Source organism: Mycobacterium farcinogenes (assembly GCF_019739075.1).
GTDB lineage: Bacteria > Actinomycetota > Actinomycetes > Mycobacteriales > Mycobacteriaceae > Mycobacterium > Mycobacterium senegalense.
This window is the reverse complement of sequence record NZ_CP081673.1, coordinates 4,062,915-4,117,016: the sequence shown is the minus strand read 5'-3', so window position 1 is coordinate 4,117,016 and position 54,102 is coordinate 4,062,915. Positions and strand designations below refer to the sequence as shown.

57 protein-coding genes (2 of these 57 running past the window's edge) are annotated in these 54,102 nt (G+C 67.4%); 30 read left to right on the top strand and 27 right to left on the bottom strand.

The window, feature by feature from the left end:
• The 3 genes in view from K6L26_RS19565 to K6L26_RS19555 are tightly spaced (each overlapping or abutting the next) and all read right to left on the bottom strand, a layout consistent with a single transcriptional unit that may run on beyond the window.
• Positions 1–239: the beginning of an SAM-dependent methyltransferase gene (locus tag K6L26_RS19565; protein WP_221851232.1), read on the bottom strand. It extends 631 nt beyond the left edge of the window; 239 of the gene's 870 nt are visible here — the first part of the coding sequence; it begins with the start codon at positions 237–239; its stop codon lies off the left edge, out of view.
• The gene (locus tag K6L26_RS19560) at positions 236–1,063 is read right to left on the bottom strand and encodes a mycofactocin-coupled SDR family oxidoreductase (RefSeq protein ID WP_221851230.1); all 828 of its coding nucleotides are present in this window, start codon (positions 1,061–1,063) and stop codon (positions 236–238) included. Before K6L26_RS19560 ends, K6L26_RS19565 begins: the two co-directional genes overlap by 4 nt.
• Positions 1,063–1,377: a putative quinol monooxygenase gene (locus K6L26_RS19555; protein WP_019344709.1), complete on the bottom strand. Its 315-nt coding sequence runs from the start codon at positions 1,375–1,377 to the stop codon at positions 1,063–1,065. Before K6L26_RS19555 ends, K6L26_RS19560 begins: the two co-directional genes overlap by 1 nt.
• Before the next feature lie 159 nt (positions 1,378–1,536).
• Between K6L26_RS19555 and K6L26_RS19550 the strand changes: the two genes are divergently transcribed.
• Positions 1,537–4,107, top strand: coding sequence for an FtsK/SpoIIIE family DNA translocase (locus K6L26_RS19550; protein WP_221851228.1), 2,571 nt, complete (start codon positions 1,537–1,539; stop codon positions 4,105–4,107).
• 152 nt (positions 4,108–4,259) lie between these two features.
• Here the strand turns inward: K6L26_RS19550 and K6L26_RS19545 are convergent, their stop codons facing one another.
• A complete protein-coding gene (locus K6L26_RS19545; protein WP_260508727.1) occupies positions 4,260–4,781 on the bottom strand; it encodes an amino-acid N-acetyltransferase in 522 nt (173 codons plus the stop codon).
• A 42-nt stretch (positions 4,782–4,823) separates the two neighbouring features.
• On the opposite strand from K6L26_RS19545, the gene pgsA reads away from it, so the two are divergent.
• From pgsA to pspM, 5 genes are all read left to right on the top strand, one after another.
• The gene (gene pgsA, locus K6L26_RS19540) at positions 4,824–5,429 is read left to right on the top strand and encodes a CDP-diacylglycerol--glycerol-3-phosphate 3-phosphatidyltransferase (protein WP_043370531.1); all 606 of its coding nucleotides are present in this window, start codon (positions 4,824–4,826) and stop codon (positions 5,427–5,429) included.
• Complete coding sequence (locus tag K6L26_RS19535) at positions 5,407–5,895, top strand: CinA family protein (protein ID WP_064894432.1); 489 nt, start codon at positions 5,407–5,409, stop codon at positions 5,893–5,895. Before pgsA ends, K6L26_RS19535 begins: the two co-directional genes overlap by 23 nt.
• A gap of 96 nt (positions 5,896–5,991) precedes the next feature.
• Positions 5,992–6,333: a transcriptional regulator ClgR gene (gene clgR, locus K6L26_RS19530; protein ID WP_036389882.1), complete on the top strand. Its 342-nt coding sequence runs from the start codon at positions 5,992–5,994 to the stop codon at positions 6,331–6,333.
• A gap of 202 nt (positions 6,334–6,535) precedes the next feature.
• Positions 6,536–7,351, top strand: coding sequence for a phage shock protein PspA (gene pspA / locus K6L26_RS19525; protein ID WP_019348229.1), 816 nt, complete (start codon positions 6,536–6,538; stop codon positions 7,349–7,351).
• 20 nt (positions 7,352–7,371) lie between these two features.
• Positions 7,372–8,190, top strand: coding sequence for a phage shock envelope stress response protein PspM (gene pspM, locus K6L26_RS19520; RefSeq protein ID WP_036388001.1), 819 nt, complete (start codon positions 7,372–7,374; stop codon positions 8,188–8,190).
• A 7-nt stretch (positions 8,191–8,197) separates the two neighbouring features.
• Here the strand turns inward: pspM and K6L26_RS19515 are convergent, their stop codons facing one another.
• The gene (locus K6L26_RS19515; protein WP_019348231.1) at positions 8,198–8,632 is read right to left on the bottom strand and encodes a limonene-1,2-epoxide hydrolase family protein; all 435 of its coding nucleotides are present in this window, start codon (positions 8,630–8,632) and stop codon (positions 8,198–8,200) included.
• A gap of 41 nt (positions 8,633–8,673) precedes the next feature.
• Here K6L26_RS19515 and K6L26_RS19510 point away from each other — a divergent pair, with 41 nt between their 5' ends.
• The 6 genes from K6L26_RS19510 (at position 8,674) to K6L26_RS19485 (ending at position 12,607) form a co-directional block, all read left to right on the top strand.
• A complete protein-coding gene (locus K6L26_RS19510; RefSeq protein WP_047038138.1) occupies positions 8,674–9,846 on the top strand; it encodes a glycosyltransferase in 1,173 nt (390 codons plus the stop codon).
• Positions 9,847–9,855: 9 nt separating this feature from the next.
• Complete coding sequence (locus K6L26_RS19505) at positions 9,856–10,050, top strand: DUF3046 domain-containing protein (protein ID WP_019347038.1); 195 nt, start codon at positions 9,856–9,858, stop codon at positions 10,048–10,050.
• A gap of 70 nt (positions 10,051–10,120) precedes the next feature.
• Positions 10,121–10,324, top strand: a complete 204-nt coding sequence (locus K6L26_RS19500; RefSeq protein WP_019347037.1) for a hypothetical protein — start codon at positions 10,121–10,123, stop codon at positions 10,322–10,324.
• A gap of 152 nt (positions 10,325–10,476) precedes the next feature.
• Positions 10,477–11,532 (top strand): recombinase RecA, encoded by a 1,056-nt coding sequence (recA, locus tag K6L26_RS19495; RefSeq protein WP_003880548.1) that lies wholly within the window; start codon positions 10,477–10,479, stop codon positions 11,530–11,532.
• Positions 11,501–12,064: a recombination regulator RecX gene (gene recX, locus K6L26_RS19490; protein ID WP_221851227.1), complete on the top strand. Its 564-nt coding sequence runs from the start codon at positions 11,501–11,503 to the stop codon at positions 12,062–12,064. Before recA ends, recX begins: the two co-directional genes overlap by 32 nt.
• Positions 12,065–12,067: 3 nt before the next feature.
• On the top strand, positions 12,068–12,607 hold the full coding sequence (locus tag K6L26_RS19485; protein ID WP_076215545.1) for an AAA family ATPase: 540 nt from the start codon (positions 12,068–12,070) through the stop codon (positions 12,605–12,607).
• A gap of 6 nt (positions 12,608–12,613) precedes the next feature.
• Here the strand turns inward: K6L26_RS19485 and K6L26_RS19480 are convergent, their stop codons facing one another.
• Genes K6L26_RS19480 through K6L26_RS19465 form a run of 4 tightly spaced genes read right to left on the bottom strand, consistent with a single transcriptional unit; the run spans position 12,614 to position 15,789 of the window.
• Positions 12,614–13,510, bottom strand: a complete 897-nt coding sequence (locus K6L26_RS19480; RefSeq protein ID WP_036387991.1) for an amino acid ABC transporter permease — start codon at positions 13,508–13,510, stop codon at positions 12,614–12,616.
• The gene (locus K6L26_RS19475) at positions 13,510–14,190 is read right to left on the bottom strand and encodes an amino acid ABC transporter permease (RefSeq protein WP_221851225.1); all 681 of its coding nucleotides are present in this window, start codon (positions 14,188–14,190) and stop codon (positions 13,510–13,512) included. Before K6L26_RS19475 ends, K6L26_RS19480 begins: the two co-directional genes overlap by 1 nt.
• A gap of 20 nt (positions 14,191–14,210) precedes the next feature.
• Positions 14,211–15,023: a glutamate ABC transporter substrate-binding protein gene (locus K6L26_RS19470; RefSeq protein ID WP_047038143.1), complete on the bottom strand. Its 813-nt coding sequence runs from the start codon at positions 15,021–15,023 to the stop codon at positions 14,211–14,213.
• A 37-nt stretch (positions 15,024–15,060) separates the two neighbouring features.
• Positions 15,061–15,789: an amino acid ABC transporter ATP-binding protein gene (locus tag K6L26_RS19465; RefSeq protein ID WP_043368533.1), complete on the bottom strand. Its 729-nt coding sequence runs from the start codon at positions 15,787–15,789 to the stop codon at positions 15,061–15,063.
• Positions 15,790–15,947: 158 nt separating this feature from the next.
• On the opposite strand from K6L26_RS19465, the gene miaB reads away from it, so the two are divergent.
• Positions 15,948–17,573: a tRNA (N6-isopentenyl adenosine(37)-C2)-methylthiotransferase MiaB gene (gene miaB / locus K6L26_RS19460; RefSeq protein ID WP_245008764.1), complete on the top strand. Its 1,626-nt coding sequence runs from the start codon at positions 15,948–15,950 to the stop codon at positions 17,571–17,573.
• Entirely contained in the window at positions 17,561–18,187 is a 627-nt protein-coding gene (locus tag K6L26_RS19455; RefSeq protein ID WP_221851223.1) for an Rv2732c family membrane protein, read from the top strand. Before miaB ends, K6L26_RS19455 begins: the two co-directional genes overlap by 13 nt.
• A gap of 3 nt (positions 18,188–18,190) precedes the next feature.
• Here the strand turns inward: K6L26_RS19455 and K6L26_RS19450 are convergent, their stop codons facing one another.
• Positions 18,191–19,546, bottom strand: coding sequence for a DUF349 domain-containing protein (locus K6L26_RS19450; RefSeq protein ID WP_036387985.1), 1,356 nt, complete (start codon positions 19,544–19,546; stop codon positions 18,191–18,193).
• A 148-nt stretch (positions 19,547–19,694) separates the two neighbouring features.
• On the opposite strand from K6L26_RS19450, the gene K6L26_RS19445 reads away from it, so the two are divergent.
• The 4 genes from K6L26_RS19445 to hflX are packed head-to-tail and all read left to right on the top strand — an operon-like array spanning position 19,695 to position 23,627.
• Positions 19,695–20,381, top strand: a complete 687-nt coding sequence (locus K6L26_RS19445) for a class III extradiol ring-cleavage dioxygenase family protein (RefSeq protein WP_221851222.1) — start codon at positions 19,695–19,697, stop codon at positions 20,379–20,381.
• Positions 20,378–21,286, top strand: coding sequence for a tRNA (adenosine(37)-N6)-dimethylallyltransferase MiaA (gene miaA / locus K6L26_RS19440; protein ID WP_221853433.1), 909 nt, complete (start codon positions 20,378–20,380; stop codon positions 21,284–21,286). The genes K6L26_RS19445 and miaA overlap by 4 nt, the downstream gene beginning before the upstream one ends.
• Before the next feature lie 19 nt (positions 21,287–21,305).
• Entirely contained in the window at positions 21,306–22,172 is an 867-nt protein-coding gene (gene dapF, locus K6L26_RS19435) for a diaminopimelate epimerase (protein WP_221853432.1), read from the top strand.
• Positions 22,173–22,217: 45 nt separating this feature from the next.
• On the top strand, positions 22,218–23,627 hold the full coding sequence (hflX, locus tag K6L26_RS19430; RefSeq protein WP_019347718.1) for a GTPase HflX: 1,410 nt from the start codon (positions 22,218–22,220) through the stop codon (positions 23,625–23,627).
• Positions 23,628–23,639: 12 nt separating this feature from the next.
• On the opposite strand, the gene K6L26_RS19425 is transcribed toward hflX, so the two are convergent.
• Both K6L26_RS19425 and K6L26_RS19420 read right to left on the bottom strand, forming a co-directional pair.
• Positions 23,640–25,142, bottom strand: a complete 1,503-nt coding sequence (locus tag K6L26_RS19425) for a PE-PPE domain-containing protein (protein ID WP_221851220.1) — start codon at positions 25,140–25,142, stop codon at positions 23,640–23,642.
• A 107-nt stretch (positions 25,143–25,249) separates the two neighbouring features.
• Complete coding sequence (locus K6L26_RS19420) at positions 25,250–27,538, bottom strand: molybdopterin guanine dinucleotide-containing S/N-oxide reductase (protein WP_221851218.1); 2,289 nt, start codon at positions 27,536–27,538, stop codon at positions 25,250–25,252.
• A 101-nt stretch (positions 27,539–27,639) separates the two neighbouring features.
• On the opposite strand from K6L26_RS19420, the gene K6L26_RS19415 reads away from it, so the two are divergent.
• Positions 27,640–28,800: an acyl-CoA dehydrogenase family protein gene (locus K6L26_RS19415; protein ID WP_047038150.1), complete on the top strand. Its 1,161-nt coding sequence runs from the start codon at positions 27,640–27,642 to the stop codon at positions 28,798–28,800.
• 179 nt (positions 28,801–28,979) lie between these two features.
• Positions 28,980–31,319, top strand: a complete 2,340-nt coding sequence (locus K6L26_RS19410; protein WP_221851216.1) for an LGFP repeat-containing protein — start codon at positions 28,980–28,982, stop codon at positions 31,317–31,319.
• 59 nt (positions 31,320–31,378) lie between these two features.
• On the opposite strand, the gene lexA is transcribed toward K6L26_RS19410, so the two are convergent.
• Positions 31,379–32,095 carry a transcriptional repressor LexA gene (gene lexA, locus K6L26_RS19405; RefSeq protein ID WP_019348290.1) on the bottom strand — a complete coding sequence of 239 codons (717 nt, stop codon included), beginning with the start codon at positions 32,093–32,095 and terminating at the stop codon, positions 31,379–31,381.
• A 252-nt stretch (positions 32,096–32,347) separates the two neighbouring features.
• On the opposite strand from lexA, the gene K6L26_RS19400 reads away from it, so the two are divergent.
• Positions 32,348–32,842 carry a LysM peptidoglycan-binding domain-containing protein gene (locus K6L26_RS19400; RefSeq protein ID WP_221851215.1) on the top strand — a complete coding sequence of 165 codons (495 nt, stop codon included), beginning with the start codon at positions 32,348–32,350 and terminating at the stop codon, positions 32,840–32,842.
• Positions 32,843–33,006: 164 nt separating this feature from the next.
• Positions 33,007–33,462, top strand: coding sequence for a transcriptional regulator NrdR (gene nrdR, locus K6L26_RS19395; protein ID WP_019348288.1), 456 nt, complete (start codon positions 33,007–33,009; stop codon positions 33,460–33,462).
• Between the two features lie 17 nt (positions 33,463–33,479).
• On the opposite strand, the gene K6L26_RS19390 is transcribed toward nrdR, so the two are convergent.
• The 3 genes from K6L26_RS19390 to K6L26_RS19380 are packed head-to-tail and all read right to left on the bottom strand — an operon-like array spanning position 33,480 to position 36,294.
• Entirely contained in the window at positions 33,480–34,157 is a 678-nt protein-coding gene (locus tag K6L26_RS19390; protein ID WP_064894424.1) for a PhzF family phenazine biosynthesis protein, read from the bottom strand.
• A gap of 52 nt (positions 34,158–34,209) precedes the next feature.
• Complete coding sequence (locus K6L26_RS19385) at positions 34,210–35,232, bottom strand: alpha/beta fold hydrolase (RefSeq protein WP_076215524.1); 1,023 nt, start codon at positions 35,230–35,232, stop codon at positions 34,210–34,212.
• Positions 35,233–35,268: 36 nt separating this feature from the next.
• Positions 35,269–36,294: a proteasome assembly chaperone family protein gene (locus K6L26_RS19380; RefSeq protein ID WP_019348284.1), complete on the bottom strand. Its 1,026-nt coding sequence runs from the start codon at positions 36,292–36,294 to the stop codon at positions 35,269–35,271.
• Positions 36,295–36,478: 184 nt separating this feature from the next.
• Here K6L26_RS19380 and K6L26_RS19375 point away from each other — a divergent pair, with 184 nt between their 5' ends.
• Positions 36,479–37,285: a trypsin-like serine peptidase gene (locus K6L26_RS19375; RefSeq protein WP_234788437.1), complete on the top strand. Its 807-nt coding sequence runs from the start codon at positions 36,479–36,481 to the stop codon at positions 37,283–37,285.
• Here the strand turns inward: K6L26_RS19375 and sthA are convergent.
• A complete protein-coding gene (gene sthA / locus K6L26_RS19370) occupies positions 37,282–38,697 on the bottom strand; it encodes a Si-specific NAD(P)(+) transhydrogenase (RefSeq protein ID WP_019348282.1) in 1,416 nt (471 codons plus the stop codon). The two genes, K6L26_RS19375 and sthA, sit on opposite strands and share 4 nt — an antisense overlap.
• A gap of 167 nt (positions 38,698–38,864) precedes the next feature.
• On the opposite strand from sthA, the gene K6L26_RS19365 reads away from it, so the two are divergent.
• Positions 38,865–39,935 (top strand): DUF4192 domain-containing protein, encoded by a 1,071-nt coding sequence (locus K6L26_RS19365; RefSeq protein ID WP_221851213.1) that lies wholly within the window; start codon positions 38,865–38,867, stop codon positions 39,933–39,935.
• Between the two features lie 5 nt (positions 39,936–39,940).
• Here K6L26_RS19365 and K6L26_RS19360 read toward each other — a convergent pair whose 3' ends face one another.
• From K6L26_RS19360 to K6L26_RS19350, 3 genes are all read right to left on the bottom strand, one after another.
• The gene (locus K6L26_RS19360; RefSeq protein WP_019348280.1) at positions 39,941–40,630 is read right to left on the bottom strand and encodes an iron-dependent transcriptional repressor DtxR; all 690 of its coding nucleotides are present in this window, start codon (positions 40,628–40,630) and stop codon (positions 39,941–39,943) included.
• A gap of 180 nt (positions 40,631–40,810) precedes the next feature.
• Positions 40,811–41,800 (bottom strand): sigma-70 family RNA polymerase sigma factor, encoded by a 990-nt coding sequence (locus K6L26_RS19355; protein WP_255376491.1) that lies wholly within the window; start codon positions 41,798–41,800, stop codon positions 40,811–40,813.
• 117 nt (positions 41,801–41,917) lie between these two features.
• Positions 41,918–42,346: a DUF3099 domain-containing protein gene (locus K6L26_RS19350; RefSeq protein WP_036387961.1), complete on the bottom strand. Its 429-nt coding sequence runs from the start codon at positions 42,344–42,346 to the stop codon at positions 41,918–41,920.
• A 104-nt stretch (positions 42,347–42,450) separates the two neighbouring features.
• Between K6L26_RS19350 and K6L26_RS19345 the strand changes: the two genes are divergently transcribed.
• Complete coding sequence (locus tag K6L26_RS19345) at positions 42,451–42,687, top strand: DUF3039 domain-containing protein (RefSeq protein WP_003880577.1); 237 nt, start codon at positions 42,451–42,453, stop codon at positions 42,685–42,687.
• Here K6L26_RS19345 and K6L26_RS19340 read toward each other — a convergent pair.
• A complete protein-coding gene (locus K6L26_RS19340) occupies positions 42,677–43,675 on the bottom strand; it encodes a YihY/virulence factor BrkB family protein (RefSeq protein WP_036387958.1) in 999 nt (332 codons plus the stop codon). The two genes, K6L26_RS19345 and K6L26_RS19340, sit on opposite strands and share 11 nt — an antisense overlap.
• 82 nt (positions 43,676–43,757) lie before the next feature.
• Positions 43,758–43,949 (bottom strand): DUF7455 domain-containing protein, encoded by a 192-nt coding sequence (locus K6L26_RS19335; RefSeq protein ID WP_036387957.1) that lies wholly within the window; start codon positions 43,947–43,949, stop codon positions 43,758–43,760.
• 159 nt (positions 43,950–44,108) lie between these two features.
• On the opposite strand from K6L26_RS19335, the gene K6L26_RS19330 reads away from it, so the two are divergent.
• The 4 genes from K6L26_RS19330 (at position 44,109) to K6L26_RS19315 (ending at position 47,501) form a co-directional block, all read left to right on the top strand.
• Positions 44,109–44,483: a DUF952 domain-containing protein gene (locus K6L26_RS19330; protein WP_221853431.1), complete on the top strand. Its 375-nt coding sequence runs from the start codon at positions 44,109–44,111 to the stop codon at positions 44,481–44,483.
• Positions 44,484–44,526: 43 nt separating this feature from the next.
• On the top strand, positions 44,527–45,165 hold the full coding sequence (locus tag K6L26_RS19325) for a TetR/AcrR family transcriptional regulator (RefSeq protein WP_019346923.1): 639 nt from the start codon (positions 44,527–44,529) through the stop codon (positions 45,163–45,165).
• 87 nt (positions 45,166–45,252) lie between these two features.
• Positions 45,253–46,449, top strand: coding sequence for an LLM class flavin-dependent oxidoreductase (locus tag K6L26_RS19320; protein WP_221851211.1), 1,197 nt, complete (start codon positions 45,253–45,255; stop codon positions 46,447–46,449).
• A complete protein-coding gene (locus tag K6L26_RS19315) occupies positions 46,449–47,501 on the top strand; it encodes an alcohol dehydrogenase catalytic domain-containing protein (protein WP_019346921.1) in 1,053 nt (350 codons plus the stop codon). The genes K6L26_RS19320 and K6L26_RS19315 overlap by 1 nt, the downstream gene beginning before the upstream one ends.
• 51 nt (positions 47,502–47,552) lie before the next feature.
• Here the strand turns inward: K6L26_RS19315 and K6L26_RS19310 are convergent, their stop codons facing one another.
• Genes K6L26_RS19310 through K6L26_RS19295 form a run of 4 tightly spaced genes read right to left on the bottom strand, consistent with a single transcriptional unit; the run spans position 47,553 to position 51,751 of the window.
• Complete coding sequence (locus tag K6L26_RS19310; protein WP_221851209.1) at positions 47,553–48,326, bottom strand: glucose 1-dehydrogenase; 774 nt, start codon at positions 48,324–48,326, stop codon at positions 47,553–47,555.
• Entirely contained in the window at positions 48,326–49,123 is a 798-nt protein-coding gene (locus tag K6L26_RS19305) for an SDR family NAD(P)-dependent oxidoreductase (protein WP_019346919.1), read from the bottom strand. The genes K6L26_RS19310 and K6L26_RS19305 overlap by 1 nt, the downstream gene beginning before the upstream one ends.
• A gap of 10 nt (positions 49,124–49,133) precedes the next feature.
• The gene (locus tag K6L26_RS19300) at positions 49,134–50,108 is read right to left on the bottom strand and encodes an alpha/beta hydrolase (RefSeq protein ID WP_245008617.1); all 975 of its coding nucleotides are present in this window, start codon (positions 50,106–50,108) and stop codon (positions 49,134–49,136) included.
• Positions 50,105–51,751 (bottom strand): AMP-binding protein, encoded by a 1,647-nt coding sequence (locus K6L26_RS19295; protein ID WP_221851207.1) that lies wholly within the window; start codon positions 51,749–51,751, stop codon positions 50,105–50,107. The genes K6L26_RS19300 and K6L26_RS19295 overlap by 4 nt, the downstream gene beginning before the upstream one ends.
• A 147-nt stretch (positions 51,752–51,898) precedes the next feature.
• Here K6L26_RS19295 and K6L26_RS19290 point away from each other — a divergent pair, with 147 nt between their 5' ends.
• Entirely contained in the window at positions 51,899–53,338 is a 1,440-nt protein-coding gene (locus tag K6L26_RS19290) for a wax ester/triacylglycerol synthase family O-acyltransferase (protein WP_221851205.1), read from the top strand.
• Here the strand turns inward: K6L26_RS19290 and K6L26_RS19285 are convergent.
• On the bottom strand, positions 53,285–54,102 hold the 3' portion of the coding sequence (locus tag K6L26_RS19285) for an acyl-CoA dehydrogenase family protein (protein ID WP_221851204.1). It continues 196 nt past the right edge of the window; the window shows 818 of its 1,014 coding nt (coding positions 197–1,014); its start codon lies off the right edge, out of view; the stop codon is at positions 53,285–53,287. The genes K6L26_RS19290 and K6L26_RS19285 overlap by 54 nt on opposite strands.

Below are 54,102 nucleotides of genomic sequence, written 5' to 3'. Positions count from 1 at the left end.
ATATAGCGTTTGCGGCAGGTCAGATTCGCCCAGAGGCCCGGGCCTGACCGTTCGGTCGTCTCGATCAGCAGTTTGCGGGCAAGGGGCCACCGCGCGGCCCGGATGAGAGCGCGCAGCCCCGCAGGAAGAAACGCGCTCGCCAGATCGTCGTCGACGAGCCGTCGCCGTACCGGCTCGTACTGTTCGACGGCGGCCAGCACCATCGGGCCGACCGCGGTCGCGGCTACGGGTTCGTTCATCGCTTGTTGACGATGCCGGCATCCACGGGCAGTGTCACGCCCGTGACGTAGCGAGCTTGATCCGACACCAGCCAGGCCACCGCGTTGGCGATGTCTTCGGCCTGCACCACCTGCACCGGCAGCGCGTTCCCGAAATCGGTCGGCGCGTTGAGCTCTTCGGAGACGTGCCGCAGCCAGTCCCGGGTGAACTCGTTGTTGATCATCGGCGTGTCCACTCCGGTCGGGTGGATTGAGTTGACTCGGATGCTGTGTGGGGCAAGGAAATTGGCGTAGGCCCTCATCAGCCCGACAACCCCGTGCTTGGCCGCGGTGTAGCCGATGGACCCGCGGTCGCCGCCGCCGACGCCGATCAGGCCGGCTGCCGAACTGATCAGCACGATGGACCCGCCCTCGCCCTGCTCGACCATGATCGGGGCTGCCGCCTCGACCGTGTGGTGCACGCCGGTGAGGTTGACGTCGATCACGTCGCGCCAGCCGTCGGGACCGGACTGCATCGGGGCGATCCCGGCGTTGGCGACGACGATGTCGAGCCGGCCGAGTTGATCCACCCCCGCCTGCAGGGCCGCCCTGAGCGCCTCTTCGTCGCGCACGTCTGCCTGCAGCGCGACGATGTGTTTGCCGGTTTCCTCGACGAGCTTTACCGTCGCGGCCAGATCATCGGGAGTGGCCAGGGGATAGGGCACCGATCCGATCTGGTCGCACAGATCGATCGCGATGATGTCGGCCCCGTCGGCGGCCAGCCGAAGGGCCTCGGCACGCCCCTGGCCGCGGGCGGCGCCGGTGATGAACGCGACCTTCCCGGCCAGGGGAGCCTCGGCGCTCATCAGCTGCGCAGCTGACCCTTGGCCGGGTCGCCCGCCACGACGGGCTGCAACATTTTGATATCGGGGGCGCCGTCGAGCAGCTCACCGATCGAGCCGAACAACGTGCCGATAGCCGGGGCGGTGCTGTGGGTCTTGAGGGCGTCGGCGTCGGCCCATTGCTCGACGAAGACGAAGGTGCCGTCGGCCTCATGCAGTGAATACAGCTCGCAGCCCGGTTCGTCGTGGACAGCCGCGACGGCGTTGGTGCAGGCCTCGCGCACGGCATCGACGGATTCGGGCTTGGCCTTCATGGTGGCGACGACGACAACAGGCATAGGTACAGAACTCCTCGATGAGTGCCGAAACTGGACGAGTGTCCACCCTAGGCGATAACCCGGGGAACTCGGTTCGTATGGCTAAGTGTCATTTGAGACCGTCTTGTGACCCGTGTGGCAGATGGTGATTGTGGGGCATATGCGACTAGGCTTGCGGTCATGGCTAACAAGACCGCCGGCCGATCCGGAGCGCGTTCGAGCAGGTCAAACGCCAGCTCGCGGGGCGGGTCGCGGCGTCAGGCGCCGCCCCGACAGGGGCGCCAGAGCCGCCCCGCTGCGCCACGGCGCAAGCCGGCGCGCAAGCCACAGGCCTCGCCCGTAACGCTCGCCGGCCAGAAACTCGGCCAGGGAGCCCGTGCCGGCTGGCTGATGCTCGCCAAGGGGGCCGGTTCGACCGCCCGTTCAGTGGGGCGGGCCCGCGACATCGAGCCCGGTCACCGTCGCGATGGCCTGGCGCTTGCCCTGCTGGGCATCGCCGTGGTGGTCGCCGCCAGTTCATGGCTTCACGCGGCCGGGCCGGTGGGGCAGTGGATCGACACCGCGCTGCGCACGCTGATCGGCGGTCCCGTGGTGCTCGCACCCGTCGTCCTCGGTGTCGTCGCCGTCGTGCTCATGCGCACTGAGCCCGACCCCGAATCGCGCCCGCGGCTGATCCTGGGCTCGGCCATGATCGCGCTGCCCATGTTGGGTCTGTGGCACCTGTGGTCGGGCTCGCCGCAGGATCCGTTGGCACGGCAACACGCGGCCGGATTCATCGGCTTCGCGATCGGCGGACCACTGTCGGACGGGTTGACCGAGTGGATCGCCGCACCACTGCTGTTCATGGCGGTGCTGTTCGGTCTGCTGTTGGTGACCGGCACGACCATCCGCGAGGTTCCCTCGACCCTGCGCGCCATGTTCAGCACCCGGGCCTTCCATGACGATTACGACGACGAGTACGACGGTGACTACGCCGACGAGTTCGATGGGGACGACGGCTACGACGACCTGTCCGACGGCTACTACGACGACGACACTGCGCGTGGCGACGCGGCCAAGACCTGGCCGACGGCGGCGATCGAGGCGCCCAAGCCGGCGGGCACCCCGATGGACAATTACCCGCTCCCCGAGGATGCGGACGCCCCGACCGTCCCTGAGCCCGCGGTCAAACCGCGCCGCAAGAAAGCCGAGAGCAAGCCCAAGGCCGAGGACACCCTGGTGATGGACCGGGTGGTCGAAGGGCCTTACACACTGCCGTCGCTGGATCTGTTGATCGCCGGCGATCCGCCGAAGCTCCGCACCGCAGCCAACGACCAGATGACAGACGCCATCACCTCGGTGCTGGAACAGTTCAAGGTCGACGCGGCCGTCACCGGCTGCACCCGCGGCCCGACCGTCACCCGCTACGAGGTCGAGCTCGGACCGGGCGTCAAGGTCGAGAAAATCACTGCGCTGCACCGCAATATCGCGTACGCGGTGGCCACCGAGAGTGTCCGCATGCTCGCTCCGATCCCCGGCAAGTCGGCCGTCGGTATCGAGGTGCCCAACACCGACCGCGAGATGGTGCGGCTGTCCGATGTGCTCACCGCGCCAAGCACGCGCCGTGACCACCACCCGCTGGTGATCGGCCTCGGCAAGGACATCGAGGGCGACTTCGTCTCGGCCAACCTGGCCAAGATGCCGCACCTGCTGGTGGCCGGCTCCACCGGCTCCGGTAAGTCCAGCTTCGTCAACTCGATGTTGGTGTCACTGCTGGCGCGAGCCACCCCGGAAGAGGTCAGGATGATCCTGATCGACCCGAAGATGGTGGAACTCACGCCGTACGAAGGCATTCCGCACCTGATCACGCCGATCATCACCGAACCCAAGAAGGCCGCGGCCGCGCTGGCCTGGCTGGTCGAGGAGATGGAGCAGCGGTACCAGGACATGAAGGCGTCCCGGGTCCGGCACATCGACGTGTTCAACGAGAAGGTGCGCTCCGGTGAGATCACCACCCCGCTGGGCAGCGAGCGCGTCTACAAGCCCTACCCCTACATCCTGGCCATCGTCGACGAGCTCGCCGACCTGATGATGACCGCCCCGCGTGACGTCGAGGATGCCATCGTCCGCATCACCCAGAAGGCGCGCGCGGCCGGTATCCATCTGGTGCTGGCCACCCAGCGGCCGTCGGTCGACGTCGTCACCGGTCTGATCAAGACCAACGTGCCCTCCCGGCTCGCGTTCGCCACCTCGTCGCTGACCGACTCCCGCGTGATCTTGGACCAGCCCGGCGCCGAGAAGCTGATCGGCATGGGTGACGGCCTGTTCCTGCCGATGGGCGCCAACAAGCCGTTGCGTATGCAGGGCGCGTTCATCACCGACGAGGAGATCCACGCCGTCGTCGAGGCCACCAAGTCCCAGGCCGAGCCCGAGTTCGTCGAGGGTGTCACCGCGGTCAAGGCCGGCGAGCGCAAAGATGTCGACCCCGACATCGGCGACGACATGGACGTCTTCCTGCAGGCCGTCGAGCTCGTGGTGTCCTCACAGTTCGGGTCTACCTCGATGCTGCAGCGCAAGCTGCGCGTCGGTTTCGCCAAGGCCGGCCGGCTCATGGACCTCATGGAGACCCGCGGCATCGTCGGGCCCTCCGAGGGCTCCAAAGCCCGTGAGGTGCTCGTCAAACCCGACGAGCTGGCCGGAACGCTGATGCTGATCCGCGGCGGGTCCGATGCGACCGGTGCCGACGCCGACGACGACACCGAGGAGTTCTGACCCGCTAACGCCGCCGTCGTGCGTCGCCGTCGTAGGCCGCCGTCGTGCGTCGCGTCGTGCCGACGATTGTCACGCTGGAGTGGCTCTCAGCCGCGAGAGCCACTCCAGCGTGACAAAGCGGGAGTGGCTGTCGCCGCCGAGCAGCGCCATCGCTAGAGCGTCAACAACATCCGGGTGTTGCCCAAGGTGTTGGGCTTGACGTAGGACAGGTCGAGGAACTCCGCCACACCGGTGTCGTATGAGCGGCACATCTCCTCGTAGACCTCGGCGGTCACCGGGGTGCCGTCGATCTCCTCGAAGCCGTGTTTGCCGAAGAAGTCGACTTCGAAGGTGAGCACGAAGATGCGGCTCAGATGCAGCTCGCGAGCGACGTCGAGCAACTGCTCGACGAGTACGTGGCCGACGCCGGTGCCGCGGACCTTCGGATGCACCGCCACGGTGCGCACCTCGCCGAGATCGGCCCACAACACGTGGAGCGCGCCGCAGCCGACCAGTTCGCCGTCGAGCTCGGCCACCCAGAACTCCTGGACCGCCTCATAGAGCGTGACCAGGTTCTTCTCCAGCAGGATCTTGCCCGCGTACATATCGACCAGGCTTTTGATTGCCGGGACGTCGGACGTGCGGGCACGCCGCACCACAGGGTGTTTGCGCGACTCGGCACTGCCTGCGTTCACAGGCGCAAGAGTATCCGTTACGGCAACCGATATTCTGTTGCGGTGCCGGGCCAACCTTCTACCGATCCGGTGGTTCCGCGTGCGCGCGTAGCCAACCTCGCCAACGTGCTCACCGGTGTGCGGATGGTGCTCGTTCCGGTGTTCCTCGTATTTCTGTTCGCCGGTGACGGCCATGAAACCGGTTGGCGGATCGCCGCTTTCACCGTGTTCGCGGTCGCGGTGATCACCGACCATCTGGACGGTGCGCTGGCGCGCAGCTACGGCATGATCACCGAGTTCGGCACATTGGCCGACCCGATCGCCGACAAGGCGCTGATCGGCGCGGCGCTGATCGGCCTGTCGATCCTTCACGACCTGCCGTGGTGGATCACCGCGGTGGTGCTGGTCCGTGAGATCGGAATCACGGTCCTGCGGTTCGCGGTGCTGCGCCACGGCGTGATTCCGGCCAGTCGCGGCGGCAAGCTCAAGACACTGGTGCAGGCCGTGGCCATCGGGTTGTTCATCCTGCCGCTGTACGCCTGGCCCGACCTCTGGCTCAACATCGCCTGGGTGATCATGTGGGCCGCGGTGGTGCTGACCGTGCTCACGGGTGCCGACTACGTCATCTCCGCGATCAGGGATTCGCGTGGACGATCCGCTGCTCACTGACGACGCCCGGGCCCTGGTCGCCGATCTGACGGTGCGCTCACAGAGCGTGGCCACCGCCGAATCGCTCACCGGCGGGTTGCTCGCGGCCACGCTGGCCGGTGTGTCCGGGGCCAGTGCCGTGTTACAGGGCGGCCTGGTGACCTACAACGAGGACACCAAGATCTGGCTGGCCGGCGTGGCTCCCCAGGTGCTCGACGCGGTCGGTCCGGTCGCCGCGCCCACCGCCCGGGCACTCGCTGTCGGGGCCCGGCAGCGTTGCGCGGCTACCTGGGGCGTGGGTCTGACCGGCGTGGCCGGCCCGGAACCGCACGGCGGGCACCCGGTGGGGACGGTGTTCATCGGTCTGGCCGGCCCCATCGACACCGAAGTGGTCGAGTTGTCGTTGTCCGGCTCACGCTGGGATATCCGTCGCGCCGCCGTCGACGAGGCGATCGCCCGGTTGCGCTTCTTGGTCGAGAACCAATAACCAAATTTCGTCAATCGTTGCGCCCGGGAACCTTGTGGGGACCGGCGGCGTTGGTCTGATAGCGAACCTGTGACAGGCGAGGCGAAGGAGAGCGCGATGACGACATTGCTGCGCGAGGTGATCGGCGACGTACTGCGTAACGCCCGCACCGAGCAGGGGCGCACGTTGCGTGAAGTCTCCGACGCCGCCCGCGTGAGTCTCGGATACCTCTCCGAGGTGGAGCGGGGCCGCAAGGAGGCCTCAAGCGAACTGCTGAGCGCGATCTGCGACGCCCTGGACGTGCCGCTGTCACGGGTACTCACCGATGCGGGCGAGAACATGGCCGAACGTGAGCACGCCGACGCAGCGGTCGAGGTGTCGGCTCACGCCAATGTGGCCCACATCGATGCCGCCACCAAGGTGGTCATTCCGCAGGCCGTCTCGATGGCCGTCGCGTGAGATGAACGCGGTTCCGGCACCGGCCTGATCGCGCTGTTCGTGCCCGCGGTGCGAATTTTCGCAAAACACCCACGCGAACAGCGCGCAGGGCTGTGGCTGCATGTCCGGAACCGATAAGTTGGCAGCAGAGGAATTGCGGCAACCTGAATGACGAGGCCCTTCAAGGGCCTGACAAGCCCGACAGATAAGGCGGAACGAACCAATGGCCAATCCGTTCGTCAAGGCGTGGAAGTACCTGATGGCGCTGTTCAGCTCCAAGGTGGACGAGTACGCCGATCCGAAGGTACAGATCCAGCAGGCCATCGAGGATGCGCAGCGTCAGCACCAAGCCCTCACTCAGCAGGCCGCCCAGGTGATCGGCAACCAGCGCCAGCTGGAGATGCGTCTCAGCCGCCAGCTGGCCGACATCGAGAAGCTGCAGGTCAACGTCCGTCAGGCGCTCACGCTGGCCGATCAGGCCACGGCTGCCGGTGACGCGGCCAAGGCCACCGAGTACAACAACGCAGCCGAGGCGTTCGCCGCCCAGCTCGTCACCGCCGAGCAGAGCGTCGAAGACCTCAAGGGGCTGCACGACCAGGCCCTGCAGGCCGCGGCGCAGGCCAAGAAGGCCGTCGAGCAGAACGCGATGATGCTGCAGCAGAAGATCGCCGAGCGCACCAAGCTGCTGTCCCAGCTGGAGCAGGCCAAGATGCAGGAGCAGGTGAGTGCCTCACTGCGGTCGATGAGCGAAGTCGCCGCGCCCGGTAACACTCCGAGCCTCGACGAGGTTCGCGACAAGATCGAGCGCCGGTACGCCAACGCGATCGGCCAGGCCGAGCTGGCCCAGAACTCTGTTCAGGGCCGCATGATGGAAGTCCAGCAGGCCAGCGTCCAGATGGCGGGCCACTCCCGGCTCGAGCAGATCCGCGCCTCGATGCGCGGCGACGCCCTGCCGAGCGGCGACGCGTCCCCGGCCACGCCAGGGACCCCGGCGACCAACCAAACCCCGGCCGCGCCCGAAAACCCGCTCGGCCAATGACGATTCGAGTGTCCTAGATCATGGCTACCAAGACCGGTCGACCGGAGGCCTGGAGATCGCTGGCGCAGCGGGCCATCGACACCGCGGCCGATCTGTCCGGTGCTCTGACCGAAAAGCTCAGTGCCGCCGCCGATCCGCGCGCAAAGCTGTTGCGCAAACGGCGGTGGGCGCTGCGCTTCGGGGTGTTCTTCACCCTGTCCAGTGTGTTCTGGGTGCTGGTGACGGCGCTGCTGGCGTCGTGGAGCACACCGGTCTGGGGCCTGATCATCAGCGGCGCGCTCGCGGCCGGCGCGGCCTTCCCGGCCACGTTGTTCTGGCTGCGCTACCGGTGGCTGCGCGCCGAACCGCTTCCGGCGCAGCGACCGGTGTCCGGACGCCGGTTGCCGCCGTGGGGGTCGGCGGCGCGTCAGCCCATGGCGGCGCTGATGGCCTCCGAGCGCGGCATGTTCTCGTTACTCGGCGTGCTCGAGCGCGGCCGGATGCTTCCGGCCGACGAGCTCCGTGAGCTGACCGCGGTTGCCGATCACACGGCGCGGACGATGGCGGCCACCGCCACCGAGGTGGTCTCGATGGAGCGGGCCATCAGCAACGCCCCACAGTCTCGTCAGCATCTGGTGCCGACCATCAACGCGTTCACCGCCCAACTCGGTCAAGGTGTGCGGCAATACAACGAGATGGTCACCGCCGCAGCGCAACTCGTGTCGACCGTGAACAGCGGTCAGGGCGCGGCGTCGCCGTTGGCCCAGCAGCGTTACCGCAGCGAGCTCACCGGTGCCACCGACCGCCTGATCGGTTGGGCGCAGGCGTTCGACGAACTCGGCCAGCTGCGCCGCGCTTGACCCGGCGCTACAGCGTGGGCCGAAGCGACGGCACGACTACGCCGGCCAGTCCGCGCAGCGTCGCCTTGAACATGTCGAGGAAGTCGAAGTAGTCCCGCCACAGGGTGATTCGGCCTTCGTGCACCTCGAACACCCCGCATACCCAGAACTGCAGGCGGACGGGGCCGAACACCAGTGCATCGGTGCGTTCGGTCAGCACGGCAGCACCATCGGCGGCAATCCGATGGATCTTCACCTCGAAACCGGTTCGCCCCTGCATGGAGCGAAACAGCTTCATCGCGCGATTACGCCCGTAGATGGTCGGCAGGCCGACGTTCTGGTAGACGAGGTTTTGCGCCAACGCGTTCTCGGCGGTGTCGAAATCCTGCTCCTGCAGTGCGTTGAGGAACGTCTCGACCGTGCCGGTCTGGGACGCAGCTGCGGTGGTGGATTGGTCAGCCATGCCCGCAGCCTAGTGCGGGATGGCTGTGGCAAGGTAGCCCGGTGCGCGTAGCAGTGGTCGCCGGGCCGGATCCCGGGCATGCCTTCCCGGCCCTGGCGTTGTGCCTGAAGTTCCTGGCTGCGGGGGATGCCCCGACGCTGCTGACCGGCGTCGAGTGGCTCGATACCGCACGCGCCGCCGGTATCGACGCGGTCGAACTGGTCGGCCTCGATGTCACCGATGACGACGACGATGCCGATGCGGGGGCCAAGATCCATCAGCGTGCCGCGCGGATGGCACAGCTCAACCTTCCGGGGTTGCGGGAGCTGCGACCGGATCTCGTGGTCTCCGACGTCATCACCGCCTGTGGCGGAATGGCCGCCGAACTACTCGGACTGCCGTGGGTCGAGCTGAGTCCGCATCCGCTGTACCTGCCGTCGAAGGGGTTACCGCCGATCGGCAGTGGCCTGGCCCCCGGTGTCGGCCTGCGGGGACGCTTGCGTGACACCGTCATGCGCGCCCTCACCGCGAGGTCCATCCGGGCCGGTCTGGCCCAGCGAGCCGCCGTTCGGGCCGCCATCGGTCTTCCGTCGGTCGATCCCGGCCCGCTGCGCCGGTTGATCGCCACACTGCCCGCCCTGGAGGTGCCGCGTCCGGATTGGCCGGCCGAGGCTGTGGTGGTGGGCCCGTTGCATTTCGAGCCGACCGATGCGGTGCTGACCGTGCCGCCGGGATCGGGGCCGGTCGTGATGGTGGCGCCGTCCACGGCCACCACCGGCACGCAGGGGATGGCCGAGTTGGTCCTGGAGTCGTTGCGCCCCGGTGACACGCTGCCCGACGGGGCTCGGGTGGTGGTGTCGCGGCTGGGCGGTGCCGATCTCGAGGTGCCGCCGTGGGCGGCGGTCGGTCTGGGCCGGCAGGACGAGTTGTTGTCGCGCGCTGATCTGGTCATCTGCGGCGGTGGGCACGGCCTGGTGTCCAAGGCGCTCCTGGCCGGTGTGCCGATGGTCGTGGTGCCCGGTGGCGGTGATCAGTGGGAGATCGCCAATCGTGTTGTGCGTCAAGGTAGTGGGCAGCTGGTCCGCCCCCTTTCGGGTGAGGCGCTGACGGTCGCTGTCGGCGCCGTGCTCGGCTCGCCGTCATACCGGGCGGCCGCCCGGCGCGCGGGAACCTCGGCGGCCCAGGTGGCAGATCCGGTACGGGTGTGCCATGACGCGTTCGCAGGCACTGGGTAGGTTGGGGCCGTGCGGTTGACGGAATTCAATGAGCTCGTCGAAGGCCAGTTCGGCTCGATGCGGGGCCGTTCGCTGCTCGTCGACCACGTGCTCACCGCTCTCGACGGCCGCACGGCGGCGCAGGCCATCGAAGACGGGGAGGAGCCGCGCAATGTGTGGCGGGCACTGTGCGCGGATTTCGATGTTCCCCGCGACCAGTGGTGAGCGTCCGGCGGTGATTCCGCGGTGAAGCCGGCGGCTTCCCCTGCGCACATTTTCGGCGTATACCGGAGTCATGGGTCTCGGTGACCATCCGATGCGGACTCCGCTCTACGGTGTCCTGTTGGTGATCGCAGCGGTACTGCTGTGCTGGCTCGTCGCGTCAACGCTCAGTGGCTGGCAGGCCGCCGTCGGTTATTTCCTGGCGATTGCCGTCGGTGCATTCGGCTTCGTCCTGACGCTGCGGGATCTCGACAACTTTCCCAACTGGCGCCGCTGACGGGACCATCCCCGGCGTGTCCACTTGAATCGAACAGATGTTCGTCTAGTCTGGGTGCAGTTCGACTGAGCCGACTTGTCGGTGGCCTGCTTTAACGTCACGGCCAACCGATCGGAACACCGGTCAACACGACTACTCGGAGAGGCACCATCATGGCGCAGCAGGCCCCTGATCGCGAAAAAGCGCTCGAACTGGCGATGGCCCAGATCGACAAGAACTTCGGTAAAGGCTCGGTGATGCGCCTCGGCGAGGAGGTGCGCCAGCCCATCTCGGTGATCCCCACCGGTTCCATCTCTCTGGATGTGGCTCTCGGCATCGGCGGTCTGCCCCGTGGTCGTGTGGTCGAGATCTACGGTCCGGAATCCTCGGGTAAGACCACTGTGGCGCTGCACGCGGTGGCCAACGCCCAGGCTGCCGGCGGCATCGCGGCGTTCATCGACGCCGAGCACGCCCTGGATCCCGAGTACGCCAAGAAGCTCGGGGTGGACACCGACTCGCTGCTGGTGAGCCAGCCGGACACCGGTGAGCAGGCACTCGAGATCGCCGACATGCTGGTGCGCTCGGGCGCGCTGGACATTCTGGTGATCGACTCGGTGGCCGCCCTGGTGCCCCGCGCCGAGATCGAGGGCGAGATGGGGGACAGCCACGTCGGCCTGCAGGCCCGTCTGATGAGCCAGGCGCTGCGCAAGATGACCGGTGCGCTGAACAACTCGGGCACCACCGCGATCTTCATCAACCAGCTCCGTGAGAAGATCGGCGTGATGTTCGGCTCGCCCGAAACCACCACGGGCGGTAAGGCTTTGAAGTTCTACGCCTCGGTCCGGCTGGACGTGCGCCGCATCGAGACACTCAAGGACGGCACCGACGCGGTCGGTAACCGCACCCGCGTCAAGGTCGTCAAGAACAAGGTCTCGCCGCCGTTCAAGCAGGCCGAGTTCGACATCCTGTACGGCCAGGGCATCAGCCGTGAAGGTTCGCTCATCGACATGGGTGTCGAGCATGGGTTCATCCGCAAGTCCGGGTCCTGGTTCACCTACGAGGGTGAGCAGCTGGGCCAGGGCAAGGAGAACGCCCGCAAGTTCCTGCTGGAAAACGTCGACGTCGCCAACGAGATCGAGAAGAAGATCAAGGAAAAGCTCGGTATCGGCGCTGTCGTGACGGCCGAGGCCAAGGCTGATGACGTCCTCCCCGCCCCGGTTGACTTCTGAGCCGTCGGGTACGCCCGAGGGGGAGCAGGCGCAGGATCCTCGCAAACGCGAGGAGCAGGCCAAGAACGTCTGCCTGCGTCTGCTCACCGTGCGGGCCCGCACCCGCGCCGAGCTGACTGAACAGCTCACCAAGCGGGGTTACGAAGAAGAGCTCAGTGCCAAGGTGCTCGACCGGCTCACCGAGGTCGGGCTGATCGATGACGAGGACTTCGCCGAGCAGTGGGTGCGATCCCGGCACGCGAACGCAGGAAAAGGCAAGCGCGCCTTGGCCGTCGAACTTCGTAAGAAGGGCGTCGACAAGGAGGTCATCGATGCCGTGCTGGCCGATTTGGACCCTGCGGCCGAGCGGCACCGGGCCGAGCAGCTGGTTCGTGACAAGTTGCGTCGGGAACGGCTCGACGACGATGACGGCGACGTGAAGGTGACTCGTCGGCTGGTCGGCATGTTGGCTCGTCGCGGCTACAACCAGTCGATGGCTTTCGATGTGGTCAGTGTCGAGCTTGCCGGCGAACGCGAACGGCGCCGGGTCTGAGCAATGCCCGCAGATGTGGTCATCCTGTCCGGACCGCCGGCTTCGGGTAAGACGACAGTGGCCGAGATCATCGCGAGCACGGCAGTCAAGCCGACTGTGCACATGACGACCGACCAGTTCTACCGCGCCATTCGGGCCGGCTACATCGCGCCGTATCTTCCTGAGGCACAACGTCAGAACGAAGTGGTCATCGACGCGATCGTGGCGGCGGTGACGGTCTATGCCCGCGGCGGTTTCGATGTGGTCGTCGACGGAATCGTCGGGCCCTGGTTTTTGTCACCGTTCCGGGAAATGGCCATCGGGGCCGGATTCGCGTTGTCCTACATCGTGCTTCGGCCCGCGCTCGACACGTCATTGCAGCGCGCACGAACCCGCAGTGGAGATGACCTCAAGGACGCCACGGCGATCACCGGCTTGCACGACTCCTTCAATCAACTCGACGATTTGGAGGCTCACGTCATCGACAACACGGTTCTCGATGCCGCGGGCACCGCGGATCAGGTCCGGCAGGCGATCGCGTCGGGCGCATACCGGCTGGTTTGAGCCCGCTCAGTCCCGCTGCGTGTGCAAGACTTGCGCGCCCGGGGCGCCTTCCTGCTCGACAGCCTCGGGCTCCAGCGGCGCGGGTCCACGGCTGGAACGACGCAAGCGCCGTTCGAGTCTGGTGGCCAACGACGACAGGGCCATGTTGACGCTGATCATCAAGATCGCGATGACGATCAGGGCGGGCAGGATGTTGGCGTAGGACGACCCGATGTTGGTGCCCTGACGAACCATCTCCACGAACGTGATCTGGTAGCCGATCGCGGTGTCCTTGAGCACCACGACCAGTTGCGACACCAGCACCGGCAGCATCGCGGTGATCGCCTGCGGCAACAGGATCAGTCGCATGGTCTGCGTCCACGTCATTCCCAGCGACCAGGCGGCCTCCTGCTGGCCACGAGGCAGGGAATGGACGCCGGCTCGCACGATTTCGGCGATCACCGCCCCGTTGTAGAGCGTCAGCCCGGTCACCACGCCGGCCAGCGCGATGTACTTGGACTCGAACACGTCGTACATGCCGTAGAGGAAAAACGCGAACAGCATCATGATCAGGACCGGCACCGCGCGGAAGAACTCCACGATGACCGCGCTGATCCAGCGGATCGGGGCAATGGGCGACAGCCGGCCGACGCCGAGCACCAGACCCAACATCAGGGCGAGAACGATCGACACCGCGGCCGCCGTCAACGTGCCCTGCACACCGGGAAGGACGTAGGTGACCCAGAGATCCGACGTGAGGAACGGTTTCCACTTCTCGGGCTGCAGCTGATCCTTCTCCCACAACCGCAAGAGCACGAAGGCGATCAGCGCCAGGGCTGCGAACGCGGCCAGGACCGTCAAGACGTTGTTGCGGACGCGCGCCCGTGGACCTGGGGCGTCGAACAGGACCGATGCGCTGCTCATTATCGTGCCACCGCCAGTCGCTTACCCAACCAGCCGAACAACAGCCCGAGTGGCAGCGTTAGCAGGATGAATCCGGCGGCCATGATCGCACCGATCGTGAGGACCGCGGCGGTCGACTCGATCATCTCCTTCATCAGCAGCGCGGCTTCGGCGACACCGATCGCCGAGGCGATCGTGGTGTTTTTCGTCAACGCGATCAACACCGATCCGAGCGGGATGATCACCGCGCGAAACGCCTGCGGCAGCAGGATCAGTCGCAGGTTCTGTCCAAACGTCAGACCCAGCGACCGAGCCGCCTCGGCCTGCCCCATCGGGACCGTGTTGACCCCGGATCGCACCGTCTCGCAGACGAAAGACGCGGTGTAGACCGTCAACCCGAGTACGGCCAAGCGAAAGTTGCTGTCGGCGATGGATGTCGGCGAGTGCGGGTCGACCAGGGTGATCCGCAGTGTCTGCCCGACTCCGAGTGCACAGAACACGATGATCAGGGTCAGGGGAGTGTTGCGGATGATGTTCACGTATGCGGCGCCGAGCCAGTTGAGCACCGGCACCGGAGCCAGCCGCATGGCGGCCAGCACCGTGCCCAGGATCAGCGCACCGATCGCGGAGTACACCGTCAGCTGGATCGTGGTCCAGAACGCCGCGAATATCTGGTCGCGGTATGCGTCGAATATCTCCACGGTCGGTGCGCTGCTCCGGATCAGTTGCGGTCGACGGCGGGCGGTGTCGGGGTGGTGATACCCGCCGGCCCGAGGTTGCGCTCGAAAGCCTCTTTCCAGGCTCCGCTGGATTCCATCTTCTCCAGCGCGTCGTTGATCTTGTTGCGCAACTCGGTGTCGCCCTTCTTCAGGCCGATGCCGTAGCGCTCCTCGGAGAAAGGCTCACCGGCGATCTTGAACGTGCCCGGGCTCTGCGCGGCGTAGCCGGCCAGAATCACCTCGTCGGTGGTCAACGCGTCCACGGCCCCGCTCTTGAGGGCATCCAGGCACAGCGTGTAGGTGTCGTACTGCTGCAGCTGAACCTTCGGGTACTCGTCCTTGATCCGCTGCGCCGGGGTGGAGCCCGACACCGAGCACAGCTTCTTGTTGTTCTCCAGTGAGGCCGCTCCGGTGATGTCGGTGTTGTCGGCGCGCACCAGCAGGCTCTGTCCGGTGAGCAGGTACGGTCCGGCGAAGTCGACCTTCTCCTTGCGTGCATCGGTGATGGAGTAGGTCCCGACGATGTACTCGACCTGACCGTTCTGGATGAGCGTCTCGCGCTGCGGCGAGGGCGCTTCCTTCCACTCGATCTTGTCCTCGGGGTAGCCGAGCTCGTTGGCCACGTACTTGGCCACGTCGACATCGAACCCGGACATGGTGCCGTCGGGCTTCTTCAGGCCGAGCCCGGGCTGGTCGTACTTGGTACCGATGACGATCTTGCCGGAGTCGTCGCCGCCGCCACAGGCGGTCGCGGCGAAGGGGAGGGCGATCGCGAGCGCGAGGGTACCGACCAACTTGAACGGCACTGATGGCATGTTCGGGTTCCTTTCGGGTGCAGCGGTAGTACGGAGGTCAGTGGTGGAGGATCTTGCCGAGAAAATCTTTGGCCCGTTCCGATTTCGGATTGTCGAAGAACTCGGCGGGTGGCGCGTCTTCGACGATGGCGCCGTCGGCCATGAACACCACCCGGTCGGATGCCCGGCGGGCGAACCCCATCTCGTGGGTGATCACCACCATCGTCATGCCCTCTGAAGCCAATGAGGTCATCACCGCCAGCACCTCGTTGATCATCTCGGGGTCCAGGGCGCTGGTGGGCTCGTCGAACAGCATCACCTTCGGGTCCATGGCCAACGACCGGGCGATGGCGACGCGCTGCTGCTGGCCGCCGGACAACTGGGCCGGGTACTTGTCGGCCTGATTGGCCACCCCCACGCGATCCAGCAGGGCCATCGCCTTCTCGCGCGCTTGGGCCTTGGACTTCCGGCGCACCTTCACCGGGGCGAGCGTGACGTTCTCCAGGATCGTCTTGTGCGCGAACAGGTTGAAGGACTGGAACACCATGCCCACATCCGAGCGCAGCTGGGCCAGCTTGCGTCCCTCGGCGGGCAGGGCCTGGCCGTCGATCGCAATGCTGCCGGAGTCGATGGTCTCCAGCCGATTGATCGTGCGGCACAGTGTGGACTTGCCCGAACCCGACGGGCCGAGCACCACGACCACCTGGCCACGGCCCACGTCGAGGTTGATGTCGTTCAGAACGTGCAGCGGTCCGAAGTGTTTGTTGACCCCCGACAATGAGATCATCGGCACATCCGGTTGCGCTGCATCATCGACCTGCGGCTGCTCGCCGGGGCTTCCCATGGCAGGTGACCTTACCCAGGGAATGTCCAGCCTGCCCGGATCTCGTGAATCCGCCGCGTTAACGTTTCGGGTGGCTCCGTACCATTGAGGCCGTGACGACGATGGTGAACCGGGACGCGGCCGACGAGCGCTCGCGCGAGGAGTCGTCGGCACGGGACGAGCGCTCGCGCGAGGAGCCCACCACCGCCCACGACCTGGTACAGGGAAGCTCCGTACGCACCTATCAGGTACGCACGTATGGCTGTCAGATGAACGTGCATGACTCCGAGCGGCTGTCGGGCCTGCTGGAGGACGCCGGATACCGGCGGGCCGAGGACGGCTCCGACGCCGACATCGTGGTGTTCAACACCTGCGCGGTGCGCGAGAACGCCGACAACAAGCTGTACGGCAACCTCAGCCACCTGGCTCCGCGCAAACAGGCCGATCCGAACATGCAGATCGCCGTCGGCGGATGCCTGGCGCAGAAGGACCGCGAGTCGGTGTTGCGGCGCGCTCCGTGGGTCGATGTGGTGTTCGGTACCCACAACATCGGGTCGCTTCCCGTGTTGCTGGAACGGGCGCGGCACAACCGCACCGCTCAGGTCGAGATCGTCGAGGCCCTGCAGGAGTTTCCGTCCACGCTGCCCGCGACGCGCGAATCCGCCTACGCGGCCTGGGTGTCGATCTCGGTGGGCTGCAACAACACCTGCACGTTCTGCATCGTGCCCTCGCTGCGCGGCAAAGAGGTGGACCGGCGTCCCGGCGACATCCTGGCCGAGGTGCAGACCCTGGCCGCGCAGGGCGTGCTCGAGGTCACGCTGCTGGGGCAGAACGTCAACGCCTACGGCGTGTCGTTCTCGGACGAGCGCTTGCGCGAGGATCCGGCGCATTGGGACCCGGACATGCCGCGCGACCGCAGCGCGTTCGCAAAATTGCTCCGCGCCTGTGGCGACATCGAGGGGCTGGAGCGGGTGCGGTTCACCTCTCCGCACCCGGCCGAGTTCACCGACGACGTGATCGAGGCGATGGCTCAGACCCCCAACGTGTGCCCGACGCTGCACATGCCGCTGCAGTCCGGTTCGGACCGCATCCTCAAGGCGATGCGGCGCTCCTACCGGGCTGACCGCTACCTGGGCATCATCGACAAGGTGCGCGCCGCGATCCCGGACGCCGCGATCACCACCGACCTCATCGTCGGTTTCCCGGGTGAGACCGAGCAAGATTTCCAGGCCACCCTCGACGTGGTCGAACAGTCTCGATTCGCGAGCGCGTTCACCTTCCAGTACTCGATCCGGCCCGGCACCCCGGCTGCCGACATGCCCGACCAGTTGCCGAAAGCGGTTGTCACCGAACGCTATCAGCGGCTGATCGAACTGCAGGAGCGAATCTCGCTGCAGGAGAACCAGGCTCAGATCGGGCGGACTGTCGAACTGCTGGTCGCGACCGGCGAGGGGCGCAAGGACGCCGCCACCGCTCGCATGTCGGGTCGCGCCCGCGACGGCAGGCTCGTGCACTTCAGCCCAGGCTCCGACGTAGAGCGGATTCGGCCCGGCGACATCGTTACCACCACGGTGACCGGCGCCGCGCCGCACCATCTGATCGCTGACGCCCCGTTGGCCACGCACCGGCGCACCCGCGCCGGCGACGCCCACGAGGCCGGGCAGCGTCCCCGTACCGGTGTCGGCCTGGGGTTGCCGCGGATCGGCGCGCCGGAGATCCAGGCGTCATCAGGAGGATGTGGCTGTTGAGCAAGGAAAGCGACTTCGAGCCGTTCAAGGACGACCTCGCCGCCGTCGAACGGAAGGTCACCCGGGAGTTCGACTCCGGCCCGCGCGCCATGGTCGTCGCGATCCTGGTGTTCGTGGTGCTGCTGTCGTTCGTGCTGCCGCACACCGGGTCCAGCAAGGGCTTCGACGTTCTCGTGGGTGACGCCACCGCCGTCGCTGACGGCATCTCCCTGCCGTCACGGGTGTTCACCTGGCTGGCGCTGGTCTTCTCGGTCGGCTTCTCGACGCTGGCGCTGATCACCCGCCGCTGGGCGCTGGCCTGGGTGGCGCTGGCGGGTTCGGCAGTGGCCAGCGCGCTCGGAATGCTGGCCGTGTGGTCACGGCAGACCGCTGTCGGTTATCCCGGCCCCGGTATCGGGCTGATCATCGGCTGGCTGGCGGTGATCGTGCTGACGTTCCACTGGGCGCGGGTGGTGTGGTCACGCACCGCGATGCAGTTGGCAGCCGAAGAGGAGCGCCGCCGCCAGGCCGCAGAACAGCAGCAACGCGGAGTCCTCGACATCCCGAAGACCCAAGCACCTCAGCCCGACGGCACCGAGACCGACTCACCCGGTGAGAAGCCGGACCAGGCCTAGCCGCTAGTTGCGCTCCCCGAGCGCGGCGGCCGCCGCGTCGGCCCACTGGCGCCACTGCTCGGCGCTCGCCCTGGCCTCGGCCGCATCCTTGGCCCGCCCGGCGGCCTCCGCCTTCTCCGCCTGCCGTTCGAACTGCTCGGCACGGGACCGGAACTGGTCGGCACGAGCTTTGGCTTCCGGATCGACGCCACCGGCCGGCGCGTCGCGAACCTTCTTTTCCACGGCGCGCAGCCGTCGTTCCAGGTCGGCGGCGCGTTCACGGGGAACCTTGCCGATCGCGTCCCACTTGTCGCCGATGGTCCGCAACGCCGCGCGGGCCGCGTCGAGATCGGTGGTGTCGATCTTCTCGGCCTCGGCCAGCAGCGCCTCCTTGGCGGCGGCATTGGCCTTGAACTCGGCATCGCGTTCGGCGTTGGCGGCGTTGCGGGCGCCGAAGAACGTGTCCTGAGCAGCCTTGAACCGGTGCCACAGCGCATCGTCGACATCCTTGGCGGCGCGCCCCGCGTTCTTCCATTGCGTCAGCAGGTCGCGGAAGGCCGCCGCGGTGGCGCCCCAATCGGTCGAGCCGGACAGCTGCTCGGCCTGCTCGCACAGCGCCTCCTTGACCTGGCGGGCGCCGGCGCGGCCGCGGTCGAGCTCGGCGAAGTGCGATCCGCGGCGCCGGTTGAAGGTCTCGCGCGCCGCCGAGTAGCGCTTCCACAGGGCGTCGTCGAGTTTGCGGTCCAGCCCCGTGATGGTGCGCCATTCGTCGAGGATCTCGCGCAGGCGGTCGCCCGCGGCCTTCCATTGCGTGGAGTTCGCGGCCAGATCCTCGGCTTCCAGCGCCAGGGCCTCCTTGCGCGCGGTCTGGGCGGCCCGGTGCTCGTCACGCTGTGCCCGCTCAGTCTTGGCGGCCTCGTCGGCGTGGTCGAGGATGGCTGCCAGACGGGTGCTCAACGCGTCGACGTCGCCGAGAACCGCTGCAGTGGGCAGGGTTTCGGCCAGCGCGGCGGCGGCCGACTTGATCTTGCGGGCATCGCCGGTGCCCGAGGACAGGCGGCGTTCCAGTAGCGCCACCTCGGTGTGCAGATCATCGAAGCGCCGGCCGAAGTGGGCGAACGCCGCTTCGGTATCGCCGGCCTGCCACGAGCCGATGACGCGTTCACCGGATCCGCTGATCAACCAGACCGTGCCGTCGTCGTCCACCCGGCCGAAGCGGTGTGGATCGCTGGTCGGCGCGACCGCGACCACCGGGGCGACCCGGCTGGGGCGGGGGACGGGGCGCGGCGGCCCCGGCCTCGGGGTAGGCGAAGGAGTGGGCCTCGGCGTGGGCCCGGACGTCGGCTCGGGGGTGGCTCCGCCTGGCTCACTGGTTGTCATATCCGCTCCTCGTACTCCGCGCGGTCGGCCCGCGCATCTGCCGCGCGACGCGGCGCCTGATGCTGTCGCTTGTCCGCTATTCAAGCAGGTCGTCCTGTGGCGTGCCCACGGCTTCAGCCTCAATGCCCCGACAAACTAGTTTGGTGACGTGCTCAGCGCCATCGCGATCGTCCCCGCCACGCCGGTTCTCGTGCCCGAACTGGTGGGATCGGCCGCGGACGACGTGGCGGGATTGCGTGCCGCGGTGGCCGCCGCAGCGACGTCGTTGCCGCCCCGTTGGCTGGCGGTCGGTGTCGGGCCTTGCGACGCGGTCTACGGACCGGACTGTGCCGGGACGTTCGCCGGCTACGGCGTCGACGTCCGGGTGGCACTAGGCCCCGGACCCGCCGGCGAGCCGGTCGAGCTGCCGCTGTGCGCCCTGATCGCCGGATGGATCCGCGGACAGGCGGCCCCCGATGCCGCTACCGAGGTGCACGCGTATGCCGCAACCCGGCCGGTCGACCAGGCGATGAGCCTTGGCCGCAGCCTGCGGGCCCGCATCGAGGAATCCGCGGAACCCGTCGGCGTCCTCGTGGTCGCCGACGGCCTGCACACGCTCACCCCCTCCGCACCCGGCGGCTACCTGCCGGATTCGGTGGCCACACAGCAGGATCTCGACGACGCGCTGGCCACCGGTGATCTCGCCGGTCTGGCCGAGCTGCCCGAATCTGTGCTGGGCCGGGTGGCCTATCAAGTGCTGGCCGGACTGACGTGGCCCGAGCCGGCCACCGCCCGCGAGCTCTACCGCGGCGCGCCCTACGGGGTCGGCTACTTCGTCGGCGAATGGCTGCCGTGACGCGGCCCATCGCGGTCATCGGGCCGACCGGCACCGGGAAGTCGGCCCTGGCATTGGCGATCGCCGAGGAATTGAGCGGTGAGATCGTGAACGCCGACGCCATGCAGCTCTACCGCGGCATGGACATCGGCACCGCCAAGCTGCCGGTCGCCGAGCGGCGCGGCATCCCGCACCACCAACTCGACGTGCTCGATGTCACCGAGACGGCGACGGTGGCCCGCTACCAGCAGGACGCCGCGGCCGACGTGGAGGCGATCGCGGCGCGTGGTGCGGTCCCGGTGATCGTCGGCGGCTCGATGCTCTACATCCAGTCGCTGCTCGACGAGTGGACGTTTCCGGCCACCGATCCGACGGTGCGGGCCCGCTGGGAAGGGCGACTGGCCGAGGTGGGGGTTGCCGCGTTGCATGCCGAGCTGACGCGGGTGGACCCCGCTGCGGGAGCCTCGATTCTGCCGACCGACGGCCGACGGATCGTGCGGGCACTGGAGGTGGTGGAGCTCACCGGACAACCGTTCGCCGCCTCGGCCCCGAGCATCGGAGCGCCTCGCTGGGACACCCTGATCATCGGATTGGACTGGGACACAACCGCTCTCGATGAGCGTCTGCAACAGCGCACCGACCTCATGTTCACCGATGGACTGGTGGACGAGGTGCATGCCCTGATCGGTCAGGGTCTGCGCGACGGGGTCACCGCGGCCCGGGCTCTCGGGTACGCGCAGGTGCTCGCCGATCTCGACGCCGGGGGAGACGGCTCGGCGGCGCGGGAGCCCACATTCATCGGAACCCGCCGATATGTCCGGCGGCAGCGGTCCTGGTTCCGCCGCGATCATCGGGTGGTGTGGCTGGACGGGGCGGCCGACGGGCTGGTGCACGACGTGCTGCGGGCGTGGCGGCACGTATCCTGATCAGGTGATCTTCGGCTCGATCCCTTTCGCGAAGGGGCACGGCACCCAGAACGATTTCGTGGTCCTGCCCGACCTCGACGCCGCGCTGTCGCTGACGCCGGCGGCCGTGGCCGCGCTGTGCGACCGCCGCCGAGGCCTGGGCGCCGATGGCGTGCTGCGGGTGACGACGGCCGGCGCCGCGCAAGCGGCCGGCGTGTTCGAGCGGCTGCCCGACGGGGTGGCGGCGGGCGACTGGTACATGGACTACCGCAACGCCGACGGCTCGATCGCGCAGATGTGTGGCAACGGGGTGCGAGTGTTCGCCCACTACCTCCGCGCGTCCGGCCTGGAAACCGCCGACGAGTTCGTGGTGGGTTCGCTGGCCGGCCCCCGTCCCGTGGTGCTGCACAGCGTCGACGCGACCACCGCCGACGTCACCGTCGAGATGGGCAAGGCCAACCGCTTCGGCGCCGGAACGGCGGTGGTCGGTGGCCGCAGTGTCAGCGGTGTGGCCGTCGACGTGGGTAATCCGCATCTGGCGTGTGTCGGCCTGACCGAGGGCGAGCTGGCGGCCCTCGATGTGGGTGCCCCGGTCTCCTTCGACGAGCAGCTCTTCCCGGAGGGCGTCAACGTCGAGGTCATGACGGTGCCGGTGGACGGCACGGTGTCGATGCGGGTGCACGAACGTGGGGTCGGGGAGACCCGGTCCTGCGGTACCGGCACGGTCGCGGCCACGCTGGCGGCGCTGGCCCACCAAGGCGCAGACACCGGGACCTTGCGGGTCCGGATCCCGGGCGGGGAGGTCACCGTGACGATCACCGAGTCGACCAGCTACCTGCGAGGACCGTCGGTGCTGGTGGCCCGCGGTGAGCTGTCCGAACAGTGGTGGAACGCTGCCCACGGATAATCGGGGTGCGCGCGGCCCGCTGCACGTGACAACCTGTAAGTACATATGACTCATCCAGAACATCCCCTCACACCCAGCACCGGCGAGCTGGCACTGGAAGACCGCGCCTCCTTGCGCCGCGTCGCCGGGCTGTCCACCGAGCTCACCGACGTCACCGAGGTCGAATACCGCCAGCTGAGGCTGGAGCGTGTCGTCCTGGTCGGCGTGTGGACCGAGGGCAGTGCGGCCGATGCCGATGCCAGCCTGACCGAGCTGGCCGCGCTGGCCGAGACTGCGGGCTCCGAAGTCCTCGAGGGGCTCATCCAGCGTCGCGACAAGCCGGACCCGTCCACCTACATCGGATCGGGCAAGGCCCAGGAGTTGCGCGAGATCGTGCTGGCGACCGGCGCCGACACCGTGATCTGCGACGGCGAGCTCTCGCCCGCGCAGCTCAACTCACTGGAGAAGGTGGTCAAGGTCAAGGTCATCGACCGCACCGCGCTGATCCTGGACATCTTCGCCCAGCACGCCACCAGCCGCGAGGGCAAGGCGCAGGTGTCGCTGGCGCAGATGGAGTACATGCTGCCGCGGCTGCGTGGCTGGGGTGAATCGATGTCGCGGCAGGCCGGCGGTCGCGCCGGCGGAGCCGGCGGCGGTGTGGGAACCCGCGGGCCCGGCGAGACCAAGATCGAAACCGACCGTCGCCGCATCCGAGAGCGGATGGCCAAGCTGCGCCGCGAGATTCGTGAGATGAAGAAGATCCGCGACACCCAGCGCAGCCGACGGCTGTCCTCGGACGCCGCGTCGGTGGCCATCGTCGGTTACACCAATGCCGGCAAGTCCAGCCTGCTCAACGCTCTGACCGGGGCCGGCGTACTGGTGGAGAACGCGTTGTTCGCGACGCTCGAACCCACCACGCGCCGTGGTGAATTCGACGACGGTCGGCCCTTCGTGCTGACCGACACCGTCGGCTTCGTCCGGCACCTGCCCACCCAGCTGGTCGAGGCGTTCCGGTCCACCCTGGAAGAAGTGGTCGATGCCGACCTGCTGGTGCACGTGGTGGACGGCTCCGACGAGCATCCGCTGGCGCAGATCAACGCGGTCCGCCAGGTGGTCAACGACGTAGTCGTCGAGTACGGTATCGCCCCACCGCCGGAGTTGTTGGTGGTCAACAAGATCGACGCCGCGAGTGACCTCGGGCTGGCCACGCTGCGCCGGGCGCTGCCCGAAGCGGTGTTCGTCTCGGCGCATACCGGTGACGGGCTGGACCGGCTGCGGGCCCGCATGGCCGAGATGATCCCGCCCACCGACGCGACGGTGGACGTGACCATTCCTTACGACCGGGGCGACCTGGTGGCGCGGGTGCACGCCGACGGTCGGGTGGACGCCACCGAGCACACCGCCGAGGGCACCCGCATCAAGGCACGGGTGCCCATGGCGCTGGCCGCGAGTTTGAGCGAGTTCGCTACGTTCTGAGCGGGCGCCTGCTCAGGCCGCCGGCTTCTTCTCGGCGGCACCGGCCGGCTTGGCCTTGCCTTTGGCTTTTTCTTTGGTTTTGCCGCGGTCTGTCGCTGCGTCTGGGCCACCCAGCGCCTTGCGCACGGTGCCGCGGAGCGACTTCGCCACCTCACGCAGCGGATGTCCTTCGACGGCCGAGGCTTTCAGCGCCGGCAGCCGGCGCTGCTGGTTGAGGGTGGCGTCGTCGTCTGGCGTGGTGACCGTCGTCGTCGGCTTGGCGGCGGTGTTCAGCCGCAGCACCGGCCGGGGATCGGGCTCGGCGGCGATCGTCGTGGTGGCGGTGGTATCGCCGGATTCGGTCGGATCGGTCCACCCCGGCAGTGGATCGAGTCCGGGATTCAGCGCCGCCCGGACGCCCTCGGGGATGTCGTTGACGAGGTCGGTGACCAGCTTCGCCGGGTTGAACCTGGGCAGCAGCTGAAATGGTGTCGGCGTGCTGTAATCCGTTCTGGTATAACCGGTTTCGATTAGGGTCTGAGCCATCGGTGAGACCAGGTCGACCAGCGGAACCACCAGGGCCGACGTGCCGGTCGCCGCCCCCAGATCGAGGAGTGGCTGCATGATCGGCAGGGTCTTGGCCGGCAGGGTGATGTAGTAGGTGTCGCTGCCCTCGACTTTTTGGCAGTGGTTTGCGGCGGTGCAGCTCTCCTGGGCGTTCTCGATCGCGGCCCGCACTTGCTCGGGCGTGTATCCGTACGGTGTCGCCGTGGCCGGATCGTCACCCCGAGGATCCAGGTAGGTGCCGTGTACGTACTGGAAGCCGGCCAGCGCGTTCGCCAGGGCGAGCGGATTGAGTACCCAGGAGGGAGCGTCGGCCACGCCGTCGTACTGCATTGCGATGTCATAGGTTTCGATGCCCGTGTCGGTGGGCGTCGGTTGGCCGAACGTCGCGTCGAGGATGGGCACCGTGCCGAGGATCGCCAGCCGCTCGAAGAGCCCGCCGTCGGGGCGGTTCGGATTGCCGATCAGGACGAAGCTCAGGTTCTGTTTCTGCTCGTCGGTGAGGTCTGCCAGGTTGCCTTTGACGATGCTGGCCACGGTGGCGCCCTGTGAGTAGCCGAAGACCACCACGGGATGCGCCGCACCGGGATTGTTGGTGCCGACGAGTTCGCTGGTCAACCGCGTGACTCCGCTGGCCACTGACACGTTCCACTTGGCGCCCTCCAATCCGCCCCAACCCGCGAGCGGGATGGGCCAGAACTGAGCGATGTAGGGGACCGCCACCGGGGCCGCGCAAGCCTCGGCCCCGCAACCGCCGCTGGGTTGCACGTAATACGAGACGGCATTGGCCATGTAATTGTTGGAATCCTGCGGGTTCGGGGTGCCGGTGCCAGGCACGATGAGCGGGGTCACCGCCACCACCAGGCCGACGGCCGCCGTACCGGCCGGCGACAGCCCGATGACCACCGAACCGGACACCGCTACCGCGCCGACCAGCAGTGACCTGGCGGCAGAACGGGGTGAGAATCGCATCGGCCCTGATCTCCTTCTGCTGACGCCGCTGTCAGCGCTGAGGGGATCTTTGCACCGGTGCGCCGTCGTGACCGGGAAACAGTCGAAGTGCCGGCGGCCCAACGGGTTCAGCGGGTCCGGATCACCGGGGGTTCGTGTGCCCGCACCGGCGGAAGCGCGTCATCGAACTTCTCGATCTCCACCAGCACGTGCGCGCCGGTGCAGCCCTGCGCCAGTGAGGAGGTGCCGACATCCTCGGTGAGCACGTTGGGATTGCCGTGCACACACATCGAATCGGGATCGGTCGGGTCAGCCGGATCGAACCACGCCCCGGTCGACAGTTGAACCACCGCGGGGCGCAACCGATCGTCGATCACCACTCCGGCCAGGCAGGCCCCGCGGTCGTTGAACACCCGCACCACGTCGCCATCGGCGAGCCCGCGCGCCGTGGCGTCGTCGGGATGTATCCGGATCGGTTCACGCCCTTGAACTTTTGAGGCTCGGCTGGTGGCGCCGCCGTCGAGTTGGCTGTGCAGGCGGGCGGCCGGCTGATTGGCCAGCAGGTGTAACGGAAACCGGGTCGCCCGCGGGCCGCCCAGCCATTCCGTCGGCTCGAACCACCGGGGATGGCCCGCGCAGTCGTCGTAGCCGAACCCGTCGATGGTGTGCGAGAAGATCTCGATGCGGCCGCTCGGGGTGCCCAAGCGGTGTCCGGCGGGGTCGGACCGGAAATCGGCCAGCAGCGTCAGCCCCGGCTCGGTAGGCAGGCGCAGATGGCCTGCGGCCCAGAACTCGTCGAACCCGGGCACCTCGAAATCCAGTCCGGCCGACCACTTCTCATACATGTGGACCAGCCACTGCCGGGCTGTGCGGCCTTCGGTGAACTGCTCGCCGAAGCCGAGGCGCTCGGCCAGCGCCGAGAACGTGGTGTAGTCGTCGCGGGAGTCGGCATACGGCGGCGCCAGTGCGGGCATCGCGACCAGCAGCGGGTCGTTACGGGATCCCGAATAGTCCTCGCGTTCATAGGCGGTGGTCGAGGGCACGACGATGTCGGCGTGCTTGGCCATCGCCGTCCAGTACGGGTCGTGCACCACGACGGTGTCCACCCGCGACAGGGCTCGACGCAGTCGGGGCAGGTTCTGGTGGTGGTGGAACGGGTTACCGCCGGCCCAGTACACACACTTGATGTCGGGGTAGGTCAGTCGCATGCCGTTGTAATCGAACGGTTGCCCCGGGTGCAGCAGCATGTCGGTGACGGCCGCGACCGGGATGAAGGTCTGCACCGGGTTGAGGCCCTGCGGCAGAGCGGGCAGGCCGCAGCGCAGCGGAGGCAACCCCGGCTCGTTCATCGACCCGTAGCCGTGGCCGAAACCTCCTCCGGGGAGCCCGATCTGACCCAACATGGCCGCGAGCGTGAGCCCCATCCACGGTGCTTGCTCGCCGTGGAGGACCCGTTGCAGAGACCAGCTGACGGTGACCAGGGTTCGGGAGGCCGCCATGCGACGGGCCAGGGCGGTGAGCTCTGCGGCAGGCAGGCCGCTGAGCGCCGATGCCCACAGGGGGCTCTTGGCGACGCCGTCGTCACGGCCCAGGAGGTAGCGCTCGAACCGGCGATAACCCGTGCAGTACGTATCGAGGAAGTCGAGATCGGCCAGGCCCTCGGTGGCCAGAACGTAAGCCAGCGCGAGCATCACCGCCACATCGGTGCCGGGAATCGGTGCCAGCCACTGGCAATCGCCGTCGACGTCGTCGCGCAGTGGGCTGAACGACACGATCCGGCCGCCCCGGTCACGTAACCGGTGCAGCGCATCGCGCGCCGGATGTGCCGTGGTGCCCCCGTGATTGATGCCGGTGTTCTTCAACGCGACACCGCCGAAACACACCAGCAGATCGGTCGATTCGGCTATCACGTCCCAGTCCGTGGAGCGCTTGAACAGATCGTCGTGGGTACCGACCACCCTCGGCATGATCACCCCGGTGGCGCCCAAGCTGTAGGAGTGGCGGGAAAACGTATAGCCGCCAAGCATTTTCAGGAAACGATGCACTTGGCTCTGGGCATGGTGAAAGCGTCCGGCGCTGGCCCAGCCGTAGGAGCCGCCGTAGATCGCCTCGTTGCCGTGGGTATCGACTACCCGGCGTAGCTCATCGGCGAGCAACGCGGTGAGCTCATCCCAGGACACCGAGACGTACTCGTCAGCGCCCCGCTCGGTACTGGGCCCGGGTCCGTCGCGCAGCCAGCCGCGACGCACCACCGGGCCGGCCACGCGCGAGCGGTGGCGGATCGAGCCGGCCAGGTTGCCGAGCAACGGCGACGGGTCCGCGTCGCCCATCAGCGGTCTGACGGAAGCGATGTCACCGTCGGCGACGTCCGCGGTGAAGGCGCCCCAATGCGCGAGGCTCGTGGGCGACTGGGGCATGGCCCGAGTTTACGGGCGAGTGGACCCCTCCCCACGGCTGACCAACCACCCGGTTGGTATAGGTTGGCCCCAAATCCGTAACCAGTACCGGAGGTCACACCATGGGCAGTGCTGTGAAGTACGAGCGCACCTTGTTCGAGCCCGAGCATGAGTTGTTCCGGGAGTCGTACCGGGCATTCCTGGACAAGCACGTCGCGCCATTCCACGATCAGTGGGAGAAGGACAAGATCGTCGACCGCGGGGTCTGGCTCGAGGCCGGTAAACAGGGCTTTCTCGGGATGGCCGTGCCCGAGGAGTACGGCGGCGGCGGTAACGACGACTTCCGCTACAACACCATCGTCTGCGAGGAGACGGTTGCCGGCCGCTACAGCGGCATCGGTTTCAGCCTGCACAACGACGTCGTCGCGCCGTATCTGCTGCGGCTGGCCAACGAGGAGCAGAAGCAGCGCTGGCTGCCGAAATTCTGTACGGGCGAATTGATCACGGCGATCGCAATGACCGAACCCGGTACCGGCAGCGACCTGCAGGGCATCAAGACCCGTGCGGTCCGCGACGGCGACCACTACGTGCTCAACGGGTCGAAGACCTTCATCACCAACGGCATCCACTCCGATCTGGTGATCGTGGTGGCCCAGACCGACCCGGAGAAGGGCGCCCTGGGTTTCTCCCTGCTGGTGGTGGAGCGCGGCATGGCGGGCTTCGAGCGGGGCCGCCACCTCGACAAGATCGGCCTGGACGCCCAGGACACCGCCGAACTGTCGTTCACCGACGTCAAGGTGCCCGTCGAGAACCTGCTCGGCGAGGAGGGCCAGGGCTTCGTCTATCTGATGCAGAACCTGCCGCAGGAGCGCATCTCGATCGCCATCATGGCCGCCGCCGCGATGGAGGCGGTGCTGGAGCAGACGGTGCAGTACACCAAGGAGCGCAAGGCGTTCGGCAAGCCCATCGGCAGCTTCCAGAACAGCCGGTTCCTGCTCGCCGAGCTCGCCACCGAGGCCACTGTGGTTCGGATGATGGTCGACGAGTTCATCCGGTTGCACCTCGATGAGAAGCTCACCGTGGAGCAGGCCGCGATGGCCAAGTGGTATTCCACCGAAAAGCAGGTCGAACTCATCGACCGGTGTCTGCAGCTGCACGGCGGCTATGGCTACATGCGTGAGTACCCCGTCGCGCGGGCCTACCTGGATGCCCGTGTGCAGACCATTTACGGCGGTACCACCGAGATCATGAAGGAGATCATCGGACGCAGTCTGGGGGTCTGATGAGGCAGAATCACCCCGTGTGACGTCCCGAGGAGTCCAAATCTGGGTCTCCAGACCCAGATATTGGGGCTTTTTTGGCCATGATCGGCCACGTTCCTTGGTTATCGTCACCTGCTGAAGCAAAGTTGTCGGGGCGGGACATTTCTGAGGAAACTTTGCCGAACGAGCGGGGAGAACGCATGACTAGGCCTGGAGCGAGGCTGGACGCGACCGTGTGGCGGTTGGCGGTCGGCCTGCTCGCACTCGTGGTCGCTGCTTTGATGGGGCCGGTGGTGGCGTCGGCCACCCCGGAGTCGGATGCCGATGCGGCGGTCACCGCCGCCTGGGAGGCCAGCGGCGGTGACGGCGGCCCGCTGGGCCCACGCCAAGGCAGCGTCTACGCGGTCGGGGCGGGCTTCGCGCAGAACTTCGCCGGGGGCAAGATGTTCTTCACCCCGGCGACCGGCGCCCATTTCATGCAGGGCGCCATCTTGGAGAAGTACGAGTCGCTCGGCGGCGCCGCAGACGGAGATTTGGGCTTCCCGACCATCGACGAGGGCGCCGGGCGTGCCGCCGACAGCCGCAACTCGACGTTGAGCGCGCCTGACAATCCCGTCATCTTCTGGACCCCCGCCACCGGCGCCCGCGTCGTCCGGGGTGCGATCAATGCCGCGTGGGACAAGCTCGGCGGTTCGGCGGGCGTGCTCGGGGTTCCCGCTGAGGACGAGTCGTTCGACGGTGATGTGAGCACTCAGAAGTTCACCGGCGGTGAGATCTCCTGGAACCGCAAGACCAAAGCATTCACCACGGTGCCGGCGGAGCTGGCCGAGCAGTTGGCCGGTCTGGACGTGCCGTCGGATGCCGCCGCGGCGATCGGGGCGGCCCGACGTGCGGCGGGCGGCCCGATGGGTCCGCTGGGAGCCAAGGAGGGCGACCAGTACCCGATCGGCGCCGACGGGGTGGGACAGAACTACGCAGGCGGCAAGATCTTCTACAGCCCAGCCACCGGAGCCAACGCGATCACCGGCCAGCTGCTGGAGAAGTACGAGAGCGTCGGCGGTCCGGAAGGCGATCTGGGCTTCCCGACCACCAGCGAGTCCGAAGGCGGGCTGGGCCCGAACAGCCGCATCAGCACCTTCGCGGCGGCCGACAACCCCGTGATCTTCTGGACTCCCGACTACGGCGCGGTCATCGTCCGAGGAGCCATGAACGCGGCCTGGGACAAGCTCGGCGGTGCCAAGGGCTCGCTCGGCGCTCCCATGGCCGATCAGACCGAAGACGGCTCGGTCATCACGCAGCGATTCAGCGGGGGAGCGATCTCGTGGGATCGCGATGCCAACAAGTTCACCACTGAGCCGTCGAAACTCGCCTCAGAGCTGAGCGGGCTGCAGATTCCGGGCGTCGATCAACCTCATGCGGGTGGTCCGCAGCCGTCGGCTCCGGATACCGGCAAGCCGTTCTCCTGGCATTGGAGCTGGTGGTGGCTGATCGCGGTGATCCCGGTGCTGTTGCTGGCCGGGCTGATCGTGGGGGCGGCGCTGTGGCATCGCCGCCGGGGCGGCGCCGATGACGACTTCGATCACGACCCGTTCGACGACGACTATGACGACGTAGGCGGTGAACCGCATTACGACGACGGTCGCTACGACGAGGAGCGCTACGACTCCCGGGGCTACGACCGCGACGAGTACGTGGACGATCACGGTGCCGATGCACCCAGCGGCTACGCGCCGAACACCGCCTATGGTGCCGGCGAAGCCACCACGACGCGATTCGCCGGGCCGGGTGAAGGCTTGGCGAGCGGCGCGGCGTCACCGTACGACGGCCCCACCGATATCGCGATGCCGGTCAGCCAGTGGGCCGCGCCCCGCGGATCCTCCAGCGGCTACGGGGTGCCCGGCGAAGAGGAGGAACCGCCGGAGGATTCCTCGCAGCTGGTCGGGTCGCGCGGCTTCGAGGACGACTATGACGATGACGACTATGAGGACGACGACTTCGAGGATGACGACTTCGAGGATGAGGATCTCGACTCGCCCATCGACGCCGACTTCGAGGAAGTGGCCGAGGGTGACGACACCGACGGCGAGATCGAAGCGGAACTCGTAGACGACACTGTTGACACCGGGGCGTTCGCAGGGGCAACTGGCGGCGCGCGAGGGCCGCAGGGCTTCTCACCGCTGAGCGGCCTGGCTGTGCCGAGCGATCTGGCCGCGCCGACCGACCAGGACAACGTGGACACCGCGCCTACCCGGGTGATCAGCGAGGCCGAGGCCTACAGCAGCGAGGCCGAGGCCTACAGCAGCGAGACCCACAGTGGGCGCCATGCCGCCATCGAACTCGACGAGATCCCCACCGCCACGGCGATACACCTACCGCTGGACGACCCGAACCGCGCACCGGAGGGCTACCCGATCAAGGCCGATACCAAGACCGGCCGGTACTGGGCACCCGACAGCAGCGAATATGACGATGCGGTGGCCGAGATCTGGTTCGCCAGTGAGGAATTCGCGCGCACCAACGGCTTCGTGCGAACGGACTGAACCGCCGACCAGGAGGGCCCGGCCGCACGGCGGGCCGGGCCCTCCTGGTCGGCGGCCCGTCAGATCTTGCGAATCACGGTGACGACCTTGCCGAGCACGGCTGCGTCGTTACCGGGGATCGGGTCGTATGCCGGATTGTGCGGCATCAGCCAGACCTGACCGCGCGTCCGCTTGAACGTCTTGACGGTGGCTTCGCCGTCGATCATCGCGGCCACGATGTCACCGTTGTCGGCCACGCTCTGCTGGCGCACCACCACCCAGTCGCCATCGCAGATGGCCGCATCGACCATCGAGTCTCCGACGACCTTGAGCAGGAAGAGCGAGCCCTCACCGACCAGCTCGCGGGGCAGTGGGAAGACATCCTCGACGGCCTGCTCGGCCAGGATGGGGCCGCCTGCGGCGATGCGTCCGAGCACCGGGACGAAGGTGGGCTCGGGCAGTGAGTCGGAACCCGCCACGTCGGTCGACACCACTGCGGCCGCCGGATCATCCGCGCCACGCACGTCGACCGCGCGCGGCCGGTTGGGGTCGCGTCGCAGATAGCCCTTGCGTTCCAGGGTGCGCAACTGATGGGCGACCGACGAGGTCGAGGTGAGGCCGACCGCATCGCCGATCTCGCGGATGCTGGGCGGGTAGCCGCGACTGGTCACCGACGCGCGGATCACGTCGAGAATGGTCCGTTGCCGGTCGGTGAGGCCCCCATCGGCCCGGCGTGGGCCCGCGTCCGATTCGGCCGGGGTGTCGGTGCTGCCGTCCCTGCTGCGGTCGTCGCTCATGAGGCCGAATGTAGTCGCTGTTCGAACATTAATCAAACATGTGTTCGACGCGTGTTGCGGGTGTGTCCGCAGGTCGGCCGCATGCTGGGTCTGGATGTGCGGGATGTGTCGGTACGCGGGACCGTTCGGCCCGAACTTGTCGGTGCCCTGCTCTATCGTTTGGCAACAGTTCGATCACATGTTCTATCCATCGAACACTTGAGCGACTATGTTCGAACACAAGAGCGAAACGTCTCACCGAAAGGCAGTCAGATGGCGATCATCGATATCCCCGCCGATAGCCGTTCCCGCGCTGTTCGGGCCACGCCGCGGTCGCAGTCGCCCCGCGCCCAGTTCGGCAGCGGCGCCCCCAGGCCGTTGCGCCGGGTTCGGCGGCCGTCGTCCACGCGTCCCGCCGGCGGCTCGGTTCGTTACCGCGGCACCGGTGTGCTGATGTCCCGGGCCTCTCATCGCAGCCGGCCCATCACGCCCATGACAACCGTCCTGTTGGCATTGGTGGCGGCCGGCATCACGGTCTGGCTGGGTCTGGTGGCCCAACTCGGCGGTGTGATGGGCACGGAGTCCGGCACGACGCCGACCGAACTCGCGGTGGTTCAGGTGAAGTCGGGGGAGACGCTGCAGCAGGTGGCCCGGCGCGTTGCCCCCGACGCACCGGTAGCCCGGGTCGTCGAGCAGATCCGCGATCTCAACCAGCTCGACTCAGCGGCGCTGGACGCCGGGCAGACGCTGCTGGCCCCGGTTGGCTGAGCAGTGTGATGTCCGCTGAATCGTCCTGGCTGCCAGCCACACTGGTCGGCGTCGCGATGAGCTCCTACGCACCACTGGACCCGGCGGTGAATCTGCCGCGGGCAACGCGGGTACGCTCAAGAGCGCTCGAACTAGTTGTCCGGCGGCATGACGAAGGAGCGGTAATGCACTGTCCGTTCTGCCGTCACCCCGATTCGCGTGTGGTCGATTCACGTGAGACCGATGAAGGGCAGGCCATCCGGCGCCGGCGGTCGTGCCCCGAGTGCGGACGTCGATTCACCACCGTGGAGACCGCCGTGCTGGCCGTGGTGAAGCGCAGCGGGGTGACCGAGCCGTTCAGTCGCGAGAAAGTCATTCGTGGGGTACGCCGGTCCTGTCAGGGCAGGCAGGTCGATGACGACGCCCTCAACGTCTTGGCTCAGAAGGTCGAGGACGCTGTGCGGGGGCTCGGCACACCGGAGATCCCCAGCCACGAGGTCGGCTTGGCGATTCTCGGTCCGCTGCGCGAACTGGATGAGGTCGCCTACCTGAGGTTCGCCTCGGTGTACCGGTCGTTCTCGTCGGCCGAGGATTTCGAGCGCGAGATCGAAGCGCTGCGCGCCCACCGAGCCGAGGCGTAGTCCGCCCCAGTCGGAGCTCAGTCCAGCCGGGAGCTGCCGTCGTTGACCACGCGGCCGGCCAGGCGGACCCAGCCCTCCGGATTCCAGCGGGTCTCGATCACCGAACCCTTGCCCTGGATGATCGTCAGGTCTCGGCTGAGATAGTCGGTCATCCGTACCGCAGCCGCCCCGGTGGCCTCGTCTTCGGGAATTCCCAAGTGCGAGGCGAATGACCGGGAGCGCAACGTGCCGCTCGCCTCATCGATCCAGGCCCACAGGTAGGCATCGTCGAAATCGTCGGGGTCGGCGGCAAGAACCTCCTCCACCGAGGCCAGATCGTAGATGGCAAATTCCGGTGCCCATTCCGAGCGGGCGTTCACGATCGCTTGATCGTCCTCGTACTCGACCGGAAGGGTCCCTGCCGGTACCCGCAGGGTGTGGACCGGCAGGCCCAACTCTCGCAGCCACCACGACACCCCGACCGTCGGATGCCCCGCGAACGGCAGTTCGGCGGCCGGGGTGAAGATGTGAACGCCGGCCGAGTTGCCGCCGGGCTGCGGCAGGTCGACGAATACGGTTTCGCTGTAACCCAATTCGGTGGCGATACGTTGCCGGTCGTCGGGTGCGACCGTGCTGTTGTCCACCACGCCGAGTGGATTGCCGTACTTGCCTTCGGAGTCGGTGAACACGCGTAACACGGTGACGTCGATGGCCATAAACCGATGCTACGTCGCAGTCCGCGCATCCCGGGCGCGCCCCGGAGGAAGGTCAGGTGGCGCTGCGCTCGTCGGCGTCCATCGCGTCGAGCACCGCGATCTGGGTATCGAACGGCCCGCTCATCGCCGCTTCGGTCCGCCCGTTGCGCAGCAGGGTGCGCAGTTGGTCCTGGTCGTAGACGGAGGGGTCGGTCGTGTCGATGAAGCGTTCCACCACCTCGACGAAGCGGTCCGGGTCGTCGTGGAACGGAAAATGCCCGGATCCGGGGAAGATCTCCAATTGGGAACCGGGCATCGCGGCGTGGGCCATTCGGGCGTGGCTGACAGGGATCACCGAATCAGAGCTGCCCCAGATCAGTTGCACGGGAACAGATTCGGTCAAATAACAGCGATCCAGCATGGTGACGACCTGGCCGCGCCAGTCCACCACGGCGCGCAGGGTGCGCGCGAATGCCGAGGACGCCGTCGGCTCCGGCAGATCGGCCAGGATGCGCAACATATCCGGGATGTCGTGCCCGAGACCGGTCGAACCCAGCACCGCGCCCGCGGCGCGGCCGGCCAGCTGTAGCGTCGGCAGCACCAGAGGCAGGCGCAGCAGGGCCAGGGCCTCACTACCCATCGGCAGCGACGCGACCCGTAACGCGATGTTGACATCCTTGGTGACGCCGCCGGCGCCGACGAGGATGAGTCGGTCCACCAACTGCGGGAACTGATAGGCGAATTGCATCGCCACGCCGCCACCGAGGGAATGCCCGACGACCGTGACCCGGTCGATGTCGAGCACGCTGAGTAGGTCGCGCATCCCGTTGGCGTAGGCGGCCACCGAATAGTCCGCGCGCGGCTTGTCGGAACTGCCGTGCCCGAGCAGGTCCGGTGCGATCACCGTGAAGCGTTGGGCCAGCGCCGATTGCACGGTGTGCCAGGTCGTGGAGTTGTCACCGATGCCGTGGATCAGCAGGATCGCCGGCCCCGATCCGGCCACCCGGAAGGCCCGCCGGTATCCGTGGATCGTGCGGTACTCGAGTGTCGGAGTGAGCTCGCGGACGGTCCGCAGATGGGATTTGCGCTCGGTCATGCTGGTCAACCTCGCTCTCGGCCCGGCATAGGGCCCCTATGAGTGGGTGTCGCCGTTCGGGAATCCGTCGCCGAAGCCGTCCCGTCCGTCTCGGTATCTGTCGTCCTTGTGCTTGTCACCGGCCTGCTGGGCGAGGAACCGTTCGAACTCGGCTCCCAGCTCGTCGCCGCTGGGCAGTTCCTCGTCACGCGCCAACAGGGACCGATTCTCTTGTGCGGCAACGAACGCATCGTACTGGCGCTCCAGCCCGGTCACCACTTGGGCGACCTCGGCGCTGGCCTCTACCTGCTCGTTGATCTTGCTGTAGACCTCGGCGCCGGCCTCGGAAAGTTTCTCGAGCGGCAGCTGTAGCGAACCCGTCCGGGCTACCTCAGCAAGCAGGGCCTCGGCCGCCGGCGGGTAGGCCGTCTGAGCCAGGTAGTGGGGGACGTGCACGGTGTAACCGACCACTTCGTGGCCGTGCTGGGCCATCCGGAACTCGAGCAGGTTGGACACGCTCGCCGGCACCTGGACTTCGCCGACCCAGGGGGTGTGGTCGGCGATCAGCTCCTTGTCGTTGGCGTGCGCGGTGAGCATCACCGGGCGGGTGTGCGGCACCGCCATCGGAATGGTGCCCAGCCCGATCACCCGCCGGACTCCGAGCTGCTCGGACAGCAGCCGCACCGCGGTGATGAACCGCTCCCACCGCAGGTCCGGTTCCAGGCCGGCGAGCAGTAGGAACGGCGTGCCCGCAGCGTCGTGCAGCGCATACAGGTTCAGCTCGGGTTCGTCGTAGCTGGTGAAGTGGTCGGTCTTGAACGTCATCAACGGCCGCCGCGACCGGTAGTCGAGCAGCTCGTCGATCGCGAACGACGCCACCAGCTCGGTGTCGAGAGTGTCCTTCAAGTGCTCGGCTGCGAGCCGAATCGCGTGACCGGCATCGGAGAACCCCTCCAGGGCGTGGATCAGCACGGGTCCGCGGCCATCCGAAGACGACAGCTGCGGAGCCGGGAACTCAAGCTCGTACATGCCGCTCTGGTCGGGCTGGTAATGCTGGTCGGGGGTGTCGCTGGTGTCGGTCATCTCGCTTCGTCTCCTCGCTGCGGTAGGACGCTGGGACGGCCTACCACCGTGCTTCTAGTGTCTCGCATACCCGCACCGCGGGTTCGTTCCGCCCCGCTTGTGCGTGCGAACGCGTCGGGGAGGGGCCGGCATTCCGGCAGTGATCCCCGCGATCAGGCAAAATCGGATGATGCAGGTGACCCGCATGGTGAAGCTCACAGTCGCGGCGGCGATGACGGCAGCCGCAGCTGCGGCGTGCACCTTGCCGGCCACCCGAACCGGCACTGGGGCAGCGGGCCCGTCCGGGGTCCCGCCGACCAGTTCACCGGTCGAGGTCAGCCCGTTGTCGCAGGCAGGGGCGGAGTCGGTATCGCCCGACCGGCGGGTGGGCGCGCTGTTCCTCGGTGACACCACGACACATACCTGCAGCGGCTCCGTCCTGGCCAGCACGTCGGGCGATCTGATCCTCACGGCGGCACACTGCCTGCTCGACGGTGTCGACACCACCTTCGTTCCCGGGTTCGGTGAGGGCGGCGGTGAGACCTGGCACGTCGATGCGGCGTATCTGGACCCGCGCTGGATCGCCGAGCAGGACCCGCAGGCCGACTATGCGATCGTGCGGGTCACCGGCGGGTCCGCAGCCAGCCTGCTGGCGGCTGCCGGCGGCGGGCTGGCCTTGGGAACGGCGCCCGCACAGGGCAGCGCGGTGACGGTGACCGGCTACCCCATGGGTGAGGGCGGCAGCCCGCTCGCCTGCCGGGGCGCGACCACCTGGACTCCGCAGGGCTTCCCGTCCCTTGCCTGTGGTGGCCTTACCGACGGTTTCAGCGGCGCGCCGTGGGTATCCGGGTCAACGGTGACCGGCCTGGTCGGTGGGCTCGATGGCGGCGGATGCGACGACGATGTGTCCTACTCGCCGCGTTTCGACGACCGTATCGGCCGGTTGCTGGCCCGGGCCGAGGCCGGCGGACCCGGTGACGCGGCGCCCGCGGCCCTCGATTCGGTCTGCTAGTAGCGGAACTGGTTGAGCGCGCGCAGCTTGTTCATCACATCCAGTGCCGCGACCTTGTACGCCTCGGAGAACGTCGGATAGTTGAACACCGCGTCGACGAGGTATTCGACGGTGCCGCCGCATCCCATCACGGCCTGCCCGATGTGGACCATCTCGGTCGCGTTCGTGCCGAAGATGTGCACCCCCAGTACCCGTAGATCCTCGGTCGACACCAGCAGTTTGAGCATCCCGTAGGAGTCCCCGGCGATCTGGCCGCGGGCCAGTTCGCGATACCGCGACACCCCGACCTCGTAGGGGATGGAGTCCTTGGTCAGATCGACCTCGGTGGCACCGACGAACGACACCTCGGGGATCGAGTAGATGCCGATGGGCTGCAGGCTCATCATTGCCTTGGTGGGTTCGCCGAAGGCGTGGTAGGCGGCCAGCCGGCCCTGCTCCATGGACGTGGCGGCCAGCGCCGGGAATCCGATGACGTCGCCCACCGCATAGATGTGGTCCACCTTGGTGGTGAAGTTGTCGTCGACGTAGATCCGGCCCCGGGCGTCGGCTTCCAGGCCGGCGTTGGCCAGGTCCAGGTGATCGGTCTGGCCTTGGCGCCCAGCCGAATACATCACGGTCTCGGCCGGTATCTGCTTGCCGCTGGCCAGCGTGGTCACGGTGCCCGAGGTGCCGATGTCCACACCCGTGACCTCTTCGCCGAACCGGAAGGTCACCGCGAGGTCCCGCAGGTGGAAGCGCAGCGACTCGATGATCTCGGGGTCGCAGAACTCCAGCATGTCGTCGCGCTTCTCGACCACGGTGACCTTGGTGCCCAGCGCGGCGAACATCGAGGCGTATTCGATGCCGATGACGCCCGCGCCGACCACCACCATCGAGGTGGGCAGGGTCGCGAGGTTGAGGATGCCATCGGAATCGAGGACACGGGCCTCGTCGAACGTCACCCCGGCAGGCCGGGCCGGTTTGGTCCCGGTGGCGATCACGATGAAACGGCCACGGACGGTGACGAGTTCGGCGCGAGTGGGGTCCTCGACGACGATCGTGTGTTCGTCGGAGAACCGGCCGTGCCCGGTGTAGAGCTCGATGCGGTTGCGCATCAGCTGGGACCGCACGACGTCGATCTCCTTGCCGATGACGTGCTGGGTGCGCGACAGCAGGTCGGCGGGGGTGATCTTGTCCTTGACGCGGTAGCTTGCGCCGTAGAGTTCCCGCTGGCTCATGCCGGTCAGGTAGACGACCGCCTCCCGCAGCGTCTTGGACGGGATGGTGCCGGTGTTGACGCATACCCCGCCGAGCATCATGCCTCGTTCGATCACTGCGACGGTCTTGCCGAGCTTCGCTGCGGCGATGGCGGCACGTTGACCGCCGGGACCGGAACCGATGACGACGAGGTCGTACTCCTGCATCGAACCCATGGCACAACTGTTTACGCGGGGTTGCCGGCCGGCGCATGACGCCGACGCCGAATACCGGGTGAACAAATGCCACCGGGTTATCCCCAGCGCAGAATCCATCCCCAGGCACCGGCGGCCGGCGGGTTCGGGCGCCGGTTCCTGACGGCGCCGGTTGGCACGGTCAGGCCATGACCACGCCATCGCCATCTTCGTCAGAGTTCGACTTCCATCTCAACCGCCCCGGTGCGCTGATCGCCGCACTTCCCGCCGTCCTCGGGTTCGTCCCGGAATTCAGCCTCGTCCTGGTCACCGTCAACCGGGGGGAGCTGGGCTGCGTCCTGCGCGCCGACCTGGCCGACGACATGACCGAGCGCGTCGCGCATCTGGTCGCTGTCGCGGCCACGACCGGGGCGGACGCGGTGATCGCTGTGATGGTCGACGACCACAGCAGAGACTGCCGGGCCTGCGATGACCGCTACCGGGACCTGGCGTCGGTGCTGGACGAGGCGTTCGCCGTCGAGGGCATCGAACTCTATGCCGCCCACGTCGTGGACCAGGTGGCCGCCGGCGGGTCCTGGCATTGCGCCGACAACTGTGGCGAACAGGGCTGGGTGGATGATCCGGGCGCCTCGCCGCTGGCGGCTGCCGCAGTGCTGGACGGCCGGAGACTCTATGCCAGCCGCGACGAACTGCTGGCGGTGATCCGGCCGGATCCGGTTGCCGTCGACTCGATGCAGCGGCGTCTGGCGCTCCTGGCACAGCGGCCCGGGTTGCCGGACACCCGGCCCGATGCCGAAGTACGCCGCGACATCGAGGCCGCGATGACGGCGGCGCTGCAGTTCGCCGAGGGCGCGGCGCCCGGCCGCGCCGAGTTGGCGCGCCTGGCCGTGGGGTTGGCCGACCCGCGGGTGCGCGACACGCTCTACGCGCTGGCGGCGGGGGAGTATGCCGAACGGGCCGAAGCATTGTGGGCTCTGCTGGCCCGCACCCTTCCGGACCCGTGGCGCGCCGAAGCGCTTGTCCTGCTGGCCTTTTCGGCCTACGCGCGCGGTGATGGGCCACTGGCCGGGGTATCGCTGGATGCGGCGCTGCAGGCGCGGCCCACACACCGGATGGCGAGCATGCTCGACACCGCACTGCAATCGGGGATGCACCCGGAGCGGATCCGCGACCTGGCGGTCACTGGCTACCGGCTGGCTGACCAGCTCGGTGTGCAGTTGCCGCCGCGGCGAAAGCCGTGGGGGCGCAGGGCCGGTTGAGGTGGCTAGACCTTCTCGACGCGAACGGCGTGGGCCATGTGGTGGGGCAGTTCGACCTGCTCGTGCCCGGGGATCACGATCATCACGCCGCCGTGATCGTTTGCCTCGACGGTGACGCGCGCGTTCGGTACGACACCGGCGTCCTTGAGCCGGCCGATGAGTTCGGTGTCGCCCTGCACATGTTCGGTGAGCTGACGGACCACCACGGCCACCGGCAGGCCGACCGGCAGCTCGGTCAGCCGGACCAGGCTCACGTCGTCGTAGCCGGTCGCGCCCACGCCGAGATCCGACAGGCCCGGGATGGGGTTGCCGAACGGTGAGGTGGTGGGGTTGTCGAGCACCTGGACCAGGCGCCGTTCCACGTCTTCGCTCATGACGTGTTCCCAGCGGCACGCCTCGGCATGGACGTCCTCCCACGGCAGCCCGATCACATCGACCAGCAGCCGTTCGGCCAGCCGGTGCTTGCGCATCACGGCGACCGCCAGGGCTCGGCCCTTGTCGGTCAGTTCCAGGTGGCGGTCACCGGCCACATGCAGCAGCCCGTCGCGTTCCATTCGCGACACCGTCTGGCTCACCGTCGGACCACTTTGGTCAAGCCGTTCGGCAATACGGGCACGCAGCGGCACCACGCCCTCTTCTTCGAGGTCGTAGATTGTCCGCAGGTACATCTCGGTGGTGTCGACCAGATCGTTCATGCGCGCCTTCCCAGCCCAAACGTCACCGCACAGTCTACCGTTTCCGGCTCTTGAACTGCGGCGCAACATCGGGGCGTCGGGCACCTCACACCGATGCGGAAAACCCCAGGCCATGAGCCACAAGCGGCGGTATATGCGATGTGCCCCGCCGGAAACCGGCGGGGCACATCGGCAGGAGGACTAGCTGGCGTAGGAGCGGAGCCGATCGGCACGCTCGCCGTTGCGGAGCTTGGCCATCACCTCACGCTCGATCTGGCGGACCCGCTCGCGGGACAGGCCGAACAGCTTGCCGATCTGGTCCAGGGTGCGGGGCTGACCGTCGTCGAGGCCGAACCGCAACCGGATCACCTGTTGCTCGCGCTCGTCGAGCGTGGCCAGCACATGGCGGATATCGGTGTGCAGCAGCTCGGAGATCACGGCGTTCTCGGCCGACATCGCCTCGGAGTCCTCGATGAAGTCGCCGAGGGGGGCTTCCTCGTCGGTGCCCACCGGCATGTCCAGGCTCACCGGGTCGCGGCTGTGCTCCAGCAGGTCGTTGATCTTCTCGACCGGGATACCGGACTCTTCTGCCAGTTCTTCGTCGGTGGCCTCGCGGCCCAGATTCTGATGCATCTCCCGCTTGATCCGGGCCAGCTTGTTGACCTGCTCGACCAGATGGACGGGCAGGCGGATGGTGCGGCTCTGGTCAGCCATTCCGCGGGTGATGGCCTGGCGGATCCACCACGTGGCATACGTGGAGAACTTGAAGCCCTTGGTGTAGTCGAACTTCTCCATCGCGCGGATCAGACCCAGGTTGCCTTCCTGGATCAGGTCCAGCAGCGGCATGCCGCGGCCGGTGTAGCGCTTGGCCAGCGACACCACCAGGCGAAGATTGGCTTCCAGCAGGTGCCTGCGGGCGGCCTCACCGTCGCGGACAACGGTGGCCAGATCGCGCTTGCGGTTCTCGCCGAGACGCTTCTTGGTGTCCAGCACGTGCTGGGCGTACAAGCCTGCTTCGATGCGCTTTGCGAGCTCTACCTCATCGGCAGCGTTGAGCAACGCCGTTTTGCCGATGCCGTTCAGATACACGCGCACGAGGTCGGCGGCAGGGCTCTGGGCGTCCAGATCACTGTCGACGCGGCTTGTGGTGGCATTTGCCATGACGGCCTCCTGATCGGCTCGAACTGTCATGAACTACAACGTCGTAGACGCCATGAGAGTTCCCGCCGATCTGGAGATTCATGCCCGTTGAGCTGCAGTTTTTCCGGACCGACCTGAGAATGTCCTAAGAATGGCTAAAGAAGCCGCTCAGCTGGGAGCATCCTCGCCCGACCGCGCTGACTCCGGTTGCGGTGCCACGTTCGGTTCCTTCTGTAACGCCGGGCGCTCCGCGGTGGGGAACAGCGGTATCCGCTCGCCGCGGCCGGCATAGCGCCGTGGTTCCTCGGCGCTGCGCGGGGGACGGTCATTGGCGATCAGCACCGCCATCCAGGGCAGTGGTATCGACGCCACGATGATCGCGAGCGAGATGAGCCCGTTCTGCCAGATGTTGTAGGCGACGGCCGCCAGGATGAGCGCCGGTATGCGGAAGGCCATCAACGTCAGATACTTGCGGACGCGCTGGCGATGCTGCACTTCGTACGCGGGTGCGGCTTTGGTGATGAGTACCGGGCGGGCTTCCTTGCCGAAATCGTCGCCGAAATCGTCGTCGAAACTCAGCTCGTGGCTTTGTTTCATGCCTCTACTGTTCCACACCCGGGCGCAGTGGTGACAGGTGGATTTCCCTAGGCCCTGCAGCCAGGCACAATAAAACCCGCGGACGTGAGGAGCAGAATAGGAACATGCAGACCCAGACCATCGAGCGCCCGGACACCGACGAACGCGTCGACGACGGGACCGACGACGACAGCCCCAAGTTCTTTCATTACGTCAAGAAGGACAAGATCGCCGAAAGTGCCGTCATGGGCACGCATGTGGTGGCGCTGTGCGGCGAGGTGTTTCCGGTGACGAAGTCGCCGAAGCCGGGCTCCCCGGTGTGCCCCGACTGCAAGAAGATCTACGAGCAGCTCAAGAAGTAGGCGGCGGTTCCGCGGGCTCAGGCGCAGGTGAAGAATCCACCGGTGCCTGAGCCTCGCCGTTTTGGGAGCCGTTGAGGGCTTTGACCTCCAGCCATTCCCGCAGTCTCCTGGCATGGGTGTCGGATGCGGGCCACTCCTCCTGGATCGCCGCGTTCAGTTCGGCGCCGAGCATGATGGCAAAACCCAGGAAGAACGCGAACAACAAAAAGGCGATCGGCGTGGCCAGTGCGCCGTACGTGTAGCCGGTGCTGGTGATCCAGGTCAGATAGATCCGCAGCCCGAAGGTGGCGACCAGGAACACCACGGTCGCCAGCACCGCTCCGAGCACCAGTCGGTGCGTCGGGATGGGGGCAGGCAGCGAGACCCGGTACAGGATGGTCACGCCGACGAACACCGCCAGGAACAGCGCCGGGTAGTAGCCGTAGCGCAGCACGTTGTCCCAACTGTCGGGGATGTGCTCCGAGACGGCCCGGGGGCCCAGCGCCAGCAGTGGCGCCGCGGCGATCGCGAAGACGAGCATGACCACGTAGAGGCCCAGCGCATAGAAGCGCTGCCGTACCGGGTGACGCAGCGGCGTCTGATCGTGGGCCTCCACGATGGAGTCCACGAAGGCCGACACCGCAGAAGACCCGGCCCACAACGAGATCACGAAGCCCACCGACACCACCTCGCCGCGGGCACCCCTGACGATGTCACGGATCGTCGGCTCGATGATCTCGTTGACGACGTTGGGGGAGAAGAAGCTGTTCGCCGCGTTGATCAGCTGATCCTGGATCGTCGGCAGCGTGTCCGGCCCGAACAGGGGTGCGATGTAGGCCAGGCTGCCGAGCATCCCCAGCAGTAGGGGAGGCAATGACAACGCGCACCAGAACGCCGCCTGCGCCGACTCCGAGAAGATGGAGTCGTCCCAGCTCTTCGACAACGTGCGTCGAGTGATATGCCAGATGTGGTGGCGTGATGGTGGTACTGGAAGCGGCTGGCCCGTCATGACCAGTCAAGCATTACTGACGAAACGTGCTCCTGCCCAGGCGGGTGGTGTCGGGGGCGTGAAGGATTCGCGACAGCAGCCCTTAGACCTCGGCCGGGCTGGTTTCCAACACCGCGGCCAGCTCGACCAGCTTGGCCTCGTGCTCGTTGGCATGGTGCTGGCAGAAGAGCAGCTCGGCCCCTGAGGGCAGCTTCGCGCGCACACGTGCGGCTGCGCCGCAACGATCGCAGCGATCGGCTCTGGTTAGCTCCGGGCTTGTCAGAGTTGCGTTCATGGCTCCTCCGTCTTCTGCTCTGCGCATCTCGGCAAAGGCGCCTCGATTGCGTATGTCTACTCTGTCAGACGTTTTGGATTCCGGCCTTGTTCCCCAAGGGTTCACCGGTGTGTCGTGTCTCACTTGGCCGCCGCGTTGCTGGACCGGCAAGCTGACGGTATGCAGCCGTCGCCGCGTGTCCTGGTTCACCTCTGCAGCGCCGAGGACTGGACGCGCGCTCAGCGGAGCGGCGAACATCGCCCGGACTCGCTCAGTGCGCAGGGCTTCGTTCACCTTTCGGCCCCCGAGCAGGTGCATCTGCCGGCCAACCGGCTCTACGCCGGGCGCTCCGACCTGGTGCTGCTGCACATCGACCCGGAGAAGCTGGCAGATCCGGTGCGATGGGAGCCGGGAGTTCCAACCGATCCTGAGGCGATGCTGTTCCCGCACCTCTATGGTCCGCTGCCGCTGTCCGCTGTGACGGCCATCGCTGCCTATCCGCCCGACGATCAGGGAAGGTTCGCGCCGCTGGCCGGCGACACGCCGTCGGGATAGACCGCAATCTCAGAGCCGGTGCGTCGCGTGACATGCTCGTCACGTGTCCGGCGCGGCCCAGAATCGGCAGGGCGCGGCCACCCGGCTGCGCCTGGTCAAGGCTGCCGAGCGATTGTTCGCGGCCCAGGGCGTGGACGCGGTCTCGGTGCGGGCGGTCAATGCTGCGGCCGGCCTCGGTGCGGCCTCGGTGCATTACCACTTCGGTTCCAAAGACGACCTGCTGAGCGCGGTGCTCACCGACATCGGTACGCCGGTGCGCGACGAGATCGCGGCCAACGTGGCACTGCTCGCCGCTGATCCGGTTGCGCCGAGCGCGGACGCCCTCGTCCGTGCGGTGACCGAGCCGTACCTGAAACTGTTGCTGCGCTACCGGGTCCGGGGCATGCGGTGGATCAAGATCATCGCGCAGATATCGCAGGAGAACCATCCGGTGCTGCTCGAAACCGAGCAGCATCTGCCCGACGAACTCTTCGCGCAGGTGCAACGGGCCTTTCCGGATTCGGACCCGGCCCGCCTCGAACGGCGCTGGGCCATCTCGATCATGAACTTCATCCAGGCGCTGAGCCGCGCCGACGAATGGCGCCGCAACGGCAGCAAGCTGGATGAGGCCGAACTCCGCGACTTCTACGACGACCTGGTGTGTTTCGTCGTCGGCGGAGTCGATCGTCTGCTCGGTTCCTGACTGATCCCTGCCTCCCCAAAGGGAGCTTTTGCGGCGATATTTTTGGATCACTTGATCCAATCAACTGATCCATATAGCGTGCCGGTCATGTGGAATTCGAGCTCGATCAAGTTCGGCGCGTTCCTCGCGCCCTATCACCCCCTCAACGCCGACCCCGCGCTGCAGCTGCGCCGCGACATCGACTTGATGCAGCATCTCGACCATCTCGGTTTCGATGAGGCCTGGATGGGTGAGCATCATTCGACGGGCTCTGAAATCGTGCCTGCACCAGACGTTTTCATCGCCGCAGCGGCTGAGCGCACCGAGCGGATCCGGTTCGGCACCGGCGTGATGTCGCTGCCGTACCATCACCCGTTGGTCACCGCCGACCGCATCACCCAGCTCGATCTGCAGACCCGCGGCCGGCTGATCGTCGGTACCGGGCCGGGCAAGATCCCGCTGGACGCACACATGATGGGAATCAACCCGATCGACCAGCGGCGGATGCAGGGTGAGGCACTCGAGGCAGTGCTGCGGCTGCTGCGCGGCGAGGTCGTGAACATGGAGACCGACTGGTTCACCCTGCGCGATGCGCGGGCGCAGCTGCCCACCTACGATCCGGCGGGCATCGAGGTGGCGACCGCCTCGACCATCTCGCCCAACGGGTCGGTGCTCGCCGGCACGCACGGTCTGTCGTTGTTGTCGCTGGCCGCCAGCTCGCCCAGCGGCTTCGACGTGCTCGACCGCAACTGGGGTGTCTACGACAAGGTTTCGGCCGAGCACGGACATCAGGCCGACCGCTCCACCTGGCGCCTGGTCAACCCGATGTTCATCGCCGAGACCACGGCCGAGGCCGAGCGGGCGGTCAGCCGGCGGATCCACGCCATCGCCGAATACGTCAACCGGCAGCAGGGCATCAATCCCGACTGGGCGCAGACCCCCGAGGGCATCATCAACCAGTGGCGCACCGACAATTTGGGTGAGTTCGGCCAGGTCATCATCGGTACCCCGGACGACGCGATCGCTCAGATCGAGCGGCTCATCGAGAAGACCGGCGGATTCGGCACGCTGCTGATCATGCATGTGGACATGGCCAGTTGGGAGGACACCAAGCGCAGCTACGAACTGTTCGCTTCCGAGGTCGTCCCGCACTTCAAGAACCGCAATGCCGGTCGGCAGGCCAGCCTGCAGTTCGCCGAGGACAACTGCGAGCACCTGCTCGGCGGTCTCATCGGCGCAATCACCAAGGCGCACACCGACTATTACGGCCAGACGACCGAGCAGCTCGCCGGGCAGGGGGCGTGATGCGCGCCGCCGAGTACCTCGACGGCCGATTCACCGTCGCAGATGTCACCGAACCGCCGGCCACCGGCCCCGGCCAGCTGCGCATCAAGGTGGCGGCCTGCGGCATCTGCGGCAGCGACCTGAGCATGTCCAAGGATCCGTGCCGGTTCGTCGAGGTGGCGGCCGGTGCGGGATACCCGTTCGCGGTGTTCGATGCCACCCGTCCGGTGGTGCTCGGTCACGAATGGGCCGGCACGGTCGTCGAAACCGGCCCGGGCGTCGAGGATTTCACCGAAGGGGACCGGGTCACCGGGCTCGGCATCACCACGGAGCAGGGCACCGGTCTGCCGACGATCATCGGTTACTCGAACCAATACCACGGGGCGTTCGGCGAATTCATCGTCGTCGACGCGTTCTGGGTCCGGCACGTGCCCGACGGCCTGTCGCTGGAGCACGCCGCCCTGGCCGAGCCGCTCCACGTCGGCGAGATGCACATGCAGCAGTCCGGTCTGACGACCGGGGACACGGCGTTGGTGATCGGCTGCGGATCGATCGGTCTGGGCACGATTCTGGCGGCGAAGGCGGCCGGCGCGCACACCGTCATCGCTTCCGAACCGTCACCCAAACGCCGGGAGCTCGCCGCGAAGATGGGCGCTGACATCGTCGTCGACCCCAATGAGCAGGATCCGATCGACCTCTACAACGAGATGCTGGGCAGCGGCAGGACCGGAGGCGGTCTGCTGATCGCCTACGAGTGCAGCGGGCGCGTGGGTACCTTGAACACCCTGACCCACACCCTGCCGTGGGGTTCGCGCATCCAGGTGGTGGCCTCGCCGTTCGCCGAGGAGACCATCATCCCGGTGGTTGCCCAGATGCGGCAGATCGCGATCAACTTCGGGCACGGGCCCTACGACCGGCCCTACGAGAAGGTGTTGGCGCGCTTGGCAGCCGGTGAGATCGACGCCGAGGCGATCATCACGGGCCGGGTCGGACTCGACGGTCTGGGCGAGGCGTTCGAGTCCCTGCGTGACCCCGAGGCGCACGTGAAGATCCTGGTGCTGCCCGGGCAGTGAGGGTGCGTCGGCGCTCTGCACCCGGAGCGCCGACGCCTCCTCCGCCGGGGGTCAGTTGGCGTGGACCGGTGTCACCGGGATCCGGCCGGCACTGGCGCCGCCGTCGACGGTCAGATCCGCGCCGGTGATGTACGACGACGCGTCCGAGGCGAGGAAGGCGACGACTTCGGCGACCTCTTCGGGAGTGCCGACGCGGGTGAGCGGAGCGCCGGGATGGCCACCGCGACCTCGTTCGACCTCCAGATGGGCGATCATCGGTGTGTCGATCATGCCCGGATATACGGTGTTGACGCGAATGCCCAAGGGGCCCAGCTCGATCGCCGCGACCTTGGACATGCCGCGCAAACCCCACTTGGAGGCGCCGTAGGCGGTGTAGCCGGCCAGGCCCTGCACGCCGGCCTGCGATGAGATGTTGACGATCGATCCGCCTCCGACGGCCTTCATGGGTTCGGTGACGGCCTGCATGCCGAGGAAGGCGCCGATCAGGTTTACCCGCAGCATCTGCTCGAATCCGGCGGTGTCCTGTTCGGCCAGCGGCACCACCTTGCAGATGGCGGCGTTGTTGATCAGCGCATCAACGCGTCCGAATTCCGCAGCGGCAGTGTCGACCACTGTGCGCCAGTCGTTTTCGTTGCCGACGTCGTGGCGGACGAACCGCGCGGCAGGGCCGATCGAGTCCGCGACCCGCTGCCCCTCTTCGACGAGGAGGTCGGTCAGCACCACCCGCGCGCCCAGCTCGGCGAACAACCGGGCCTCGGCTTCACCCTGTCCGCGGGCGGCGCCGGTGACGATCACGACCTTGCCGGACAGGTCGACGCCGGCCATCAGTCGTTGTCCTGGTCGATGCCGGTCAGCATGAGTTCGGAGATTCGGCGGGGGAACTCGGTGAACTTCGCCATCGGAACGATGTTGCGCGGCAGGATGACATGGCGACGGTTGTGCTCGATGGCCTCGGCGATGGCCACCGAGACATCAACGGGTTCCAGTGATTCGCGGGGGATCATCCGCCACCGAATCGACCGCTCGATGGTCCGCCGCGCCGGGCCGAACGCCCGGATGTGGTCGATCATGTCGGTTTTGACCTCGCCGATCTGTACCAGCGTGGTGCCGACCGGCTTGCCCCGCAGCTCGCCGCGAATGCCCGCGGTGAAATGGCTCAGCCCCGCTTTCGACGTGCCGTACAGGGTCAGTCCCGGTCCCTGCGAAATGGCGCCCATCGACGACACATTGACGATGTGGCCGCGCCCGCGCTGCACCATTCGCGGAATCAGCTGGCGGCAGATCTCCATGGGAGCCGCCAGATTGACCTGCAGCAGGCTGCGGATCTGCTCTGGCCTGACTTGGTGAAAGCGGCCGACGTGGTCGATTCCGGCATTGTTGATCACGATGTCGACAGGCCCGTCGGCCTCGACACGGTCGATGAGGCCCTCCACGGCGTCCGGCTCACCCAGGTCGGTCGGGTAGGCCTTGCCTTTGAGCTGCTTGGCCAGCAGGTTGAGCGACTCGGCGTCGCGCGCCACCACGGCGACCTCGACGCCGCGTGCGGCCAGCACCTCGGCGATGCTCTTGCCCAGTCCGCGGCTCGCGCCGGTGACCAGAGCGCGGGTGTTCGCAAGCTTCATGGGTTGCCTTTCAGTGGTTTTGGGGAGCGGTGGTGGAATTGAGGGCGGCGCGGACGACGGCGCACACGTCTTCGGTGGCCTCCGCGGCGGCGGGCAGGTGGTCGGCGAGGTTGAAGAACCCGTGGAAGCCGCGCTCGTAGCGCCGGACGCTGACGTTGGCACCGGCGGCGGCGAGCATGCGGGCGTAGTCCTCGCCCTCCTCACACAACGGATCCAAGGCCCCGGTCAGCACGTGCCCATCCGGAAGCCCTGTCATGTCACCGAGAATCGGTGAAGCCGCGACGTCGGTCTGGGCGCCGCTGGAACCGAGGTACTGCGCGGTGAACCACTGCATGTGCGCAGAGGTCAGCACCCCGCTGCGGGTGTGCGGGCTGGACAGCGACGACTTGCGGCGCTGGTCGACCACCGGATAGATCAGCACCTGGAAGGCGATCGGCGGGCCGCCACGATCTCGCGCCGTCATCGCGACCACGGCGGCCAGGTTGCCGCCGGCGCTGTCGCCTGCGACGACGAGCCGGGCCGGGTCCGCGCCGAGCTCGGCGGCATGGGCGGCCACCCATTCCGTTGCCGCCCAAGAGTCTTCGACCGCGGCGGGATAGGGATGCTCGGGCGCCAGCCGATAGTCGACCGACACCACAACGGCGCCGATACCATTGGCGAGGCGGCGGCAGCACGAATCATGCGAGTCCAGGTCGCACAGCACGAATCCGCCGCCGTGGAAGTAGACCAGCACCGGCAGCGCGGTGTCGGCCCGGGCGTCCAGTGGGTGGTAGATGCGCACCGGGATCTCACCGGCGGGCCCGGGGACGGAGCGGTCTTCGACGTGGGCCACCGGTACGGGCCGCGCCGGTCGGCGGCTGGCCTTGAGCCGGGCCCGGACCTCGGCCGCAGCGGCGATGGGGTCGAGGTCACCGGAGAAGATCGGGGCGAAGGCGTCGCCCATCCGGCCGGCGACCTCGCGCTTCATCGACTCGGAATCGCTCACCGGGCACCCCCGGTCAGCTCGCCGCGCAGCACCTTGCCGGTGGCATTGCGAGGCAGCTTGGTCAGGAACTCGACGTCGCGGGGGATCTTGTAGCGGGCCAGGTTGGCACGTACGTAGTCCTTGATGTCGTCGGCGGCCAGGTTGGCTCCGTCGACCAGCACCACGTACGCGTTGAGCCGTTGGCCGAAATCGTCGTCGCTGACTCCGATCACGGCGACCTCGTCGACCTCGGGATGGCTGGTGATCAGGTTCTCGACCTCCAGCGGATAGACGTTCTCGCCGCCACAGATCACCATGTCGTCGTCGCGACCGTCGATGTAGAGCCTGCCGGTGGCGTCGAAGTGGCCGACGTCGCCGCTGCTCTGCAAACCGTCGATGGACTCCTTGGTGCGGCCGTCGGTGTAGCCGGCGAAGCTCACGTCGCTGCCGGCGAAGACCCGGCCGATGACGCCCGGTTCGGTGATCTGCCTGCCCGCCTCGTCGTAGAGGCGCACCGCGCATCCGACCGGGGGCCGGCCCGCGGTACGCGGATCGTGGAGCAGATCCTCGGGCATCGCCACGGTCATCACGGCGAGTTCAGTTGAGCCGTAAAGGTTGTAGAGCACCGGACCGAACTCGTCCAGGGTGCGCTCGACCAGGTCGGGCGGCATGGCCGAGCCCGAGACGAAGATGATCTTCAACGACGACGTGTCGTAACAGTCGCGAACATCCTTGGGTAAGGCCAGGATTCGCTGCAGCATGGTGGGCACCACCACCAGCACGTCGCAGCCGTGGTTCTGGACCGCGCGCAGGGTTTCCTCGGGGTTGAACTTGCGTCGCAGCACCAGCCGGTTTCCCAGCGCCAGCGACAGCACCGCCTGGCCGAGCCCGGTGCCGTGGAACATCGGCGCGGCCAGCATGCAGGTCTGGCCGCGCCGGCGCGGCACCCGGTCCAGCAGCTGTGCCGAGAACAGGGGAGAGGTCTTGCCGCGCGGGGCGCCTTTGGGCGTTCCGGTGGTGCCGCTGGTCAGCAGCGTCATGCCGCCGGGCTTGGCGGGCGCGGCCACCGGGGCGGGGGAGGTGTGTGCGATCAGGCCTTCCAGCGAACCTTCGATATCGCCGGACGAGCATTCGTCTGTCCAGGCCAGGAAACGTCGTACGCCGGGGTCGATGGCGCTGACCAGGTCGGTGAACTCCTCGTCGTAGACCAGTACGTTCACCTTCTCGCGGGTCGCGACATCGGCCAGTTGCGGCTTGGCGAAACCGGTGTTCATCAACAGCAGTTGCGCCCCGACCTTGCCGGCCGCGGCGAGGATGGTGACCAGCCCACGATGATCGCGGCACAACGCCGCGATGACCGAGCCCGCTCCGATTCCGCGGGAGTTCCAGGCCCTCGCCAGGGCATTGACCCGGTCGTTGAGTTGGGCGAACGTGACGTCGCCCCATTCGTCGGTGACGGCAATGGCGTTGGGGTCACGGCCCGCGGCGCTTTCGATGACGGCGGCGAACCCGCCGAACTGGCGGACCAGCTTCGCCTGGCGGATGCCGTCGACAGCCCCACCGGACAGCCCCGACTCACGCAGGACCGCGATGCTGCGGGCGATCACCCGGAACCGGTTGGCCCTGGCCACGAGGCCGGCAGGGCGTGGAATGGCTCGCTTCATGGCGCAAACCGTAGGTGCGTTCCAACAGGCTGGGGGCCGCTGAGTCTCGCTGGGTGGGACAGGTTGTCTCCTGTGACACACGGTCGGATAAGAGTGATGGCAGCCACAGAGGTGCCGTATCGGCGGTGAGGACAAGCGAGGTTGAAAATGCGGCGTTTGAAGGGCGAGGACAACAGCTTCCTGGCGTGGGAGAGCGCGGTGCAACCGCAGCACACGATGAAGGCCGTGGTGCTCGATCCGAGCCAGATGTCCGAGCCGCTCACGTTCGACCGGGTCAAGACCGCGGTGCGAGGCTGGGTGGACCACATCGAGCCCATGCGGTGGCAGCTGCTCTCTCCGCGGGTGGGCTTCGGCCGGCCGTGGTGGATTTCGCGGCCACAGATCGACATCCGCTACCACCTGCAGCGGACCACCGCGCCGGCCCCGGGTGGGGACGAAGAACTCGCCGCGACCATCGGTGAGATCTTCGAAGTCGCGCTGGATCGGGACCGCCCGGCCTGGCAGCTGTGGTTCGTCGAGGGTCTGAGTGACGGCCGCGTCGCCCTGGTCCTCAAGATTCACCACGCGGTCGCCGACGGCACCGCATCGCTACGGCTGCTGGAAACCCTTTACAGCCGTGATCCGCAGACGCCGCTGCCGCAGCCGCGCTCGACACCACTGCCCGACGAGCGGCGGCCGGCACCGTGGATCTGGTGGCCGCTGGTGCTGCGCCACCAGATCGCGGCATTGGCCAGGTTCCCGAGCATCGTCGCCCGCACCGTGGCGGTCACCGGGGTGATCCGGCGCCGGCAGAAGGACGGAAAGCCCGGTTACGCAGAAGCGTTCGCCGCCCCGGCCATGCCATTCAACGAACCGTTCTCGGCCAGCCGCCGATTCGCCTACCGGCGCTGCGACGTGACGGAGATCAGGCGGGTGTCAAAGGCTTTCGGCGTCACCGTCAACGACGTTTTCCTCACCATCTGTGGCGGGGCACTACGTGATTACCTGGCCGAGAACGGAAAACTCAGCGGTGAAAGCATGACCGCGGTAGTGCCCGTCTCGATGCGCCCGGACGAAGCCGAGGCCGAGTGGGGCAACAAGGTGGCGCGCTGGAACGTCGACCTCGCCACGCACATCGCCGACCCGGTGGACCGGTTGGCGGCGGTCGCCTCGGCGACCCGCACCGCGCGTGAGGTGCAGGCCGAGCGTGACGCCTGGCTGCAGCACGACTGGATGGAGTACTGGCCGCTGTTCTGGCTCTACTCGCGGGTGTTGCCGATCCTGGGGGCGAAGATGAAGCGCCGCCCGATGTTCAGCCTGATCGCATCCAACATGCGCGGACCGCAGCACACGCTGTACTGGGGCGGGGCACCGATCGAGCAGCTCATCTCATCAGGACCGATCGTGTTCCCGATGGGATTGAACTTCACGGGTTGGAGCTACCGCGATGAGATGGCGATCTGTGTGCTCACCTGTGGTGACCAGGTGCCGGATCCGTACGGGATCGCCGACCGGGTGCCGCGGGTGTTGGCCGAGCTTTCGGCGCGGGCGGATTCAGCAGACGGCCGGGTGCTCCACGCGCCGGATCGTCAGGCGGTATCCGGCTAGGACGTCGAACCACTGGCGGGCCACGAGATCCGCCGCATCGAGCGCGTGACGGTTGCCGCTGCTGAGCAGTTGGTCGGCGGCGTTGCGGGCGCGGGTGACGGCCTGGCACTGCGCCGCAGCCGCGGCGGGCGTATCCACGTCGACGGACCTGACGAGCTGCAGCCGCGCGGCGTCGATGTCCGATTCCGCCCTGGCCACCAGTACCGCCGACGATGTCAGTTCGGTGGTGTCCTCACTGCCGTACGACGTCGCCAGCCGTTGGCGGACCTGCCCGACGTGTGCCCGCCAGACACCGGCGGCGGTGCCGACGACAGCGGCGGCCTGACCGGCACCGGCCAGGACTTCGTAGCCAGGACAGCCGTCACCGGAATCGGCCGTGTCGCAAGAATTATCGACCGGCACCGGGAACACCGCCTTTGCGTCGACGAGCGCATCGGAGGCCGTGACGGCGGCGATTCCGGCCGAATCCAGGCCGCGGGGGCCGGCCTGCCGGTCGACCTGCACCGCGTCGCGGGGGATGAGCACGTACCGGGCCGAATCCCCTTCTATGGCGCTCACCAGCAGCCAGTCCGCGGACAGGGCACCGGTCACGTCCTGCCAGTGACCGGTCAGCCGGAAGTTCCCGGCGTCGGCAGTCAATGTTCCCGTGTGTCCGCCGGCGCTGGTGACCAGTGCCGCGGCATCGGCACCCCACACCTGTTCGGAGGCGCTGTCGCCAAGGCCTCCAACCAGGTGGGCCGCGGTATTGACCGCCGCGGCCAACC

Excerpts from the sequence above, each read along its gene's own strand:
- K6L26_RS19305 (WP_019346919.1), bottom strand. The coding sequence starts at position 49,123 with ATGAAGCTTGCGAACACCCGCGCTCTGGTCACCGGCGCGAGCCGCGGA.
- K6L26_RS19320 (WP_221851211.1), top strand. The coding sequence starts at position 45,253 with ATGTGGAATTCGAGCTCGATCAAGTTCGGCGCGTTCCTCGCGCCCTAT.
- K6L26_RS19455 (WP_221851223.1), top strand. The coding sequence starts at position 17,561 with ATGTGGCTGTTGAGCAAGGAAAGCGACTTCGAGCCGTTCAAGGACGAC.
- K6L26_RS19365 (WP_221851213.1), top strand. The coding sequence starts at position 38,865 with ATGACCACGCCATCGCCATCTTCGTCAGAGTTCGACTTCCATCTCAAC.
- K6L26_RS19555 (WP_019344709.1), bottom strand. The coding sequence starts at position 1,377 with ATGCCTGTTGTCGTCGTCGCCACCATGAAGGCCAAGCCCGAATCCGTC.
- K6L26_RS19485 (WP_076215545.1), top strand. The coding sequence starts at position 12,068 with ATGCCCGCAGATGTGGTCATCCTGTCCGGACCGCCGGCTTCGGGTAAG.
- K6L26_RS19375 (WP_234788437.1), top strand. The coding sequence starts at position 36,479 with ATGGTGAAGCTCACAGTCGCGGCGGCGATGACGGCAGCCGCAGCTGCG.
- K6L26_RS19420 (WP_221851218.1), bottom strand. The coding sequence starts at position 27,538 with ATGCCCCAGTCGCCCACGAGCCTCGCGCATTGGGGCGCCTTCACCGCG.
- K6L26_RS19390 (WP_064894424.1), bottom strand. The coding sequence starts at position 34,157 with ATGGCCATCGACGTCACCGTGTTACGCGTGTTCACCGACTCCGAAGGC.
- K6L26_RS19295 (WP_221851207.1), bottom strand. The coding sequence starts at position 51,751 with ATGAAGCGAGCCATTCCACGCCCTGCCGGCCTCGTGGCCAGGGCCAAC.
- K6L26_RS19425 (WP_221851220.1), bottom strand. The coding sequence starts at position 25,142 with ATGCGATTCTCACCCCGTTCTGCCGCCAGGTCACTGCTGGTCGGCGCG.
- recA (WP_003880548.1), top strand. The coding sequence starts at position 10,477 with ATGGCGCAGCAGGCCCCTGATCGCGAAAAAGCGCTCGAACTGGCGATG.
- miaB (WP_245008764.1), top strand. The coding sequence starts at position 15,948 with ATGGTGAACCGGGACGCGGCCGACGAGCGCTCGCGCGAGGAGTCGTCG.
- K6L26_RS19345 (WP_003880577.1), top strand. The coding sequence starts at position 42,451 with ATGCAGACCCAGACCATCGAGCGCCCGGACACCGACGAACGCGTCGAC.
- K6L26_RS19500 (WP_019347037.1), top strand. The coding sequence starts at position 10,121 with ATGGGTCTCGGTGACCATCCGATGCGGACTCCGCTCTACGGTGTCCTG.
- K6L26_RS19315 (WP_019346921.1), top strand. The coding sequence starts at position 46,449 with ATGCGCGCCGCCGAGTACCTCGACGGCCGATTCACCGTCGCAGATGTC.
- hflX (WP_019347718.1), top strand. The coding sequence starts at position 22,218 with ATGACTCATCCAGAACATCCCCTCACACCCAGCACCGGCGAGCTGGCA.
- sthA (WP_019348282.1), bottom strand. The coding sequence starts at position 38,697 with ATGGGTTCGATGCAGGAGTACGACCTCGTCGTCATCGGTTCCGGTCCC.
- nrdR (WP_019348288.1), top strand. The coding sequence starts at position 33,007 with ATGCACTGTCCGTTCTGCCGTCACCCCGATTCGCGTGTGGTCGATTCA.
- K6L26_RS19550 (WP_221851228.1), top strand. The coding sequence starts at position 1,537 with ATGGCTAACAAGACCGCCGGCCGATCCGGAGCGCGTTCGAGCAGGTCA.
- K6L26_RS19290 (WP_221851205.1), top strand. The coding sequence starts at position 51,899 with ATGCGGCGTTTGAAGGGCGAGGACAACAGCTTCCTGGCGTGGGAGAGC.
- K6L26_RS19560 (WP_221851230.1), bottom strand. The coding sequence starts at position 1,063 with ATGAGCGCCGAGGCTCCCCTGGCCGGGAAGGTCGCGTTCATCACCGGC.
- K6L26_RS19340 (WP_036387958.1), bottom strand. The coding sequence starts at position 43,675 with ATGACGGGCCAGCCGCTTCCAGTACCACCATCACGCCACCACATCTGG.
- K6L26_RS19380 (WP_019348284.1), bottom strand. The coding sequence starts at position 36,294 with ATGACCGACACCAGCGACACCCCCGACCAGCATTACCAGCCCGACCAG.
- clgR (WP_036389882.1), top strand. The coding sequence starts at position 5,992 with ATGACGACATTGCTGCGCGAGGTGATCGGCGACGTACTGCGTAACGCC.
- K6L26_RS19360 (WP_019348280.1), bottom strand. The coding sequence starts at position 40,630 with ATGAACGATCTGGTCGACACCACCGAGATGTACCTGCGGACAATCTAC.
- K6L26_RS19465 (WP_043368533.1), bottom strand. The coding sequence starts at position 15,789 with ATGATCTCATTGTCGGGGGTCAACAAACACTTCGGACCGCTGCACGTT.
- pspM (WP_036388001.1), top strand. The coding sequence starts at position 7,372 with ATGGCTACCAAGACCGGTCGACCGGAGGCCTGGAGATCGCTGGCGCAG.
- K6L26_RS19310 (WP_221851209.1), bottom strand. The coding sequence starts at position 48,326 with ATGGCCGGCGTCGACCTGTCCGGCAAGGTCGTGATCGTCACCGGCGCC.
- K6L26_RS19515 (WP_019348231.1), bottom strand. The coding sequence starts at position 8,632 with ATGGCTGACCAATCCACCACCGCAGCTGCGTCCCAGACCGGCACGGTC.
- K6L26_RS19385 (WP_076215524.1), bottom strand. The coding sequence starts at position 35,232 with ATGACCGAGCGCAAATCCCATCTGCGGACCGTCCGCGAGCTCACTCCG.
- K6L26_RS19330 (WP_221853431.1), top strand. The coding sequence starts at position 44,109 with ATGCAGCCGTCGCCGCGTGTCCTGGTTCACCTCTGCAGCGCCGAGGAC.
- K6L26_RS19450 (WP_036387985.1), bottom strand. The coding sequence starts at position 19,546 with ATGACAACCAGTGAGCCAGGCGGAGCCACCCCCGAGCCGACGTCCGGG.
- K6L26_RS19415 (WP_047038150.1), top strand. The coding sequence starts at position 27,640 with ATGGGCAGTGCTGTGAAGTACGAGCGCACCTTGTTCGAGCCCGAGCAT.
- K6L26_RS19355 (WP_255376491.1), bottom strand. The coding sequence starts at position 41,800 with ATGACAGTTCGAGCCGATCAGGAGGCCGTCATGGCAAATGCCACCACA.
- K6L26_RS19335 (WP_036387957.1), bottom strand. The coding sequence starts at position 43,949 with ATGAACGCAACTCTGACAAGCCCGGAGCTAACCAGAGCCGATCGCTGC.
- recX (WP_221851227.1), top strand. The coding sequence starts at position 11,501 with ATGACGTCCTCCCCGCCCCGGTTGACTTCTGAGCCGTCGGGTACGCCC.
- lexA (WP_019348290.1), bottom strand. The coding sequence starts at position 32,095 with ATGAGCGACGACCGCAGCAGGGACGGCAGCACCGACACCCCGGCCGAA.
- pspA (WP_019348229.1), top strand. The coding sequence starts at position 6,536 with ATGGCCAATCCGTTCGTCAAGGCGTGGAAGTACCTGATGGCGCTGTTC.
- K6L26_RS19470 (WP_047038143.1), bottom strand. The coding sequence starts at position 15,023 with ATGCCATCAGTGCCGTTCAAGTTGGTCGGTACCCTCGCGCTCGCGATC.
- K6L26_RS19410 (WP_221851216.1), top strand. The coding sequence starts at position 28,980 with ATGACTAGGCCTGGAGCGAGGCTGGACGCGACCGTGTGGCGGTTGGCG.
- K6L26_RS19350 (WP_036387961.1), bottom strand. The coding sequence starts at position 42,346 with ATGAAACAAAGCCACGAGCTGAGTTTCGACGACGATTTCGGCGACGAT.
- K6L26_RS19480 (WP_036387991.1), bottom strand. The coding sequence starts at position 13,510 with ATGAGCAGCGCATCGGTCCTGTTCGACGCCCCAGGTCCACGGGCGCGC.
- K6L26_RS19400 (WP_221851215.1), top strand. The coding sequence starts at position 32,348 with ATGGCGATCATCGATATCCCCGCCGATAGCCGTTCCCGCGCTGTTCGG.